Consider the following 57,671-nt stretch of genomic DNA (forward strand, 5'->3'; position numbering starts at 1 on the left):
AGAACGGTATTTATGCTAACAATCGACTTTATCGAAAAAACGATCAAATGGTCGTTTTTTCTTTTGCCTCTTTCCCACTTTTCATCGATTAGCAACAATTGTTATCTAATCAAATGAAAAAAATCAAATCATGCGGTTCTTCTTGAAAAAAAATGATAGAATAAACCATCATACATAGAAGGAGTTTAAACAAACATGACCTATGCACTAGAACTAACCGATTTACGCAAAGTCTATGCTACCGGCGTTGAAGCGTTGCGGGGCATAAATTTGACGGTGGAAGAAGGCGACTTTTATGCCTTGTTAGGCCCAAACGGCGCTGGAAAGTCCACCACCATCGGCATTATCACCTCTCTTGTCAATAAATCTTCGGGAAGCGTCAAAGTCTTCGGCTACGATTTAGACAAAGAATTGGTCCAAGTCAAACAACAGATTGGTCTAGTTCCCCAAGAATTCAATTTCAATCCCTTTGAAACGGTCCAGCAGATCGTGGTCAATCAAGCCGGGTATTATGGTGTCCCCCGCAACGAGGCCATCAAACGCAGCGAAAAATACTTGAAGCAGTCGAATTTGTGGGAAAAACGCAATGTTCGTGCGCGGATGCTGTCGGGCGGGATGAAACGCCGTTTGATGATCGCCCGTGCCCTGATGCATGAACCACGGCTATTGATTTTGGATGAACCGACGGCAGGTGTCGATATCGAATTGCGTCGGGAAATGTGGAGCTTTTTGCGGGAGCTGAACCAAAATGGCACAACGATCATTTTGACGACCCATTATTTAGAAGAGGCGGAAATGCTTTGCCGCAACATCGGGATCATCCAATCTGGTGAACTGATCGAAAATACCAGCATGAAGTCCTTGTTGGCAAAACTGCAATTTGAAACCTTTCTTTTTGATATCGCACCGATCAAACAAGCACCAACGATCAATGGGTATCCGATCCAAATGGAAGATGAACAGACCATCGCCGTTGAAGTCGCTCGAGATCAAGGCGTCAACGATCTTTTTGCTCAATTCAGCCAGCAAGGGATCAATGTCCTCTCCATGCGCAACAAATCCAATCGCTTGGAAGAACTATTTTTGAAAATCACCGAAGAAGCACACGAAGCGGAGGAAAACCATGTTTAGTCTTTATTTTACAGCCTTAAAAAGTTTAGCGGTCAAAGAGACCAACCGCTATTTACGGATTTGGGTGCAGACCCTCGTCCCACCCGTCATCACTACTTCCTTATACTTTATTATCTTTGGGAAAATGATCGGCAGCCGCATCGGCGAAATGGGCGGCTTTTCTTATATGGAATTTATCGTTCCTGGGCTGATCATGATGTCGACGATCACCAGTTCATACTCCAATGTGTCTTCTTCCTTCTTTTCACAGAAGTTTCAAAAAAACATTGAGGAACTCTTAGTGGCGCCGGTCCCTACCCACGTCATCATTTGGGGCTTTGTCTTTGGCGGACTTGGCCGTAGTATCTTGGTGGGCACATTGGTGACCATCATTTCCCTTTTCTTCGTCCCATTACATGTTTATTCTTGGGTCATCGTTGTCTTAACCCTTGTCATGACCGCCATCTTATTTTCATTAGCAGGGTTGCTAAATGGGATCTTCGCCCAATCCTTTGACGATGTTTCCATCGTGCCAACCTTTGTTTTACAACCATTGACCTATCTTGGAGGCGTCTTTTACTCCATCAGCATGCTGCCGCCAATTTGGCAAACGATCTCCAAAGTCAACCCGATCGTGTATATGATCTCTGGTTTCCGTTACGGCTTTTTGGGCACCATCGATGTCCCGATTTTCCTATCCATCGGTATTTTGGTCTTGTTCATTGTCGTCTTATACAGCGTATGCTGGTACTTGATCCAAAAAGGCCGCGGGCTGCGTAGTTAATTGAACTTAAAATCTTTCTTGCATTTTCAAGACGATTTCCAGCGGAAATCGTCTTTTTTTTCATTATATTTAAAAATCTACGACTAGAGACTGATTTATTGACAACTATTTGTGATAACCTTAACTTAATAACTTTTTAAGAGGAGGAATGAAATGATTGTTTTAGAAGCACGAAACTTAACAAGGGTCTACGGAAAAGGCGAATCATCCTTCAATGCGTTAAAAGGGATTGATTTAAAAATCAGAGAAGGTGAGTCAGTAGCAATCGTCGGAAAAAGTGGTTCCGGAAAATCCACATTGATGCACTTGTTGGCGTTACTTGATCAACCCACTAGCGGAGAATTGTTCTTGATGGGTCAAAACGTCAAAGGAAAAAAAGCGTCGGAATTAAATCACTTACGAAATGAAACATTTGGCTTTGTTTTCCAACAATTCTTTATGAATGCTAAAGATACAGTCCATGAGAATGTCATGTTGCCATTAAAAATAAATGGCATGCGCCGCAGTCAACGAAAAAAATTGGTTGATGAAGCCTTACAAGCTGTCGAATTATCAGAAAAATCCAAAAATAAAGCAACCGATCTTTCTGGCGGTCAAAAACAACGGGTCTGTATTGCCCGCGCCATCGTTAACAAACCCAAGATCATTTTTGCCGACGAACCGACTGGAAACCTTGATTCAGCGACTGGTCAAAAAGTTGAGGACCTTTTGTTCGGCCTCAATAAAAAAGAAAATATCACCTTAGTCATCGTCACTCACGATCCTGAGCTGGCTGATCGCTGTGATCGTCAGATCCATATCAAAGATGGTTTAGTGATTGAGGAGGTAGAAAAATGAAACTAATCGATTTAATAAAATCTTCTGCAGGAAATCTCTTACGCAACAAAGGTCGAACACTTCTAACGATCATCGCAATCTTTATTGGGTCTTTTACGATCTACTTAACACTAGGTATTAATACCGGCGTCAATAATTATATGGATCTGCAGTTAGAGACTGTTGGCAATGATCAGCTTTTAGCTATCTATAAATCAGATGGGACTGTCAGCATGGTTCCGGGCAGCAATTTACAAGAATACGATCCAGAAAAAAATACCGCTGAGGCAAGTATGATCACTCCAAAGGATATCGAAAAAATAGGAACAATTGACAATATCCATCGAGTAGAACCAATCGCGGCTTTAACGATTGATTATATTCAAGGTCTGACTGATTCAAAATATCAACTAAACGCCATGGGCTCAGCTGGTGTTGATTTAGATTTAGAGGCGGGGCGTCAAATCAATAATGAGACAGACGAATATGAGATCGTCCTTGATCAAGAATATATCGAACCACTAGGTTTTAAAAATGCTCAAGATGCATTGGAAAAAGAAGTCGTTCTCGGAGTTTCTGCTCAAGCGACTGGCGAACAAGAAACTGTGACCGCCAAAGTTGTTGGAGTGCGTAACTTTAGTTTTATCCAAGCAGGCATGACCATTTTGAACCAAGCATTAAGCCAGCACGTGCAAACAATCGCCGAAAAGGGATTACCAGAAAACTTAAAAAATCAATCATTTGCAGCACAAGCCTATCTAGAGGATGGCCTGTCCAACACAAAAATCGATACGATCAAAAAAGAATTGCGTGAACTCGGGTTTCAAGGTATGACGATCGAAGATGAAATCAATATGTTCCGACTGGTCATCAACGCTATCACTGGGGTTCTTACACTCTTTGGCGCTATCTCATTGCTTGCCGCTAGCTTTGGTATCATCAATACACTTTATATGTCAGTTCAAGATCGTACCCGTGAGATTGGATTGATGAAAGCATTAGGCATGAGCCGCAGCAAGGTTTTTCTCACCTTCAGTTTCGAAGCGCTTTTGATTGGTTTCTTTGGCGCCCTCACCGGAATTCTCGCCGCTTATGGTTTAGGAAATGTCATCAACGATTACGCTGCGAACACCTTCCTAGAAGAATTGACTGGCTTTGAATTGATCGGCTTTTCTTGGTCGAACACGCTGACTGTTATGGGTGTCATCCTATTAATCGCCTTTTTAGCCGGCACATTGCCTGCTAACCGCGCAGGTAAACTAGATCCAATTCAAGCTTTGCGTTATGAATAAAAATAAATAGTTACTGGACAAACAAAAAAAGATGAACTTCCTTGAAGAAGCTCATCTTTTTTCTTTTATTAGGCATTCAAAACGACTTTTTCCAGCAATGCACCGGCTTGGTGTCTGCCTTCTAAATCAGTACTTCCAGAAAATTGCTGCACGCGATCCATGTTGGTGATCAAAACGATCACCATGGTTTCTTTGCCTTGCTGCTTGATAAACGGCAGATCCATTTGTGCCAGTTTGGTTTGCGGAGTGACTTGCTCCCCAGCTTTGACAAAGACTTCAAAGCCTTGACCGCCAAGGGAAACAGTATCGATCCCCATATGCACAAGAACTTCCACGCCGTTTTGGGTTTTGATCCCGACGGCATGTTTTGAAGGGAACACAGTGGTGACTTCGCCACTGACTGGTGCAAAGATTTGGCCATCTTGTGACTCAATGGCATAGCCTTCTCCCATCATTTTCGTTGAAAAAACTTCATCTGGTACATCTTCTAATGGGACGTATTCACCATGGGTCACGGCATGCAGATCCACTTCGTTGGTGTAACGATCGCCTTCTGCTGCTTGATTTGGTACCAAGAACCAGCTCATGGCAAAAGATAAGCCGATCGCCAAGATGATCCCTAGAACGGCGTAGATAAAGTATTCCCCGATATAGGCTGGCAAACTAAAGATACTTGAAAGAATATACCCATAAATACGAACACCGAAGAAACTGATGAAGGCAGAAGCCACAGAACTACCAACTGTTGCGGCGATAAAGGCTTTTTTATACTTCGACAAAATCCCGAATAACGCAGGTTCCGTGATCCCTAACAAGCCCGAAACAGCCGAAGATAAAATGATCGATTTTTCTTCTTTGGTTTTGACTTTGAAATAAATAGCTGCTGTGGCGCCGGTGATTGCCATATTTGCCATGAACATCATTGGCATCAGCATATCATATCCTTGATTGGCGAAGTTTTGCAAAGCGATCGGGGTCATGGCATGATGCAGTCCTGTGAAGATTGCAATTGGTCGAATCGCCCCTACCACGATTCCTGCTAAGACAGGCGAGATAGTGAATAATCCAGCCACGCCAGCAGCCAATAAGTTTCCTAGATGGATACTGATGGGACCAATGACCGTCAATGTCAAGATACCAGCGACAAACAACGAAATCGTCGGTGTAAACACAGTACGCAGCACTTGTGGTAAGAGTTTATCGACCCAACGGTAAATATAACTGAGCGCCAGCACGGCAAAGATAATGGGAATCACTGTCCCTGCATAGTTAAAGACGGGTACTGGCAATACGCCGAACAAACGAAAGGCGGAAATGCTCCCTTCGGCTACCGCATTGGTCATCGTTGGAAATTGCAGCGTTGCCGCGATTGCAATTGCTAAATATTGATTGGTTTTAAAAATCCGAGCGGCAGAGGCAGCAACAAAAAATGGCAAGAATGTGAATACGCCGCTCGCGATCATGTCGATCACTAAATAGGTATCTGTTTGATTAGAGATGACATTCAATGCCACCAATCCAGCCATCAATCCTTTGATCATTCCTGCGCCAGCGATAGCTGGAACGATCGGACCAAAAACACCAGAAACGGTATCCATAAATAAGGAAACGGCGCCTTTTTTCTCTGATGCTTCCCCTTGGTTCGCTTCATCAAGACCTAATTCTTTGGCTAAAGGTGCATAATAATCAGCAACATCCGTTCCTATCACTACTTGCAGCTGATTGCTTTGATATTTTGTTCCTACGACTTTGGGTGTTTTTTCTAACGCCGCATAGTCGACTTTTTTCTCATCCTTTAAATCAAAACGCAAGCGAGTCATACAGTGCCACGCATTGTTGATATTGTCTGATCCGCCAACATCTTTAATGATCTGTTTTACGATGTCTTCTTTAGTCATCTTTTTTTCCCCCTGTTGTTTGCTAACGGTCCTGATCCTTTTGACGGGCGCCCTTTCAGGTGTTTCCGTTTTCACACACATAGTAGCATGCTCACACAGACTTGTAAAACCAGTCCTTTTTTGTTAAAAACAGAATAAAAACGCTATATATCAACGTTTTATTATAAAACAGGCAAAAATTGGACTGGTTTTATGGTGTATATCCAGTTTTTATTAGACCAAATTGACAGCGGTTGCCAAGCATGTTTCAATGGCTATAGCAACTAGAGACAAAAATTGGAGTGAATGAAATGACACCAACGATCATCACCGACGTCAAAGCCTTTGCGATCAAACCTGATCGTCATAACCTTGTTGTCGTTAAAGTAGAAACGAACAAAGGCGTATCTGGGTTAGGTTGTGCAACCTTCCAGTTTCGCCCACTAGCCGTAAAAACCGTCGTTGACGAGTATTTACGCCCCCTCTTAATTGGCCGCGATGCCAATCAAATCGAAGATCTTTGGCAAGTGATGAATGTCAATTCTTACTGGCGGAATGGTCCGATCACCAACAATGCCATCTCAGGAGTCGACATGGCTTTATGGGACATCAAGGGACAATTAGCCGATATGCCATTGTATCAACTGTTAGGTGGAAAAGCGCGTACGGCGATTCCCGCCTATACCCATGCCGTGGCAGATAATCTCGAAGACCTTTATCAAGAAATCGATCGCTTCTTGGCTGAGGGCTATCGCTATATCCGTTGCCAATTAGGCTTTTATGGTGGAAATCCTAGCCAACTGCAAACACCCGATCAGCCCATCGCTGGTTCCTATTTTGATCAAACAGACTACATGGACACAACACTGAAAATGTTTGCTGCGATCCAAGAACGATACGGCAATCAATTTCAAATGCTGCATGACGTGCATGAACGGCTACATCCAAACCAAGCGATTCAATTTGCAAAAGCTGCGGAACCTTTCAATCTCTTTTTCCTAGAAGATATTTTGCCGCCGGATCAAAACAAGTGGTTGCAGCAACTCCGCAGCCAGTCGGCGACCCCGATCGCGACCGGCGAATTGTTCAATAATCCGATGGAATGGCAAGAACTGGTCAAAAATCAACAGATTGACTTTATGCGTGCTCATGTCTCACAAATCGGTGGGATCACGCCAGCATTGAAATTGGCTCACTTCTGCGATGCGATGGGCATTCGGATCGCTTGGCACACGCCGTCTGATATCAGCCCTGTCGGCTTAGCCGTCAACACCCATCTAAATATCCATCTCCACAATGCCGCGATCCAAGAAACGATTGCGATCCCAGCAAATACCCAGTCGGTCTTTGGTGGTAGTCCGCAACCTGAAAACGGCTATTTTTATCCCATCGAGAAAAGTGGGATCGGAATCACGTTCGATGAAGCAGCAGCTTCGGAATTTCCCGTGGTTTACCGTCCTCATGAATGGACCCAGAGCCGTACACCAGACGGCACTTTGATCACTCCTTAAACACAACAAAAGACATCCCCTGTCCAATCGACAGGGGATGTCTTTGTTCTCTCTGGGTAAAGACGACGCAACTGGCACATTTGCTTTCCCAAAATCAATCGATGCGTGAGCGATGGATCTCACGGTCAAAGGGACGGATGTAGGTCACGGCATAATCAATGGCAACGATATTGCTGAACTCATACACGCGGCCGTCTTCTAAAATCGCCCGATTGCTGATCTGCATTGCCGGTGTTCCCCGCTTGCACAATAAAATACCCGATTGCGCGGTCGATGTGGTGATGGGGGTATAGCTTGTGATGTAGTGGGAAATGCGGTATCCGCAGCTTTCGACATAGCGTTGGATCGAGTGCTCCACGATTTCTTGTGTCAATTCAGGAAATAGGCTGACGGGCAATTTAGAGGTTTCCAGCTGTTCGATTTTATAATTGACGATCCGCACTCGTTCAAAGGTCCAGACTTCCTCGTCTGGGCCTATTTGGAAAATCTGCTGTTCATCCAACGTTGCTGCCGCCTTATTCAAGGAAATCATTTTGGAATGGATGCGGTCATAAGGGGTGCGGGTCAAGGAATTAAAGATCATTGGGTTTTTGACCCATTTTTCATGGATAAAAATCCCTGAACCTTGAACCACTTTGACGATCCCGATCTCTTCAAGGTTTTTGATTGCTTGCTGGATCGTAAACCGAGAAACGCCATAGGTTTGCGCAAGGGTTCTTTGGTTGGGTAATTTGCCGGTAGAAAATTCTTCCTGATAGATTTTACTCAACAGATCTTGCACGATAAATTCACGTTTTTTCATAATGGCTCCTTCATTTGAGCGGGAGCGATCTCGCTCATGGACCAACTGCAAGCCTTCATATCGATACGACCACTGGCTTTGAAGACCACCCCTTCATCGACGAGTGCTGCTTTTCGCACATTGGCGTAGGGACCAACTAAGATGCCATCTGCCCGCACGACTCGATGAGCAGGGACATCCTGAGGACTCAAGCGCATCGCTCGACCGACTGCTCGCGCGCCGTTGATTTGTCCCAATTTCCACGCAATCTGACTATAGGAGACGACTTTACCAAAAGGGATCTGCCGCGCCAGCGCATAGACTTCTTCATAGAATGGATTCATACTGTTCGCTCCTTCTTTGATCTTTCTATCATAGTACTGGATTCCCTACCAATAGTAAATGAACAGACGCAACTTTAACAATAGCCATACAAAAACTCGATTCCTTCTCTAGCAAGCCAAGAACGAATCGAGTAGTCATTAGTTTGGAAAATCAAAGTAGGTTTTCGCATTGTGATAAGAGATGTCTGCGACGATCTGCCCTAAATACATTTCATCTGCTGGCAGTTGACCGTCTTCCACCCATTCACTGATCACCTGACACAAAATCCGCCGGAAATACTCGTGGCGTGGATAAGACAAAAAGCTGCGGGAATCCGTCAGCATGCCGACGAAGTTTCCGAGAATTCCGCCTTCTGCTAGGGTCGTCAACTGATGCCGCATGCCAGAATACGTATCATTGAACCACCAAGCAGAGCCTAATTGCAGCTTGCCTTTGCTTTCTTCTTGGAACGCCCCCATCAGCGCAGTCAACACTGGATAATCTTTGGGGTTCAGTGAATACAAAATCGTCTTCGGCAGTAAGCTTTCCACCTGAAGCTGCGCTAATGTCCGACTTAAGCCGCTCGCTAGACGGTCGTCCCCCATCGCATCACCGCCACTATCAGGCCCTTGTTGTTGGAAAAGCTTTTGACTGTTGTTGCGAGTCGCCATCAGATGCAATTGCGCGGTCCAGCCTTGCTTTGCGTATTGGCGCATCAAGTCAATCAGCAAGCCGGTTTGAAACTGTCTGATTTCTTCATTAGTCAGTGTCCCAGTGGTCAAACGCTTCTGAAAAATCGCTTCAAGTGCAGCGCCATCATAAGCTTCCTCTCCAAGACGTGACAGACTGTGATCTGCTAAACGACAGCCCTGTTGCTGGAAGTAAGAAATACGTACGGTCAATGCTTCAACTAGCGTTTGATAGCTAGTGATCTCTTTGCTCGCAGCTATAGCCAATTGCTTAAGGTATGCTGGAAATTCTGGATTCTGCAGATTGATTGCTTTGTCAGGACGAAAGGTAGGATACACGGCAAAGGATTCTTCTGCCAACTTTTGATGATACGTCAACGAATCAATGGGATCATCCGTCGTACAGATTACCTCAACGGCCATCTTTTTGATCAGCCCTCGTGGTGAAAATTCCTTCGTCTGCAACTGTTGATTGGCTTTTTCCCAAATGCTTGCTGCATTGGCTAGTGTCAACCGCTCATCAATACCAAAGATTCGCTTCAATTCCAAATTGGTCCAGACATATAAGGGATTGCCAATGCAAGCCTCCAAGGTCTGCGCCCAAGCACAGAATTTTTCGTAGTCATCAGCATCGCCAGTGATCAAAGATTCTGCAACACCATTGGCTCGCATCAAGCGCCATTTGTAATGGTCCCCCGCCAGCCACGCTTGGGTCAGATTGGTGAAGTTTTGGTCTTCGAAAATCTCTTTCGGATCTAAATGACAATGGTAATCAATGATCGGCTGCTTTTTTGCATACTCATGGTATAACTGTTTGGCAAAGCTGTTTTTCAAAATAAAATCATCAGTTAAAAACATTTCTTCGCTCCTTTTCTTAACGCCCCACGCTCTTGTCGATGGCTTCCCACAACCCTAATAAGTAGGAAGCGCCGATCGCCCGATCATATAAGCCATAGCCTGGACGTCCCGTTTCTCCCCAGATCATTCGCCCATGATCTGGTCGAATATAGCCGTCAAAGCCATTTTTGTACATCGCTTCTAGGATCTGATACATGTCTAACGAGCCTTCAGAGGAGAGATGCGGTGCTTCATAAAAGTCTTTGTCATTGCCCAAGTATTGAATGTTACGAACATGGGCAAAAGGGATCCGATCCCGGCGACAAAACTCAGCCAAAATCTCATAGACATTATTGGCTGGGTCTTCGGCGATACTGCCAGTACAAAGTGTGATGCCATTTGACGGACTGTCGATCACGTTGCAGACCCAATCCAGATCATCACGGTTTTTAACGATACGCGGCAGACCAAAAATCGAATAGGGAGGATCATCTGGATGAACAGCCATCTTGATGCCGACCTCTTCGCAGGTGGGAATGATGGCTTTTAGGAAATAAGCAAAGTTTTCTCTTAATTTGTCATCATCGACATCCTTATACGCAGCAAACAATTCTTTGACATGTGCCAAACGTTCTGGTTCCCAGCCTGGCAAGGTATAGCCAGAGCTTGACTCCTCAACTTCTTTGACGATCTCTTCTGGGTCTTTGTCGATCCCTGCTTTTTCAAATGCCATCGTAGAAGAACCATCGGCTAAGCGATAATCGAGATCCGTTTTGATCCAATCAAAAATCGGCATAAAATTATAGCAGATCACTTCGATCCCGTATGCTGCCAAATTTCGAATCGTTTCTTTGTAGTTTTCAATATACAAGTCTCTCGAAGGCAAGCCAATCTTGATGTCATCATGAATATTGACACTTTCGATCACCTTGAGGGAAAGGCCAGCTGCTTCAACTTCTTCCACGAGCGCCTTGATCCGTTCTTTGGGCCAAACTGCCCCAGCAGGCAAATCAAAAAGTGTGCCGACGATGCCTTTCATCCCAGGAATTTGACGGATATCTGCTAACTTGATTTTATCGTATTCTTTTCCATACCAACGAAATGTCATTTCCATTTTTTATTCGATCCCTTCTACTGTTTCATGTAATGTTTTACGGACTGCGCCGGTTCCTGCTAGCATCTTAGCGAACAAGTGACCCACGTTTTCAGCGATTCCTGCTTGATAGAGATCCAAACCAAAAATCTGCGGATTTGCTAAGATTGGTCGAATGATCTCTTGAACATCGGCGGCTGACCCCAACTGACACTCATGTAAAATCTCTTGCAATTCTGCTAAGAGGGGATCAGGACTTGGGACAAATGGATGGCCTTCATCATCGATCGCTAAGAGATAACGCAACCAGCCAGCAATCGCTAAGGGAATGAAAGTCAGCTCAGAAGCCGAGCCTTCTTTCTCCACATACTTTTTGATGGTTTCGCCAAAACGGATGGCGATTTTCTGTGAGGTGTCTGCGGCGATGCGCTGTGGGGTGTCAGGAATCAGCGGATTCGGTAAACGAAGACCGACCACCTCATCGATAAATTTCTTTGGCTGAATGATCTCAGGATCTTCCACTACCGGCAAGCCTTCACGATAGCCGATTCCTTTGATCAAAGCGACAATATCTGGATCGGTCATTTCCGCAGCAATGGATGTATAGCCGAGTAAACAGCCGAACAAACTCATTGCCGTATGCAGTGGATTCAAACAAGTTGTGACTTTCATACTATCGGTTTTGTCTACAATCTCTCGACTCGTCAAGATCACCCCCGCTTTGTCTAAATTCGGGCGACCGTTCGGGAAATCATCTTCAATCACTAAATAATGAGTCGCCTCTGTATTAGCAAACGGAGCGATCATCGTTCCTTTATCGGTCCGAATGACTGGCAGCTGCTGAATGCCAGCTGCTGCTAATTCTTCTGCAACTGCTGTTGAAGGATTTGGCGTGATCCGATCGATCATTGACCACGGAAACGTCACTTGCGCGTTGTTTTCTAAGTATCGGACAAACGCTTCTGAAATATGCCCCAGCTTTTGCCACTCTTTTGCAATGGTGACAATCGCCACTTGGAAACGGAGCCCATTTTGCGAAAAATTGTCGGTGGAGACCATAGCGATCGGAAGTGCCCCTGATTGAAAACGATCCCATAAAAAGCTAGCCAAAATGCTCATTGTATGGTTTACCTGATGGGGACCCGCAGCGAGATCCGCTTGTACGACAGGTAAAAAATTCCCCTGACTGTCTTTTAAACCATAGCCTTTTTCCGTGATCGTTACCGTAACTAGCTGTAGTGACGGCTCACGAAATACTTTGCGTATTTGCTCATAACTCGCAGCGCGGGAAGGATGGCAATAATAACTAGCCGCCGTTGACTGGAGCAATTTTTTCTCCAACCGTCCCCCTTCGTGCATGATCACTTCTAAAATATCATTCTCGTAAGGCGCGTACACTTGATCGATCACCTGTTCATCAAAGGTTTCACACACTACGATTCCTTTTGACAACGCTTGTTGATTGATCAACGTTTGGGCTACTTCTGCGTGAAATGCCCGATACAAATTTCCTCCACCAAAGTGTAGCCATTGAAACTGAGTATCTGATTGATCCGTCACTTCTTTTGGAACGATCGGCATCGTAACTCCTGCCTGCTTCAAGGCAGCAAAATCAAACATCCTACTTCCTCCTTTTTTTAAAACTGATATATTAGTATTCTAGTTCATTCCGTACTGAATTGCAAGCCTTTACAAAAGGTTATTCAACTTATATACTAGTTTTATTACTCAAAACTATCCCTAGGCACTTTCCTTCAGAGTTTTTCTTTCGAAGGGAATTGAATGCCTGATACAGAAAGAAGCGTTTATGTTGAACCCTACAAATTTTCAATCACAAGCTTATGAATCAATCAAAGAGTTGATCTTAACCGCCAAACTGATTCCCGGTCAAAAAATATCTGAAAAGGAATTGGAGCAACGGCTAACCATTGGCAGGACGCCGATCCGTGAAGCAATTATTCGTCTGCGCCGTGAAGCACTGATCCATGTCGTTCCCCAAAGCGGCACCTATATTTCTAAAATCAGTATCAAACAAATTGAAGAAGCTCGTTTTGTCAGAGAGACGCTTGAAAAAGAAGTATTCGTAGCGGCCTGCCAAGCCATTACAGAAGAGCAGCTGAAAGAACTAGAAAAACTCGTTATTTTGCAGCGGACCTATGCCCAATTGAAGGATGAAATCGAGTTTTTCCAACTCGACGAGGCCTTCCATCAGTTGATCTATAAGATTGCAGACAAAGAAAATGTCTGGAATTGGCTACAAACGATCAATCTGCCTTTAAATCGCTTCCGCTTCTTACGTTTAGAGGTGGAGGAATTGTCTTGGGAAATTATTTTGCGGGATCACGAAGAAATCTTAGCCACTTTAAAAGAAAAAGACCAAGCCAAAATTGCTCCCTTGGTCGGACAACACATTGATGTCATTGATAACGATTTGATTTTTGTGGAAAAGGCCTTTCCCGATTACTTTACGGAGTAAAGCTATTTGAAAATCATGGACCTTAAAAACCACCCTCGTCGAGTAGATTGCCTACTTGACGAGGGTGGTTTCATACGCTGAACAAGCGAGAATACGCTCATTCGATTGGGTGATAACTAAAGCCTTGGCCCAGTACTTCTGAGACATTATTGACGATCACAAACGCTTTTGGATCAATGGTCTCAATGATTTGTCTGATCTGCATAAATTCTTGGTCGCTGGCCACGATCAACAGTACTTGTTTGTCTGCTTGCTGGTAGCCGCCTTGGGCAGCCAATAGTGTGGCACCACGAGCTGTTTTATCAAAGACTGCTTCTCGAATCTCGTTCACGTGGTTCTCACTTAAGATCATGATGGATTTCTTCCGGTTAAAGCCCGTTTCAATGTAGGTCATCACACCAGAGGTGATCACGATCGATAATATCGCAAACAAGAACTCTTCAAAGCCGAAAACGAACAAGTTCATGGAGACCACGATCGCATCGGTCGCCAGCAAGCCAATCGCTGGATTCAAATTAAAGTATTTCTTGAAAATCAGCGGTGGAATCGTTGTACCACCGCTAGAAGATTGATTTTTGTACAAAATCGCTACTCCTAAAGCAAAAATCGCACTGCCAAATATCACGGAAAGCAGCCGATCTTCAGCCACCATATATTCTGGGACTAAAGCAATTGCTACTGGAAAAGCAAAACTACCATAGAGGACTTTCAAAAAAGGCCCCTTCCCTAAAAAGGCATAGGCAAGAATAAGCATAAGAATATTCAAGACCATGATCACAGCCGCTCGATCCCAACCGAGGGCTGACTCTAATAAAATACCGATTCCGCTGACACCGCCAGCTGCCACATGATGCGGGCCTAAAAATAAATTGATGCTTGCCGCTAACAAGAAAAGTGCTGCGGTGATTTTTCCATAGGTTTTCAGAATTGTCATTTGTTTCCTCTTTTCTCTGTCATTTTCACGGTTTATTCAAGCCGCTTTGCAGCCATTCTTACTCCTCACTATACGCCCATTTGATGTCACCGACAAAATTTATGTTTAGCCAGAGGGAATAACCGGAAATCTCTTGGCTGATTGCTTGATTCAATCGTTCTCGCAAGGGATCTTGCCGCCCAACTGTATCGAGAGGTGTTGCAGGTAAAATCACCACATCTAATTCCACAATGACTTGATTGCCGACTTTGGCGGTACGTAACACAAAGTCCACCACTTCTTCTGCGCGCAGTTCTTTTTCAACGATCGTCATGATGGACTCTCGTAGTTCTTCTTTCGGAGTTGAAGAAGTCAATTCCAGAATGGCCGCTTTCAACTCTTTAATCGAAAGCTGAATAAAGAACAAGGTGATCCCGATGGAGATGATTGGGTCGACATACATCGCGAAATTTCCATAGGGACTGGCTTGAATCAGCCATGACACAAGAAATGAACCGACGACACCCAGACTAAAGAAAAAGCCGAAACGCCATTGTTCTAGTTCTACCCAGTAAAAGGGATGAGTCAGTGGTTTCTTTTTTAAGTACAAGTAAAAAGAGAAACAGTAGATCGTACCAATCAGCGAGAAATACAAACCGATTGGATCAATCATGCCATCACTGACGTGTAATAAACTAAAAGCAGATTCAATGATTCCATAAATTGAGATCAGCAAGATGATACTATATTGAATAAATACCACTAATGGCATCAATGCCTCTTTACCGAATGGGAAACGTTCAAAATCTTGGGCTTGGATATATTTTGCCACGTACAAAGCAATCAGTGACATCACTGCACCAATCAATGTATAGACCCCATCTAACAAGAGGACGTTATAACTGACCAGCAACCCAAAAAGCAAGGCACCGCCGCCATAGATACTCCCAGCGACAATCGATGCCAGCAAAAGCTTGCGTATTTTTTTCTTTTCACTCATGATACTCCTCTTTCTTTTTTTCAAAGAAACTATCAATTTGATTGCATTCTTCTATCTATAAGCCTATCTTCCCATATAAATAACATAAAAAACAGTCAATTTTTTCATACAAAGCGGAAAAAAATAGTATTGCTGTCAATCATTCACTCTATTCTCTAGTGATGCATATTCGATCTTTCTATTCCACTCTTTTTACATTCTGGTGTAAATCCCCTTGACTACGCGGATTGATTCCCTTATCATCAAGGGTAACCATATTCAATCAGAATTTTCAGAATATTCCGTTATATTTTTCATAACGGCGATTCATTGGAAGACAGGGAGGATGAAGAGAGTGAATGAAGCAAAACAAGTCCCGTGGACAGGAGAACCAAACCAACGAGCGATCAACTATTTGAATGAAGAAGGCAAAGTGATCGTCTGCCCAACCAAAGTCGGCTATATCATTGCCGTCTCTGATAAAAAAGGGCTGGAACGCAAGTTTTCAGCAAAGAATCGCAAGCGTAACAAACCAGGTGTCGTTCTTTGCAGCTCATTGGAGCAGCTACATGAATTAGCCGAGTTAAATGCGGAAACCGCCGCTGTTTATGAAACGTGTTGGAACAATGACGTGTTATTCGGTGCGATTTTGCCTTGGAAAGAATCAGGAAAAGCCTATATCCCAAAAGATGGTTCAGAAGAATTGATGACGGACGTTCGGGGAACCAGCTGTTTCGTGATCAAATTCGGTGTCCCTGGTGAGCAGATCTCAAAAGAACTTTGGGATCAAAAAAAGAAATTGCTTTTCGCAAGCTCAGCGAACCCTTCAGGCAAAGGAAACCGCGGACTTGTTGAAGGGATCGGCGAACAAATCGCGCAAGAAGCCGATCTAATCATTGAAGGCAACGACTATGTTGCATCGATCCAACCAGACAAAACGCTGGAAACCCGCTACGAACAAGGAGTCATGGTTTCTTTCGTTGATAAAGACGGTAACTTGATTCCAGAGCAAGGAGACCAACGCTCCATCACTCCCGCACCTGTCTTGATCCGTAAAGGACTCGATGTTGAAAAAATCCAAATGTACCTTTCTGATCACTTCAACTCATGGGACTATCGCCACGGGGAGTATTATTAATCTTTCATCGTCAACAAAGAACCGAAGAACCAGCTAACGGCCCTCCTATTCAAGGAAAAACGCTCAGCTCGTTCTTCGGTTTTTCAATAGAAAAAAATACTTTTCTTCTATCGTGTTTCTTTCAAAAGCTGAATGATCTGTGCCTGTTGTTTGATGATCGTATCTTGTTGCTTGATTTTAATCCAGTTTTGGTCGATTTGGATAGCTGCTCCGAGATTTTTGTAACTAAGGTTGGGGATCTCCATGAAATGTATTCGGTGTGCAGATAAGTCATTAAAGATCTGAACAGACAGTTCCTCACTCAATTCATGAACCTCTTTTTCTACAATATACTGGTTGATCAGGTCTTCTACAGTCAAACGCTTTTTTCGTTTCTTGCCTTGTGTGCCATTCGAATTTTCAGATTTCTTGTTCGTACCAAACATTTTTGTTCTCCTTTCGTTAGGTCATCCTTCCTCCATTTTGTGATTCCGTGTCTCTTCTTCAGTGACCAAAATAAAATTGTGCGAAACCTACATACGAATATTTTGTCATAAAATAGCATTATAATCTACATTTTATTGTTTTTAAAGATAAAAAAGGAGATAAATTACGATCAGGTTTTCTCTGTCATAGAATTCCAACTCTATTTCTGCTATAATCCCCTCATAAACACATAGGAGGGACTCTATGAAAAAGCATTCCTCAATTGCTTTCTAGGGGACGACGCCAATGACAGTGACTTTGGACTACACTTACTGCTGGGTTGTGGGCTGCCGCAACACAGTGCTTAGCACAAAACGAAAAAACTAAGCGTGGTACGGATTGCGAAATCGCATGAAGCTGGAAGCAGAAGTAATCGTTACGGACGGTGAATGTGTCCCTAGCCAAAGAAGCCTGATGAAGAACGAACGGAACCCTTTTCTCTCAAAAGAAATCATTCTTTTGGAGGAAAGCAAAATGAGAAAAGGTGAAAATACGACCTTTGTTTGTAAAAACTGCAGTACGCCTGTGGCACCCTTGACCAATGGTTCTTACCGCAACCATTGTCCCCAGTGTCTCTACTCGTTACACGTGGATATTCGCCCGGGTGATCGTCAAAATACTTGCCATGGCCTGATGCGACCCATCGATTATCGCCAACATTCCAAAAAAGGCTATCAGCTGCTGCATCAATGCACTCGCTGCAAAAACCAGCAGTGGAATATCGTGGCACAGGATACGCAACAGCCTGACCATTTTATTGAGTGGTTGGCTCAAACCGCTGCGTATCACTAAACAGCCAAAGAAGACCATGCTTCAGGCTGGTCTTTTTTGGTAATCAGAACAACGGCCCCCTTATACCACTAACTGCTCATAGACATTGTCGTCATAAGAAGTGCTTACTTTAACCTAAAAAAACAGCCCGCTGTCTCGTCGATTGGTTGACGAAATCAGCGGGCTGTCCTGCTAGTGTCTTCTTGATGATTTTACGTTGGTTTGCGCTTATTCAAAAACGAATTGATTGTGATACAGTTCCGCATAAAAGCCGTCAGCCGCCACCAATTGATGGTGATTGCCTTCTTCAATGACTTCGCCGTCCTTTAAGACAACGATGCGATCGGCATTCAAAATCGTCTTCAAGCGATGGGCGATCACAAAACTGGTTCGTCCTTTGATTGCTTCATCCATTGCTCGTTGAATTTTCGCTTCGGTCACGGTATCAACATTACTGGTGGCTTCATCCAAAATCAACAATTCTGGATTGGTCAAAATCGTTCGGGCAATACTCATCAATTGTTTTTGACCAGTACTGAAAAGATTGTTCTCTTCGGTGATCTCCGTGTCATAGCCTTTTTCCAACGTCATAACAAACTCATGGATATTGGCTTGTTTCGCTGCTGCAATGACTTCTGCTTCGGTCGCTTCTGGTTTCCCAAAAGCAATGTTTTCACGAATCGTCCCTGAGAACAGCACGGATTCTTGCAAAACGATTCCCACTTGAGAACGCAGCAGATCCAAGTCTAGCTCCCGGATGTCGATGCCGTCAAAGGTCACAGAACCACCATTCACATCATAGAAGCGATTCAACAAGTTCATGATGGTCGTTTTTCCTGAACCAGTCGGTCCGACCAATGCGACCATTTCGCCTTTGTTGACCGTGATCGACACATCTTTTAGGACCAATTTTTGACTGTCATACCCAAAGTCCACATGATTCAAAGCAACCGCCTCTTTGATGCCCTTCACTTTGATCCCGTCTTTTGGTTTGACCTCATCAGGTTCATCAAACATTTCATTGATTCTGCGCGCACCGGTGATCGCCAACTGAATCATGCTGTAACCAGAAGAGATCTGCATCAATGGTTGGTAATACTGCTGCGAATACTGGACAAAGGTCACAACTAATCCTAAAGCAACGGAACGTTCTAAGTCACCGTTCAATGCTAACCAGCCACCAAAGAAAATCACGATTGCCGTGTTCAACAAGGACATCCCTTGCATCAAGGGGAAAAGCAGCCCAGAGTAGACTTGCCCTTTGTAGGTAGCTTCCCGGACTTGTTGGTTGTGGACCAGAAAACCATCGATGGTTTCTTCTTGCAGTCCATTGGTGATGATGATTCGTTGACCACTGATTTTTTCATCGATATAGCCGTTTAATTTTCCGACTTCATCTTGCTGCAGATCGACATATTTGCGGGCTTTTTGGATCACGATCACCGCGATCAACACCGCAATCGGGGTAGAAGCAATCGTTGCCCATGCCAATTCAACGTTTTGACGGAACATCATGATCAAGATCCCCACCATTAAGACTACATTGGTCAGCACTTGCAACAATGCTTGGTTTAGACTGTTTTGGATGTTATCCAAGTCACTGGTGAAACGGCTCAAAATATCACCGTCTTGATGAGAATCAAAGAATTTGATCGTCAATTTTTCCAGTTTATTAAATAAACCGATCCGCATTCTGTTGGTTGATTTCCCCACCACTTGCGTGAACAAGATACTATAGACAAAATTGGCTGCACTGGCTAAGACATAAAAAATCAACAATTTCCAAATGATCGATAGAAAAGCTGATTTATCATCGACCCCTTGCATCAAACCACCAACATAATTCGCCAATTCCTGGAACGCTTCTCCGATAAAGACTGGCGCTTGTACTTGCAGATACGTTGCCAGAATCACCGTCACAAAAATGAATAGAAACGACCACTTGTATTGTTTTAAGTAATGGTAGAAAAATTTACTCGCTTTGAACAAATCTGTCATGGTTACTCCTCTCCTTTCTGTGTTGCGAAGATTTCTTGATAGATGGCATTGTTATTGGCTAAAAATTCATGGCTTCCTTCACCAACCAGACGTCCATTATCTAAAACGAAGATGCGGTCGGCTTTCACAACAGAGGCAATCTTTTGCGCGATGATGATCGTTGTCGTGTCTTTTAATTGTTTTTCAAACGCTTCGCGAACCAATTTTTCCGAACGAGCATCTAATGCACTCGTACTATCATCCAAAATCAAAATTTTCGGTTCACCGATCACCCCTCGAGAAATCGATAAGCGTTGCTTTTGTCCTCCAGAAAAATTGCTGCTGCGCTCGGAGACCGGCGCTTCAAACCCAGCGGTCAATTTTTGAATAAATTCACTGGCTTGGGCGATTTCCGTTGCGCGAGACATCTCAGATTCTGAGGCGTCTTTTTTCCCTTGCCGCAAGTTTTGGGCAATCGTTCCTGAAAAGAGGATCGCTTTTTGCAAGACAAAAGCGACCGTTTTACGCAAGCTTTGTTCATTGACTTCTTTCAAGTCAACGCCGCCAACTCGCACGACACCTTCCGTTGGGTCAAACAAACGGGGAATCAGCTGCGCCAGTGTTGATTTGCCGGCACCAGTCGCCCCTACGATCCCAATCATTTCGCCAGGTTTGATGGTAAAACTGATAGCCGTTAGGGCATTTTTTTCATCCCCAGGGTAACGGAAACTGACGTTTTCAAAAGCGACACTTCCAGACAACTCTTGTTCTGGGACATCTTGGTATTGCAGATCCGGTTCGGTATCTAGAATCTCTTTGATCCGTTTTAGCGAAACTGCAGCCCGCGATGTCATCATCATCATCATGCCGCCGATAATGATCGCCATCATAATTTGCATCAAATAATTCATGAATGAGGCAATTCCCCCAATCAAGGTTGGATCATCTTTCGCTAGATCACTGACAAAGAAGATCGCGCCGACCACTGCTAAGTTGGCCGCCAGCATAAAGGAGGGGATCATTACAGAGAACAGGGTTCCTACGATAATATTATGCTTCGTTAACGTTTCACTGACTTTGGAAAAGCCTTGTAGCTGGTTTTCTTCTTGGACAAAAGATTTCACCACACGAATCCCCATCAAATTTTCTTTGGCAATCCCATTGATTTTGTCGATCAAGTTCTGGATGATCATAAAGTGTTTGCCCATCCGTGTAAAGGAGAGTGCCGTAATCACTAGGACAGCGATAATCAGTAAGACGATGATCCACCACAGTTGCGGCATGGTTGTCATCGCCAAAATGAAGGCACCGATAAATAAGAACGGGATGCGAAACAAAGATTGTAGTGAGATCATCACTAAGTTTTGAATTTGCGTGATGTCATTGGTCAAACGCACCACTAAGTTTCCTGCCGAGAAGGTTTCGATATTACCAAATGAGAATGTCTGGATTTTCCGAAACATTTCTTCTCGAATATCGGCACTAACGCCTTGCGCCACTTTCGCAGAAAAAATCGTGTTGATGATCCCTGCAACAAGGCCTAGCAATGCTAGCCCAATCAGCTGCACACCAATTTTTTTCATTTCATCATTGTTTTCGGTAATAATTGATTCTAGCACTTGCTGCAAGAGCTTCGGCTGCCATAATGCAGCAACGACCATTAAAATGACCGATAATAAGGCAATGCCAGTTGCCGCTTTGTACTTTTTGACATGGCGTAAGACCAGATCCATATACGTACCACTCCTTTGTGTTTAGCAGAAAAGACTGCCAAAAAATTTCGGTTGCACAACAATTTACCATGGATCACGACGGGAAACAAGCGAACAAATAAAACAAAAAGAGCTTTCATGAAAGCTCTTTGAAAATATTGCATAAATGTTGTCGAAAATAACGAATAGTAAAGGGATTATGATGATCCTCGATACTGGTTTGATTATTTTTTGTCGCTAAATCTTTGACTTACGATTCGCTGTTTTCCAGCTCACTTTTTTGTTTTTTTGTCAGCTTTTGTTTGACTAAATCGTAGGAAACCAAAATCATTTGTTCGATGTTTTCTTCCATCAAGGCATCAGATGCCAACTTGATGGTATTCCAATGGGTCTTATTGGCATAATACCCTGGAATGATCACGTCAGGAAATTGCTCTCGCAGCGTTTCGTTGACCTCGGGCAGATTTTTCAAAGTCAAAAACGCTGTTTCTTCTGGTTGTGGACTCATGATCCCAAACTGCTTTCCTACTAAATCAAAGTAGATTGCATCCCAATCTTTGCGATAATAGACTTTGGCTCCCGGCAAGCCTTCCCCAAATGCTTGAAATCGCTGCATTTTTTGTGCAATTTTTTCTTCAATCGATGTACTCATTGTGTGTCCCCCACTTTCTGCTATCAAAATCGCCATTTTCTGCCTCAATTTTGACAGATTGAATCGCTTTCTGCTCTATTTCCTACTATTATACATGGTTGTCGTGGAAAAAGGGATTTTTTATCAGTGGCATGTCGACTGATAATGACGTTACATGCAGCTGTAAGCGGCGTTACATTCATTCACCTTTCTCAGAGGACACAAAAAAAAGCCCTCATCAGCGAGTAAGTTGTACTCGCCAATAAGGGCAATTGATTACTAGATGTCATGGACAAGATTCATTTGAGAATCTTAGTACCAACCATTTGCTTCCCAGAATGCTTTGGCAGCAGACCAAGAACCATAACGTGATGCTACATATTCATCGGCAACCTTTTCTTGGTTAGCAGCTGAATAGTCACCATTTAAGTAAGAGTTGGTTAATTGGTAACGGCCATAGTATTGTCCGTTTGTCGCTGTGTAAGAACCACCAGATTCTTTGTTTGCGATCCATTCTTTTGCTGAAGCTTCTGAGCCGCTAGCTGAAGAGCTGTAGCTTGAGCTGCTTTGTGTGCTTGCAGCAGCAGATTGTGTGTTGCTTGATTGTGAAGCTGCTGGTTCACTTGGTTGTTGTACACTTGCTGCAGCAGTCGTGTTTGCAGATTCTGTATAAGTTGCAGTGCCATCTGTAGGGATGATCAATGCTTCCCCAACAAAAATCAAGTTTTTATCAGCAATCTCGTTTGCTTCAACGATCGCATTGATCGTATCATCAGAGCTATAACCATAAAAGTTAGTAGCGATTGTTGATAATGTATCACCAGATTGAACAGTGTATTGTTCGTCTGCAAAGGCGTCTTTCCCACCTAAGAAAAGGCCGAAACCGGCAAGGACAGCTGTACTAAGTAAAACAGTTTTTAAAGACTTCATATAATTAAATCTCCTTCTTTGAAACTCATTTTGCGTCATTTGAGATGACTCAAGCGCATAAACAAGTCTAACATCGAAGAATATTTCATAGGTAAAGAATTCATTACAGATGATTACGAAAACGACAGTTGCCTTACGTTTCGTAAGAATTTGAGAATCCTATCATATCAAGCTTTACTCTGCTGTAATTTTTAACATTACAGTTATTTTGTTTTCAGGTAAACCAGTTAACCTTAGAAAACCTTTCCTATATTACAAAAAACCCTCTTTTTACACAGGATTGTAACAAAAGAGGGAACGAGACAAGGTCTCATTCCTCATTTACTTTCTATTTTTTCTTCACTGGGATCAATTTATTCATGACGATCGCCGCAATAGCGCTTAAAGCAATCGGTGAATCTAATAAATATTGTAAGAATTGAGGCGCGGATTCTTTGATTTCTGCTGGCATAAACAACAAGCCGATGGCAATAATCAACGGTACCCCGATAATATACAACTCACGCTCGGAAAACTCTTCATTCTTAATGACCCGAAAGCCGCTCAACAAAATAATGACGCAGACGACCGCGAACACGCCGCCGATGACAGCAGAAGGTACTGCGTGAATCAAGGCTGAAAGTTTTCCCATAAAGGACAATAGGATAAACCAAATGGATGCCATCACAAAGACTTTTTTACTAGCAACCCCTGTGATCGAAATGATCCCTGCATTGGTAGAATAACCAGTTACAGGTGTCGTTCCAACTAAGGCGGCAACCAAGCAGCCTAACCCTTCACCGATCACGCCTTTATTGATCTGTTCATCCGTAACAGGTTCTTCTGTCACAGAACTGACCGCATACCAAGTTCCTGTTGTTTCTGCTAGGAGAACCATATAGATCACTAGCATCGTTAAGATCGCTGAAACATCAAAATGCAGGCCATAGTTTAGAAATACCAGTTTTGGCAGACTAAAGAAAGAAGCATCCGCCACCGACTGAAAATCAACGCCTCCCATAAAGGAAGCAATCACGGTACCGATAACCAAAGCAATAATGACCGAACTGATTCGGAAGTATTTTCCCATTCCTGGAAAATAATCGCCTAACATGGAAAACAAGATCAAAATCGCCGCAGTAATCGCAGCTAGCAACATGTTTTGATTGGCACTTAGTGTTTCAGTGGCAGGATAGATATTGCTAGTAAATGCCGTTGGCAGCAGCGTCAAACCAACGATCATGATGATCGTTCCACTGACGATCGTAGGAATAAAATGACGAACAATATACTTATAGATGCCAGTAAAGCCTAATAAAATGACTGCTGCGGCACCAACAATGCTGGCACCTAACACCGTGTCCATGCCGTTGGCACCAAAATAAATACCGATGATCGCTCCAACGGGTACAAAGGATGGTCCTTGACATACGGGTAATTTCAAGAAAAAGAGGACTTGGATCAAAGAAGCGATCCCTGCTCCTAAAAAGGTCGATTGGATCAAACCTGATGCGTCTGAAGAGGACATCGCCACCGCGGTTGCGATAATAAATGGCGGCACATACACGTCCATTGCCAACACATGCTGTAATCCTAAAAGTACTGCTTGACCAAAGGGAATGTCTTCGTTCATTCCGATCGTTAAATGTTTGTTTTTCGTTGATTCCACTGTCTCATTCTCCTCATTTTTCGTGTACTTTTTTTCCTTGGACCCAGACTTGTCGAATATTTTGCATCGTTGCTAAGTACAGGATTTTTTGTAATCTTGCTTCGGGTGAAGTAAACACACCGAAGTCAGGCAAAGGATTTTCTTTTTGTTGCGTATCGATCACTTGCACATCAAACGCATACCCTTCTTTGATGACACCTACTGGTAATCTCAGTGCCTCACCGCCGCCTTTTGTCGCCAATGAGAACGCATCGATCACGGATATACGAGAATCAGCTACTCCTCGTGTGTTTTGAGGAAGCGTGACATCCACGCCATCTTCTAACATTCTCGAAGACATCACAGCTTGTTTGATGTTGTCATACAAACTCGGTGAAAAACCGCCTGAGATATCCGTTCCTAAACCAATCGTGACCCCTTGTTCTTTCAAGCGCTTGATTGGGATCACGCCATTGGCAAAGTAGGCATTTGAGATGGGACAGTGCGCAACTGCGGCGCCGGTTTCAACAAAACGAGCGCCGTCAGCTGGGCTGATGAAATTGCCATGAGCCATCACTGCTTTTTCACGCAACAAGCCAAAATCTTGCAGCACTTCGGTATCCGTTTTGCCAAATCGTTCTTGAACAAAGTCATGTTCCCATTGCCCTTCACTGCAGTGGGTCTGAACATGGACATCATATTTTTCAGCCAATGCGCCTAACCCTGCCAAGCCTTCATCGGTACAGCTGGGGACAAATCGCGGAGTGACCACAGGATAAACGCCTTGTGGTGCGGTCTTTGCGATTGCTTGTACTTCTTGAATAAAACGTTCTGTATCCGCTAATGCCTCTTCTGTTGACGCATCTCGATAAAAAGCAGGATTGGCTTGGGGATCGTCCATAACGACTTTTCCGACTAATCCCCGTTGACCAAGAGCGGCACAAGTCTTCGCCAATTGAAGGCTCGCTTCTAGATGGATCGTTGCAAAATAAAGAACCGTTGTCGTTCCTCTTGCCAATAGCTGTGCCACCAAATCTTGATAGACAGCTTTGGCAAATGCTGGATCGGCATATTTTGCCTCCAGTGGAAACGTGCATTCATCTAACCAGACATTTAACGGTTCATCTAACGCGATCCCTGCTTGCGGCCATTGTGGTGCGTGGACATGCAGATCGACAAATCCTGGTAAAAAGCACTGGCCTTCGGATAAAGCCTGAAGATTCTCTGATGCTTTTGCCAGCTCTACCTCATACCCTTGATCTGTTTTGGCAGTAACTTTCGTGATGACCCCTGCGTCATCGACTTGAATCAAAGCTTCTTCTATATATTCTAGTTTTCCATCAGTTGGCGTATGGAAAACATCTCCTTTAAAATAGCGAATGGTTGCCATTTGTTTGATTTCCCCCGTTCTCTAAGACATTGTCAGGAAAAAGCCGTTCATTTAATGTTCCTTTTTCACTAACACGATGTTCTTATTTTAACGCTATTCGAAAAAAGTGCAATAAAATTCACTATCATAAAGAAAGATAAAACGATAAACGTTCGGTTTTTATGCGATTTCAAAAAAAAAGACACCGTCTAGAAATAAGACAGTGTCTGCTTTTTGAGAATATTCGCTTGGTTTATCTTAACTAAGGCGTTACCTAAACTAGACTAACGGTCAGTGTTTTTCCGAGGGCGGAAGCAAGTTTGGATAATGTTTCGAAACTTGTATTATCCCCTCTCTCAATACGTGCAATGGTTGACTGAGGAACAGCGGCGAGCTCTGCAAGTTCTCTTTGTGTGAGTCCTGCACTTTCTCGCGCTTTCATCAATGCTACAGCACTAGCAAGTTTCGCTTTTTCAGCTTCATATTCAGCTTTGAATTCAGTGTCTTTCATTTTTTCTTTTAAAAAATCATTGAATTTAACTGTTGGCATCTTTGATCTCCTCCTCAAATTCTTTTCGGATCTCTATCGCTTTTGCTATTTCTTGAATTGGCGTCTTCTGCGTTTTCTTGGTGAAACCATGGGTAATAATGAATTTAGAACCTAGCCAATGAAAATATAAAGCTCTTTGAATGTTTCCTCCCATTCCTGATCTCAGCTCAAATAGGTTATCTCCCAGTTTTTTCACCCATTTCATTTTTTGAGCGATCAGTATTCCATGTTCTTCCACATTCGCAATGACTGCTAACATTTTTTTCTGGTCTTTCTCAGGTAACTGTTCAAAAAACTCAATAAATTCATTGTGTCCATTTGGTCGCTCATAAAACTCAAACTTAGGTTTGTCCATACACAAATGATAGCATATATGCTATCATTTGTCGATTCAAGTTACCGTTCATTATTCTTTCTTAGACTTTATTCCCTATAATTGGTTTCATCTTTTTTTCTAGTTGATACAAAACTACTTAACATTCTCTTTGTCGATTACACCGAATCAACTCCAAATCATTTCTCCATCATTTTTCTTTACGATTCCTACGAAATACCACCAGTCCGCCTACTAGCAAACAGAGTACTCCTGCAATCGATCCCCATTTTGCTGGCTCTAAAAAGCTTTGGATCCTTGAGGTCTGATTCGTTGCCGTCGTTCCTGATAGCTGAAACAAGAAAGCCAGCGGCTGATGTTCAAAACGAAGAATGACGAACAGGAGTGTCATCAAAAGAAATTGATGTACCAGACTCCCTTTGTTTTGTGTGGCATACTTGGCTAAACTCTGCTGCTCAATTGCTTCCGGTTTTGCCGCCAAATACTGTTTCGTAAGCCATTGATTCAATCCCGCATTAAAGAAGCTAATGACGAATAAACTTATTGGAATCAGTGTGTCGCTGCTGAACAGAAGAACACCTGCCATCAGCCCAAGTAAATATGTTGGTACCAGCTGCTTTTCTAAACGATGAGCAAGTTTTCCTCCGAGAAACATGGCACCAAAAAGGCCCAGTGCATATGGTAAGTAAACGTGAGTGCTTAGCGCTTGTGCTCCAAATCGACCGGTAACATACACCGAGCCGAAAAGAAAAAGAAAGTTACCGATCACTCCCCGAATAAAGGTGAGAATGTTCAAGTGAAGCGGCTGTCTCCACGACTTACTGCGTTTCGTTAAAGTGATCAGCAGCAAAGCAAAGAGAAACAAGAAACCAGTGATCGCCCACTCAAAGAGGGCATTCGACTTGATCAGCCTGGCTGCTCGCAAGCCAAACAGTAAGAGAAAGAAAAAGAAATACAACAAAAATTGCTTGTTGAATAACTGGTTGCGCTGCATCAGCGGTCTTTTCGGTAGGTTTTTGAAGGTTTGACTACTCTTAGCCGCCAGCACAAAGAGTGCAAGATAACTGCCAAATAGACCAATACCTTGAAGGTCATCAGGCAACCGTAAGGCAAACAATAAAACGAAAAGAAAGAACAGCGCCTCCTTCCAATCATTTTTCAGCGGCTGTTCAGTGAGCTTGGCTTTTTGGCGTACCATCAGGTCAGCTGGCGGCAACCAAGAAGCACTGATCCCCAGCAAACCAGCAGCTGGCAAGAGTGCAGCGCTCCACCAAGTGCTCAAGATACCTACCAATGCGCCGGCGCCGCCGATCAAGACACTGGCTGCTAACAGCGATGGTGCGAAAAGCGCCGTAAGCGTCTGTAAGAAAAAGACCCCTGTCATGCGAAAGGTATAAAACAGCGCAAAGGCTAATGCTGCACTTAGCGACTGCTCTTTGCTCAAAGATAAAAAATAAAGATACGGAATGATCGTGATCGTATTGCTGATGATCAAAAGTGCGGTATGGGATTTTTTGTATTTCATCTAAATTCCTCTACTATTGATTGTAGTCTTATTATTTTTTCTATTCTTGATAATAGGTAGTCATTATAAGCAAGTACTCTATTTAATCCAGAGGCCATTCTTATCCTCCACCACCTTTAATTTACTATCCGGCAGTAACTGACATTCGATCGTTTCCCCTTGAAGCTTCACTTTGATTGCTTCTTGCTGATAAGTGATCGTAAACGTCAATGATTCGATTTTCTGCGGCAAATGATTCGCCAGATGAAGTCCGCGATCATAGGTCAGACCAGCAAAACCATAAATCAAACTCAACCAGCTGCCACCCATATTGGCAGCATGAACACCGTCTACAACATTCTTTTGCAAATCATTGAGATCCATCAGTGCGGTATCCATAAAGTAACGATACGCTTTTTCAGTGTCGCCGATTCGGCTAGCCATCACACTAAAGATGGAACGAGACAACGAGGAGTCATGGGTCGTCACCTGCTCGTAATAGTCATAGTCTCTTGTTAATTGATCTGCTGAAAATTCATGGGTAAACAGCATCTCTGCTAAAACAGTATCTGCTTGCTTGCATACTTGATACTTATAAATGATCATTGGATGATAGTGAAGCAGAAGCGGATAATTCTCAGCAGGTGTTTCCTCAAATGGCCACAGCGCTTGATCTAAGAAGGAATCATCTTGTTTCGTTAGCTGCCGCTCTTCATCGTAACCGAAGTACATCAAGTCAGCTGCTTTTTCCCAATCGGCAATCAATTCTTGATAGACATGGTATCGTTTGGCTAATTCGACCGCATAGCGTAAGTTATTTTGTACCATTTTGTTTGTATAAAAATTGTTGTTTACCAAAGCGCTGTATTCGTCTGGTCCTGTCACTCCATGAATACAAAACCGCTCTTGTCCTTCTTTTACAACAAACGTGCCATAATGAAACCAGAATTTCGCTGTTTCAAAAACGACTTCTTTACCAATTTCTTCAATAAAGGGTTGATCACCCGTGATACGTTCATATAATTGAAAACCATAAACGATATCGGCATTGATATGCAGTTGTGCTGTACCTGCTGGATAATAGGCACTCGTTTCATTACCGTCAATCGTACGCCAAGCAAACAATGCCCCAGCTTGATTCAATTCTTTTGCTCGTTTTTTGGCTTGCGGCAAAATACTTGCACGATAGGAAAGCAAGCTTTTGGCTATCTCGGGGTTCGTATAAATGAAGAAAGGCAGTAGATACATTTCTGTATCCCAAAAATAATGTCCTTCATATCCTTCACCCGTCAGCCCTTTTGCGGCGAAATTCGTTTTCCCATCACGCCCTGCACCTTGGTTCAAATGAAACAAATTGAAACGGATCCCTTTTTGCAAATAGTCATCCCCCACGATTTGAATATCGCTGACTTGCCAGAAAGATCGATAGTAATCCGCTTGTTCTTTTAATAAGACAGAAAACTCGTCGACTTTCTGCTCAAATGGTGTCTCACCAAACCTTTGCAGCAATTTGACCTGAAAAATCGAAGTTGACGGTTCTCCAACTGTCAAATACTGCTTTTCTTGATGCAGCCGAATAGCAATTTGCTTTTGACTATTTGGTGCTGTCCATACTTGGTATGCGCCCATTTGTTCTTTTTCCAATTGATGATTCTTACTGGCAACTCGAGGATCATCTGTTTTATTGACAGAGAATTGCTGATTTAATGTGTGGGATAGTTCGATCGGTTCTGAAAAATCGGCTGTTATCACTTCATAGCGGCAAACATAGAGTTCACTACGCGTCATTGACGCAAACGAAGTTAACCCCAACTCAAAAGACTTTCCGGTCGGAGTAGTGATCCGATAACTTTCCGTCAGAATCCCGTCAGCTAATGCAAGACTCATTTGCGTTCGTTCGACTTGCCATTCCTCAACCGAAGAATCCTCCTCGCCGATTTTCAAAATAACTCCACGCAAGTTTGGCAATTTGCAAATCGTTTGATGTTCTTTTGCATACCCATAAGCCCATTCGCCATACTGAATCGGCTCGCTGTCAAAAAAGCCGTTGACAAACGCCCCAGGATTTCCTGGATACAGTTGATTGACCTTCAAAGGATGCCCTGCACGGACGCCGATTTGCCCATTTCCTAAAGCGAACAATGTTTCTAGATACTCCATTTTCTGATGGGACAGCTCATCAGCTGTCAATAGAAAGTCGTTTTTCTTCATCCTTTATCCTCCAAGTCTTTTGGTTTATTCCTCGTTATCTTCACTTAGTTTCTATCCTACACTTCTAGCCAATGATTGCAAGGCTCAGCTCTTAGTCCTTTTGCCACAAGCATCTCTTTAGAGCCGAGCAGCGAATGTATGATACCATGAAGCAAACACGAAAGAAGGCGATTTCTTGGATTTATGGCTTACAAATGTACAACTTGAGACGAGTTATTTAAAAGAAGGCGACTGGTCTTATGGAACCAAAACAGAAAATACAGCAATCGGGATCAATGATGGAAAAATAGCGGAGATCGTGCCGATGACTGAATGGCAGGCATCAAGTGAGGCGACGATCATTGATGGGGAAAATCAGTTATTGTTGCCAGGATTGATCGAAAAACATTGTCATTTGGACAAAAGTAAATTAGGTACTCCTTGGCGTCCAGTAACGCCAGCAGCTAGCTTGGTGGAACGATTTGAAACTGAGATTCCCCAATTAGATGCCTTACCGTTATCGATCAAAGAACGCGGACAAGCGCTGATCGATTTAGAACTACCTCACGGTGCGGTGATGTTCCGCTCACATATCGATATTGAACCAATGACTCAGCTGCGTTATTTTGATGCGATCACTGAATTCGTTGCCGAACAGCCTTTTGGTTCAGAGCTGGTCTTATTTCCCCAACATGGCTTGCTGCGCTCAAATGCAGCTTCTTTGATTGAAGAAGCCTTAGCAACGGGCAAAGCTTCTTATATTGGCGGTGTTGATCCTTATACACTCGATCAAGATTATAAAACTTCCTTACGAACAACTTTTGAACTTGCTCAAAAAGGGCATGTCGGTATTGACCTCCATCTTCATGATCGGCAAGAAGCTGGCAGAGCGACCGTTAAAGAAATGATTCGTTTGACGAAGGAATTCAATATGCAAGGAAAAGTGGCGATCAGTCACGCCTTTGGTCTAAATGACTTTGAGGGAGCAGAACGCAAAGAAGTCTTTCAAGCCTTAGCAGACTTAGAGATCCATATCATTTCAAGTATTCCCATCAGCCCAGGAACGATCCCGCCGCTGAAGGAATTGCAAAGCTATGGCGTGGCTGTTCATATCGGTTGCGACAATGTCTATGATTCTTGGTCTTCTCTTGGCGACGGTTCTTTACAAGAAAAGCTGGCGCGCTATTTAGAGATTTTTGCCGTCAAAAGTCAGGAAGACTTGACGCAAGCCCTAGGTCTGGTTACTGATGGCAAAGTGCCATTAGATAAAAACGGTGCGCAGCAATGGCCTAAGGTTGGTGATTCGGCTGATTTCTTGCTGACACCAGCTGCTTGTACGGCAGAATTCGTTGCCCGCAAAGGCTTCGTCAGCAAAAGTTTTTATCAAGGAACGGTTGTCTTTTCAGCTGAATAAACTATCTGATAACAACGAAAAGAAAAGCCATTGTCTGAACTGAGCAGACAATGGCTTATTTCTTTCGATCATTAAACGTTTCTCAAAAATTCCATTTTACCCAATCAGCAAACAATTCTGGCCAACGGACAACCGATGCTTCGATCCCGTGTTGATTGCCGTTGGCGGTTTCCGGTGTTCCTAAACTTAGTCCATGACCACCGCGAGGGAAAATGTGCAGCTCATAAGGTATATTAAATTTGCGCAGCTGTTCGGCAAAAAGGAGGCTGTTTTCCGCCAAGACTAATCCATCTTCTAACGTATGCCAAAGAAACGTCGGCGGTGTCTGTTCATTGACTAAAGTCTCTAAAGACAAAGCCGCTTTTTCTGTTTCATAGCGATCTGCTAATAATGAACGGAAGGAATCTTGGTGCCCAAGTTCACCACTAGATAAGACCGGATAACTCAACAGTAACCCGTTAGGTCGCCATTCTTCATTGGCTCCTTGTAAAGCCTCTGCTAGAAAAGGTTGCTGCCAAGACACACCCAGATTAGCAGCTAAGTGACCGCCAGCTGAAAAACCGGCAACAATGATTTTTTCAGGATCGACGTGCCAGACCTCATGATTGGTGCGCACAAGACGAACGGCAGCCGCCAATTCCTTTAAGGCTAACGGATAGACAGTCGGTTTGATACTATAATGCAACACAAAGGCTTGGAAACCAAAGCTCATCATTTTGATGGCGATCGGTTCCGCTTCGCGATCAGACAACATTTCATAGCCGCCGCCAGGACAGATGATGACCGCTGGTCGAACACGATCTGGTTCCATTTCAGGAGAATTTTCCATGACATACGTGGTTAAACTGGCTTGGCTTTCTGGTAAAAGTGCGGTTCTTTTTTCATGTATCACGGATTGCGCCTCATTTCATTGTAATTTTATAGACGATTGGTTGGTCGGTTTCAATTGGTTCAAAAGTTAGTTGCAAGCCTTCATCGGTCACTTGCCAATCAATAGGCTGTTCTTCGTGTCCTAGAATCGTCACGGTTTGGATGATGCCGTGAAATTCTGGCAAATTTTGATCTTTAGACTGGGCCAGTGCTTGGATCCTTGCGTGTCCATTCTCAGGACTTGCCATGCCAATAGCATACAACGAATCCCCCTGAACCGTAAAGCGGAAATCCTGGCTCGTGTATGTCGTCGCCTGTGCCTCTTGAAATTGGCCTGAGACAACGGTCGTGGGTCCTTCCCCGGCTTTGCGCCATGGTTTCGCTTCATAAATGGCTTCACCGTTTACATCCAGCCACGCACCGATTTCTTTTAAGATCGTTTGATCTTTTTCTGGGATCGAACCATTCCCTTTCGGCCCGATATTCAAAAGAAGATTGCCATTTTTACTGACGACTTCGATCAAATCCTGTAAAATCTCACGCGTTGTTTTGTAATCCAACGTTGTGGTATAACACCATGAATTGCGAGCGATCGCTGTATCTGTTTGCCAGTAAAAAGGTTGTGGTTCGGCAAATTTTCCCCGTTCGATCTCCACAATACCACTACCAAACATCATGGCATCGTGTTTGTAGCAGATACCAACTTGTTTGCCCCATTCAGCCCCACGATTGTAATAGTAAGCAGCGAAAACTTGCAGGTGCTCCTTGAAGGCTTCGTGTTGGATCCACCAATCAAAATACAGCAGCTCTGGTTGATAGTTGTCGACGAGTTCACAGGTTCGCAGTAGCCAATCATCTAAAAACTCTTTTGAGGGATATGGCTCGCTATACAAATCTTGATTATCAGGTTCTGGCATAGCAGGCCAATAAAAGTCGCCTTTTGCTAACGGTTCCTTGATGTCGCTGTCAAATTCCTTACCATGTCCCATGAAAAACCAATGTTCGGCACGATGAGATGAGGTGCAAAAATGCAGGCCTTGTTCCTCAGCTGCTTCTTTTAATTCCGCAAGAATATCTTTTTTCGGTCCCATAACTGCCGCATTCCATTCAGAAAGCTCGCTTTTGTACATCTGAAACCCATCGTGATGTTCTGCAACGGGAAAAAGATAATTGGCACCGGCTTGTTTGATCAGTCGAATCCACTCATTTGCATCGAATTTTTCTGCAGTAAATATGGGAATAAAGTCTTTGTAGCCGAAGTTTTTTTGCGGACCGTAGGTGTTGATATGGTGATCGTATTCCGGATGGTCTTTGATGTACATATTTCTGGAGTACCACTCGTTATTAAATGCAGGAACACTATACAATCCCCAATGAATGAAGACCCCAAATTTTGCTTTGGGGAACCATTCCGGTAGAACAAAAGCGCCCAAAGATTGCCAATTTGGGAAAAAGGGGCCTTGATGCGCGACTTGGTGGATCGTTTCTACTGTGATCATGGTCTTTCCTCCAAAATACCGACTGTTTCCAGCCATGTTTTTGCAATCAACACATGTCCTGCAGTCGACGGATGCACACGATCACTGCTTAAGACATAGGATGACTGATAAAGCAAAAAATCATCAAACTTTTCCTGCGTATCTCCTAAAAGGATACCATACTCTTGCGCTACTTTAGCAAGCACGTGTTGGTAGTTGGTAAGCATTTCTCTTAGTGGATCTTCTTTGTTGGCTTCAACCATAAACGGGGTCAAGAGAATCATTCCTTTGACACTCGGTAATGTCTGAGCGATCAAATCACGCAACTCTGATTCAAATCTTTCAATCCCCACCAGTTCCGTTTGAGCAAATGTGCCATCAAAATGCCGCCACACATCATTTACACCGATCATGATCGTTACCCAATCTGGTTGAAATGCCAATACATCATCCTTCCAACGCTTCTTCAAATCGACGACTGTATCTCCACTGATGCCTCGGTTAACGATCATTAATTCCATTTGTGGGAGTAATGCTGTGGTATAGGCGTTGATCAGATGAACATAGCCGTCCCCCCATGACGACCATCCCGCAGGTATCGCTTGATAATTTCGATTACTATCTGTGATCGAATCCCCCATAAAAAGCAGACGATCTTTTTTATCCACTATCATTGTTTTCCTCCTTAAAGAAAGAAGACTGATCCGCTGGTGCTGGATCAATCTTCTTAAGTGATTGCTTAACCAAACGCTGTTTACTCACTTTTGTCAAGGAACCGTTGACCAACCATTTTTATGATTCTTTGTTTTTGATTAGTCCCCAAATTCTTTCGCTACTTCTATCCGTTTTTCGTTTTGATCTTTTGCATTGTTCATGTCAAATTCCAAAACGGTTTGATAGCCAAGACCATCTGCTGTTTCTTGCATTTCTTTTAGCAATTGATCAAATTCTGCTTCATCTTTGGCAAAAACCATTCGCCAAGAGTACTCGATGATCGTCGCTTTGGCTTGGTTACGCAACGTAGAGATCTCTGAACTATCTTCTGGCGCTACATAGCTGGCACCAGGGGCAACTAACAATTGGTCGTTCTCCTCTAAATAGCCAATGGTGGATTCTGCACCACCCATATTTTTTGACCAATCTTCTTTTACAGGATCGGTTGTTTCATTTTGGTAGCTTTCCCACATCGTATAAGCATAAGGGAAGCCTGTATCAGGATTGATATCGATCGGTAATACCGTATTGACGTTGAGTGCAGATACGCCATCTTTGTAACTTCCGCCACCGTATTCTTCTGGCACATCCCCATCACCATCTAGCAATGCTTGTTTTCCGAACTCAGTTAAGACAGGCTCGCCGTCTTTCATTTCCCAAGTCAACCCTTCTGGACCACTACTGCCGCTTGTTTGAGAAGAATTTGCTAACACACCTTCTGATGAGTAGAGCCAGTCAATGAAGGCTGCGATTCGCTCTGGGTCTTCGGCATTAGAACCGATCCCGATAAATTGTTTGCCACCGTATACTTCCGCACCATAAGAGAAGATTTTTTGATCTTGGATCGGTGCCAACATAAAGCCTTTTCCTTCAGTCAAGTTCGTGGTCGTATTAAATGCCGCTTGACCTAACCAAGGCCACCATGAGAATAACACTTGTCCTTCTTGGAATTTTGCAAAAAGTGTATCGTAATTTTGCGTCGTTGATTCTGGGTCAACTAAGCCCATTTGATTGGCTTCGAAGTAAAACTTAAGTGCACGAATATATTCAGAGTCACTATCGAGAATGCTTTGATAATCAGATCCATCGGCTTTTGCCAAGACAAATCCTGACTCATCGTACCCATAGTAGGTGACAAGCTGTTTGCCTGCATTCATCATGTTGCCGTCCCAATCGCTGAATAGAGAAAACCCATACACTTTTTTGCCAGAATCTGTTGTTGGATTGTCTTCTTGCATTTTTTGAATCACAGGAAGCAGGTCTTCCAATGTCCCGATTTCTGGGTATCCTTGCTCCCCATAAAGATCCCAACGCACGTAAGCACCAAATGTAGGGTCTAATCCTTCTGAAGGATCGGTGGCTTTTAAGGTAGAAACAGAAGTTGGAAAGCCATACAGCCCATCGGCATCTTTGTTTAGATTTTGAACAGCCGCATCGAAGCGCTGAACGTTTTCCATAGTTTCATAATACTCGCTCGCATCGGTCAACAAACCTGCTTCAACCAATTCATTATACTGTTCTCCAGTATCAACAATGATCAAATCACCCAAATCGCCTGCTGCCGTTCTCGTTTGATAAAGGGTATCACCGTTTCCAGCAACGTTTGGTGCGATGATGTTCAATTCCATATTGAATTTATCCCGCACGATTTTGGCAAACCAACCTTCTTGCATCCCCATATAGTTGGCTAGCCCATTATAGACATCGATCGTGATCGTTTCATCGTAGCCACTTTCGCTAGAAGCGGCATCTGTGTCAGATTCAGCTGCTCCTCCACAGCCGGCTAAACTACCTAGCAATGTCATGCCTAACAAACCTGTTGTTACATATTTGGACATTTTTTTCATTTTCTTCCCTCTTTCTTTTTATTAGCCTTTCACCGCACCCAACATAATTCCTTTAACAAAATACTTCTGGAATAGCGGATAAATGAACATGATTGGTAAAACAACAATGACTGAAACGGTCATGCGGATCGACGTCGGCGTCTGCGTTGTTGCTGCTGAAGCGATGCTAGAAAGTGATCCCGAGGTATTTTTGACCATTTGTGCCAACGAATTGGCTTGATTGATATACGTGTAAAGAAGGTATTGCAAGGAGTAGAGACTTTGATCCGTAATGTAAATCAATGTATCCTGGAAGGAATTCCATTGACCCACTGCCGAGAAAATCGCTACTGTTGCTAAAATCGGCGTACAGTTGGGTAAAATTACCCGAAAGAATACTTGAATGATGCCAGCTCCATCCATTTCAGCTGCTTCTTGCAATGATTTGGGGATCGACTCAATATAGGTTTTCACCAAGATGATATTAAAGGGCTGAACGACAGCAGGCAAAATATAGACCCAAAAGTTATTCGTTAAACCTAATGTCTTCATCGTGATGAATAATGGAATCAACCCTGCATTGAAATACATTGTAATCACGACAAAGCGATACCAAAATTTTCGTTTCCACATTTTTTCTTGGGTAAACATGAAGCCTAAGAAGGCTGAAGCTAAGACAGTCGCGGCGGTACCAATCACCGTTCTAGCCACCGAAACCGTTGCGGCTAGAGGCAATCCTTTTAGCTGTAACACTTGACTATAGTTTTCAAAATGGATCTCTTGTGGAAAAAAGCGAATTTGGCCTAACGCACTCAACTCATTATTACTGATTGAATTAATGATCAAGTAATAAAAGGGATACGCGCAAATTAACGTAATCAGAAAGAAAAAGGTATAGTTGAGGATACTAAACGTCAGGTTTTCACGTTTGCGTACTTTTTTCGCCTTTTTCTTTTCACTAATCGATAGTTCCATTGATATCCTCCTCTTCTAAATAATGGATGTCCCCCGAATTTTTTTCGAAGCAATATTGACGATGGCTAACAAGGCAACAGAAATGACACTTTTTAGCATACTGATCGCGGTCGCTAGCGATAGACTATTTCCGCCCATCCCTAAATTGTAGACATACAAATCGAGGACTTGGATCGTATTTCGATTGAATGCATTTTGGAAGACAAAGTACTGATCCATTCCGTTATTCAGCAAGTTGGCGATAGACAGCATCAACATCACAAGGAACGTCGGCATCAAAGCAGGTAGTGTGATATGACGCATCAGGTGGAAACGATTCGCCCCATCGATTCGTGCCGATTCATACAATTCGGGGTCAATTCCTGAAATGCCTGCAAGATACATGATTGCACCCCAGCCCAAGCCTTTCCAAATATTCCAAAGACACATCATCAGCCACGTATGATTGCCGCTATCCAAAAATTTGACTGGATCGGTAACGAAGCCCCATTCTTGCAGCAACGTGTTTACCAGCCCTGTTGAAGAAAACAAGCTAAAGGCAATCGTATACACCAAAACCCAACTGATAAAATTCGGCAGCGTGGTCAGCGTTTGGACCAAATTTTTAAACCATTTGCACTTGATTTCGTTCAGTAAAATGGCGAAGCCTACTGGTAGGATCGAAGTGGCGATCCCTAAAAAACTCATGGCAAAGGTGTTTTTCATTACTTGTACGATCTGATCCACTTGTGTTGGACTAGAGACAAGAAGTCGAAACCATTTGAAGCCTACGAACTCGCTGCGCGCTAAACCTAATGCTGGTTTGTAATCATAAAGTGAATAAATCCATCCGTGCAAAGGAAAATAAGAGAACAAAAACACGAGAATCAGAAAGGGAACGATGCATAAAAACAAAATCTTCCCTTCTCGTGTCACCCGCTTATTTTTTCTTGGGACACTGCTTAGTTTACTTTCCATTTTCCTCCCCCTTTTTTGTAACCGCTTTTACATTTTTAATACTAGCACCTGAATGCTTATTTGCCACCTGTGAAAAATAGAGGTCAATCCGTACATTTTAGACTTCATTTTTCTTTTATTTATAAAGAACGTTGATCTATCAATGTTTTCACTAGAAACCGCTCAAATGGTAAGGCTTTCAAATTTTGTTTTTTGCGAGTACTATAGGAATATATCAATTTTGGAGGGATAAAAATGAAGTACAATCCTGATGGTCAACTGTACAAAATAACCACCGTTTTTTCACAATTCACATTGTTAAATTTACTATATATCATTAGCTGTTTGCCAATTATTACGATTGGTGCTGCGACAGCTGCCCTTTATGAAGTGACGATTCGTTATGCGGATGAGGAGCGTGGTGAATTGATTGTAGGCTATGTGCGAGCGCTACGAGCAAACTTTATGAAAGCCACCGGTAGTTTTCTCCTTCTTGGGCTCCCCATGGTAGCACTACTGTATAGTAGCTTGTTTTGGTTTTCCTCAAAAACCATTCTTGCCAGTATTTTTGCTTTCGTTCTAATTGTTACAGCTATTTATCTGTTTATTGTATTAGTCTATTGCCTTGCCTTAATTGGACGTTATGAAAACAGCTTTAGGCAAACACTAAAAAATGCGTTTCTGTTACCGATCGCGGACCCTATCCGTTCGTTAGCCCTCGCACTTATTCCTACCGCTGCGTTTTGTTTTGTTGTTTTATTTCCGTTGTTTAAATTTCTTTTGTTGATTTTCGGCTTTTCTTTTGTTATTTATTGTAGTTCGTTCCTGTTGCTTTCTATCTTTCGTAATCAACAAGCATGAAAAGAATCAGTCATCTCTCACTTTTTCGTCGTCTGAGTCAGTTTTCCATTCGGCGACAATTGTTTATTCTTTATCTACCTGTTGTTTTTTTATCCACAGTGACTATAGGTCTCTTATTGGTCTACGATTCAACTAAACAGCTGACAGGCAATTACCAGCACTTGGCAGAGTTGAATGCTCAGCGTGTCAAATCTGTTCTTTTTGATACAACAAACACGCTGACAAACACGGCGAGTTCCTTATCAAATGATACCCATCTACGTCAGCTTTTAACTGCCAATTACCTTGACGACCAAGAAGCGATTGTGGACATCAATAGCTATGATCAGCTAGATGAGATCAGAAATCTTCAAACCTCGATTGCGAAATTAACCATCTATACAACGAATCAAACCATTCCGAACTATAAATATTTTCAACAGGCAGATGACACGATTCAAGCGACCGCCTGGTACCAACGAGCGCTCAAGCAACCCGATGCTTTTTTGATGACGATGCCAGAGGATTACAAAGCAAATCGTTTGAGTCTTTATAAAACGTTGCCTTTGCCTTTATCAAAAGAAACAGCCGTTTTGGAGATCCAAGTCGATTACAATTATCTCAGCAACCGACTTCGTAATTCATCCTATGAATTGGAATTACAGTTAAATGATGATGTCATCTTTTATAGCGACAAAATCAATCAAGTTGGGGAACCAGGACAGCTGACAGCTCTTTCTGAGCCGCAAACGAGTGCTGCCTTTTTAAAAAATGATGGTACCAAGGTGATGCTCACCAAAAGCACCTTACCCATGAGTAACAAAGAAGATATCATCACGATTTACAGTGCGGATACCAATGCCTATCGCAATCTACGCACTAATCTGATCCGGTGGAGCACGATCGTTTTGGTGATTTTGATCACTACTTTCATCATCGTCTTTCTCTTTGCTCGATTCTTTACTAAACGAATCTTTCAACTGCAGCAGGCGGTCTACTTTGCCTCGATCGAGGATTATGATTTCTTTCAAAATATCAGCGGCGAAGACGAGATTTCACAGATCTCTCTTGATTTCCATAAGATCATTCAACGAATCAAGAAAAAAGAAGAAGAGATCTACCGTTCACGTTTGGCACAGCAAGAGCTGTTGACTCAGCAGCAGCAAATGGAATTTAATATCTTAGCGGGGCAGATCAACCCCCACTTCTTGTTCAATACATTAGAAACGATTCGTATGATGGCGCTGACTTCTGGCAATTCTGACGTCGTTTATGCCATCAAGTTACTGGCAAAATCGATGCGCTATACGTTAGAAGCCCACGGAACCAAGCGAACGAGCTTAGAAGAGTCCTTAGACGCGGTTCACGTGTATGTCAAGATCCAGCGGATGCGCTTTGGCGATCGAGTCAACTTTTCCTATTCAGTCTCCAATGAGATCGACCAAAAAGAAGTCCAAATATTGCCCCTCTTGATTCAACCATTGGTGGAAAATGCCATCTCCCATGGCTTGGAAGGCATCACCTATCCAGGGTTTGTCCGTTTGACGATCACCAAAGACGGCCATGATCTGGTGATCGTGGTACAAGACAACGGCAGCGGGATACCGCCAGAAAAACTCGAACACTTGCAGCAAAAAATCAAGACGCCCTCCACCCATGCCAAAAAGAACATTGGGCTAGCCAACGTCAATCATCGGGTCAAAATGTTTTATGGACCTGAATACGGCTTGACGATCGAGAGTGTGTTGGGCAGCGGCACACAAGTCACCTTGCGGATCCACGATCTAAGCCAAGATTCATCTTCTCCTCACTAAAACAGCAAAGCCCCCCTTCGATTCCTGTTTCAGAAATCGAAGGGGGGCTTTTGATTGATTAGAAATCCCGCACACGAAGGGTTTGTTGGGATGAAGAGGCGCTGGCATAGCAGCCTACCATGATCCCAGTAAAGACACCACCAACTTCAGTAGTCAGATATTTTGTTTCTCCCCTACCTAAAGGCTGTGCTTGTCCTTGCTCATCAACAACAGAAAAACGATAAGTTTCTTTATCTGCGCTCAGCTGAAAGGTGACTGTATCTGCTGCATAAGGCAGTTTCTTTTCCACTTTCCATAGGGAACCGATTTGTCGACGGAAAACTAGCTGCTGACTGGACGCCGTTTTTTCCAAGTAGCCCTCATAGTGATGGGTGGCATTTAAGAAAACCGTCAATCCCGCTTGTCCATCCGTTAGTTGCCGACAATCAAAGGTTGCTTGAAATTGTTGATCAAAGGCGGTTTGCCGTTGGAACACAGCCGCAAGTTTGCCTTGATCAGACAGCCCCGTCTGATTAGGATGCAGCAAGAAGCCATGCGGCTCTTCTTCAATCAACGTCGGGTCCCATTCGAATAAAGTCACGTAATCAGGCTTGCTGCTCTTCTTTTGTGTTTCCTTTGGTGCCGCCATTGTGTCTACCTGAATGGTTTCTGGCAAATGACCTTCCTCGCCAAACACCGGCCATGGGTTTGACCAGTCTACTGGCAGTAGGCATGTTTCCCGCCCTAACAAATGCCTCAAAGGATAGCTGATGGGGCGTACTGCTAGACAGACTGCCCACCAGTTGCCTTTAGTATCTTGCACGAGATCCGCATGCCCTGCGGCTTGCAGTGGCAGATTCGTACTGCGATTGGTCATCACTGGATTGTTGGGGCATGCTTCATAGGGTCCCGTCAAGGAACGGCTGCGGGCCATGGTCAGCATATGCCCATAGGACGTCCCGCCTTCGGAGATCAACAGGTAGTAATAACCGTCTTTTTTATACAAGTGGGGGCCTTCTGGATCAGCCGCTCCGCTGCCCGTCCAAATATTTTGCCGCGGGCCTAGTTCTCCAGAAGCCAAATCGATCGTCCGCAGATAGATCTCCTTATGGGTGCCTAAGTAATAGGTCTGTCCATCGTCATCTGCGAAAATTGTTGGGTCGATCCCAGGGGTGTCCAGCCAAATCGGGTCAGACCATTCACCAGCGATGTCATCCGTCCAAATCAGAAAATTGCCTTCTCCTCCTTCGTTTGCGCCAACGTTAGTACAAACGAGGTAAAAGCGGTCCTTGATGAAACGCAAGGTTGGGGCATACAGACCAAAAGCATTGGGGTTTTTCGTCGATAGCTGCAACTGCTCAGGTCGCGAAAGTCCATGGCCAATCAGCTGCCAGTCTGCCAAGTTTTTACTGTGATAGATTGGTAATCCAGGAAAATATTCAAAGGTACTCGTCACCAGATAAAAGTCTTCGCCGACACGGCAAATACTGGGATCTGGATGAAATCCAGGTAAAATTGGATTCGTGATGGTTCGCATGGGCATCTAAAACTCCTTTATCGTGGTTTGGTCAGCCGTCAGCTCATGGCTCGTTTTTCCAGCAGTCGTGTGTATCTGCAAGAATGCTTGCTGGATGCCAGTCAGCTTGACGATCAGTTCTTGATCGACTCTTTCGACAGCCACCTCGCCAATCCACTCACCGTGGTGATCATAGATAGCGGCAGCGGTCTTGTCTTGCGGATCAAAAAGATGGATCGTTGGATGTTGGGCATAGTCATAGACTGCTTTGGTTTGTTCATGGCCTTCGATAATGACTTGATTTGGTCGGACTAACAGTGGCAAGTGGAAATAGTCATAGGTTTCTTGGTACCAGCGTCCGCCCTCGTATGCTTTGCCAGATAAATAGTCGATCCAATGCCCCTTCGTTTTCGGTACGTAAAAGGAGACTGTTCCTTGATCATTAAAAATGGGCGCCACTAAAAGGTGTTCCCCCAGCATGTATTGGCGATCCAAATGATGGGTCATCTCGTCTTCAGGAAACTCTAAGACCATTGCCCGCATCATCGGAATCCCCGTTTGAGCGGTTAGCACCGATTGGGCTTGCAAGTAAGGCATCAAGGACAGTTTTAACTTGGTAAAGGCTTTAGCTACCGCCACGGCTTCGTCGTCATAGACCCATGGCACTTTGTATTCCCAGCTGCCATGGTAACGGCTATGGGAAGACAGCAGACCAAATTGTGTCCAGCGCTTGTAGAGGTCTGGAGTTGAGCCAGCTTCAAACCCTGAGATATCGTGGCTCCAATACCCAAAGCCGCCTAACCCAAAGGACAGACCTGCCCGCAGCGACTCTGCCATCGATGGATAATCTGAGGTACTGTCGCCGCCCCAGTGTACAGGCAAGCGTTGTGAACCAACCGAAGCTGCCCGCGCAAAAACGATGGCTTCTTCTACTCCCTTGACTTCTTTCAGCAAGTCAAAGACGACCTTATTGTATAGATAGGCGTAATAATTGTGCATTTTTTCTGGATCAGAGCCATCATAGTACACCGCATCGGTGGGAATCCGTTCACCAAAATCCGTTTTGAAGCAATCCACCCCCATGTCTAATAAGGCACGCAGCTTGCTGTTGTACCAAGCGATCGCTTCAGGGTTGGTGAAGTCGACGACCGCCAAACCAGCTTGCCATTTGTCCCATTGCCAGACATCTCCATTGGCGCGTTTCAAAAAGTAGCCATTGGCCATCCCTTCATCAAACAAGGGTGATTTTTGCCCAATGTAAGGATTGATCCAGACACAGATTTTCAATCCTTTGGCTTTCAAGCGCTGCAGCATTTTTTCAGGTTCTGGGAAAGTTCGTTCATCCCATGTGAAGTTGCACCACTCGTATTCTTTCATCCATAAGCAGTCAAAATGAAAGACCTCAAGAGGGATATCACGTTCTGCCATACCGTCTACAAAAGACGTCACGGTTTGTTCATCATAATCCGTCAAGAACGAGGTACTTAGCCACAAACCAAAGGACCACGCAGGCGGCAACGACGGTTTCCCCGTCAAATCAGTGTAGCGCTGAATCACTTGTTTTAACTCATCGCCGGCAATCACAAAGTACTGCAGCGATTGTCCTGGATTGCTGAATTGAACACGCGAAACTTTTTCACTCCCCACTTCGAATTGCACCCGATCTGGTGAATTGACAAAGACGCCATACCCTTTATTACTTATATAAAAAGGAATATTTTTATAAGCTTGCTCTGTACCAGTGCCCCCGTCGGCATTCCAGATATCAACACTCTGGCCGTTCTTCACGAAATTTGTAAAGCGTTCCCCTAAACCATAGATCGTTTCTCCCACATCCAGGGTCAACTGTTCGCTGATATGGGTATTTGCTTGCGGATCGATCACTAAGGCTTTGCTGCGAGGCTTGCTTTGGGTAATCAGCTGTTCTTTGTAATAAAACGAAGCTGTCACATTTTCCTCTTTGGTGATTACGACTTGCAAGTCTCCCGAGCGAAAAACATATGATTGCTCGTCTTCTGAAATATCAGGAGTGATCGCTTCTGTCATCAATTCAAAATCGGGGGCTTTGGCTTGGACCCCTTTATAGTTATAGAGGGTGATCCCAATGATATTGCTTCTAGGGGTAGTGACTTCCATCGTTAACAATCCGCCATCCAGCGTTGCCCCTTTATGTCCGACATAGCTATAAGGCAGATATAAAACCAATTTGTTTTCTTCTTTACGGGCATCGTAGACATGCACCGCAAATTTCACATCAAATCCTTCACGAAATAACCAACCGCCATCTGAAAATTTCATTTTTTTCCTCCTTGTTGGATCAATGTCAACGCCCCTAACAGACCAGAATCATTATAGTAACGACAAGTCTCGATCGGCACTTGGAAATCTGGCCAATGGGGGTTCTCATTGATTGCTTGTTTGATTATAGCTAATAGATCAGGGTGTTGGCTGATGCCGCCGCCGATCAGTATTTTTTCGGGATTCATCGTGACAGCTAGGTTGTAAATCGCAAGTGCGACATAACGTGCCCACTGTTTCAGGATCTCCTGCGTTTCAGGATCACTCGACCACTGTTGCATGATGGTTTCACCTAAAATCTCCTCTGATTCAGGAATCGCTTTTGTCCGCCGATAGGCAGCAATCAGTCCTCTCGTTGAAGCTAGATCATGGAGGGTCGCAAAAGAAGATGCTTGAAAATCAGTGATCATCATTCCAAATTCTCCTGCCCGAAACCCATGTCCGTGAATCAACTGGCGCTGATGAACGAGCGCGCCACCAATACCGGTGCCTAATGTGATCATGACAAAATCTTGTACGTCAGCAGCATTGCCGGTAGAAAGTTCTGCTAAAGCAGCACATTTCGCATCATTTTCGATCCAGATCGGATAGGACTTGTTTAAACGCTGCTGCAGCTCTTGTACAACAGCACAGCCGTGTAAAGGAGCCAACGCCCCCGCCATGATCGCTCGGCCATTGACTGAATCAATGAAACCAGGAAAACTCAGCCCGATCCCTTCGATGACATGCACTTGCTCGACTTCTTTTATTTTGGCAGCTAAGGCAGCAAAAAATTCATCCCGCGTATTACTCGGGGTTTTGATTTTGCCTCGGTCTAGCCATTGATTCTTCTCGGTAAAAACCCCGAATTTGATATAGGTCCCCCCTACATCAAAGCACAGGCGTACATCTGCCATTTCTCCTCCTCCGTTCAAAAAGCGCTTACAGTTTCATTTAAATTATATAAAAGAAAAAAAAGAAAGCCTACCAAGTAATTTAGTCATCGTTACCCTAAAAAATAGATGTCCGTAGAAAATCACGGACATCTTTGTGGTTATTCATTTTTCCGAAACTCATTCGGTGAAACCTGATGGTATTGTTTGAACTTTTTGTAGAAATAATCAACATTGCTGTAGCCCACCAATTCAGCAACTTCGTAGACCATTAGATTGGAATGACGCAAGATTTCCACCGCTTTTTCCATTCGTACTTCATCCAAGAACGCCAAATAATTTTTCCCAGTTTCTTTGCGAAACTTCTTGCCTAGATAGGCACTATTGTAATTGAAACGTTCCCCGATTTTTTTCAAGGTCAAATCTTCTTGATAATGCTTTTTCGTGTATTGGATCAATTCTGCAATGATATCGATTTGGTTCAAACTGCTGGCGACTGTTGCTTGCAAGTCTGTTAGTTTTGCGGTGATCACCTCTTGCAGCATTGGAAACGTCTGGGCGAGAAAAATCTGCTGATGTACTTCGTCTGTCGACCATTCGATTGCTAAGGCTACTTTTTCACTGATTTGATGCTGCAGCCATTCGATGTCACCATTGATTTGCCATTTGATCTCTTCTTCCAATGCCAATGAATGATAAAAGGTTTGATAATAGCGGGATAACGGCTGTTCTAACGGATCGTTTGCCAAAATCGCCTTAACTAATTCTTCACGCAAATCGCTTCGTTCTTCTGCTTCTTGCGTCGTATCCAAAACATGGTGAGAAATGACTTGATTAGGAAATAAGAAAATCAATTTACTTAATGTCTGGATATCGATCATCAATGGCTTCAAGTTATCTTGCGCAGCAAACCAGCGGGAGATCAAGATCTCTTGGTGAGCCATTTTTTTGCGGCACCACGCATCGATCGCCTCGTCGGGAAAGCGTTCCTCGTTCAACAGAACCAAATACCGATGATGTCGATGGATCAAGGTGACGACTTGCGCCACTTGCTCCTGCAATTTCTCAACCAGCTTTTGGGCATCTGCCTCCTCGGAAAGACGCAATAGCTTGATGGCTTGTACGTCTTTGATCCCCGTTTGATCCCCGCCAAACAATTTCTCCATCAACTGACTCTTCTGATTTTTCTGCTGATCGGTCTTGGCTTTTTGATCGATTTTCGTCAAAATACCGATCAGCTCTTCTTCGTCAACTGGTTTCAGCAAATAGGTCACAGCGCCCAGTTGCAACGCTTGCTTGGCATAGTCAAAATCTGAGTAGCCGGATAAAATAATGGCAAAAAACAAAAGCCCTTCCTCCGATGCTGCTTGCACCATCTCAAGACCATTTTTTCCCGGCATACGGATATCAGCGATCACAACATCTGGCTTCAATTCGCGGATCATTGCCAAGCCAGCTTCGCCGTTTTCCGCCGACCCGACGATTTGATACCCCAGACGTTCCCAATCGATGATCAGAGGTAGCCCATTTCGGATCGATGCTTCATCGTCAACGATCAACACTTTACGCATTTTCCAACCTCCATTTTCAGCTACTCCTTCGTTACATCATGTTTCACTTGTCAAACTTGCCCCGTTGGTGCGAATCACCTCTTGATACCAATAAAAACTATCTTTCGGGATGCGCGCCAACTGACGTTCGCTTTGATTGTCGCGATCGACATAAACAAACCCATAGCGTTTTTTGTATCCATTCAACCAACTTAGTAGATCTGTAAAGGACCAAGCACAATAGCCGATCAGCTCAACCCCATCCGTAATGGCCTTTTGCAATTCCACCAGATGTTCCTGCAAATAGGTAATGCGGTATGGATCATGGATCTGCTTGTCTTCTGTCAATTGATCGATAGCGCCTAACCCATTTTCAGTAATAAAAATCGGCAAGTCATAATTGGCTTGGATGCGCCGCAAGGCTACACGGAAACCAACGGGATCGATCTCCCAGCCCCATTCTGTTTTTTTCAAGTGAGGATTTTCTGCTGTCGCAAACATGGTTTCTTCGGGTGAGAACTCACCAGCTGCCGCTTGCATCAAGTACGGATCGACTTTAGAAAATTCTTTCTTTTCAGCTGACTGCTTTTGCAAATTGTTTTGCTGGGCCGTCCCCCCGTGATAGTAATTGATTCCTAAGAAATCAGGTTTTGCCTGTTTTAATAGTGCTTGATCTTCTGGAGTGACTTCAGGAGCCAAGCCAACTTTGGCTAATTGCTTGTAGACAAATTTCGGGTATTCGCCTTTGCAATAGACATCTAAAAACCAAGCATTGTTGAAGGCTTCGCCATTTTCTGCTGCCAGCACATCTTCTGGGTCACAGCTAAATGGATACATCGGTCCATAGCCAAAACTTGGACCGATCTTGCCCTGAGGAACCAGCTCATGGAACAAATTGATCGCCTTAGCATTGGCAAGGTTGATGATATGATTGGCTGCATACATCCGTTTTAAGTCCTTCAAGCCCGGCGGATGTGCCGCCCAACGGTACCCAAGAGAAGTGAAGACATTTTGTTCATTCATGGTGACCCAATAGGTGACTTTCTTTCCTAGGCGTTCAAAAAGGATCCGGCAATACCGTTCAAATGCTTCTGCTGTTTCTCGGCCTTCCCATCCTTGGTATTTGTCTTGCAAAGCCTGGGGAAGGTCCCAATGATACAGTGTCAAAATCGGCTCTACTCCTTGCCGAAGCAATTCGTCCACCAGCTTTTCGTAAAACGCCACACCCGCTTCATTGACCGCGCCTTCGCCATCAGGCAAGATTCGCGACCACGCCACACTAAAGCGATAGGCTTTCAAGCCCATTTGCTTCATCAAAGCAACATCTTCTTTGTACCGATGGTAATGATCGATCGCCACTTTGCCGTTGGTTCCCTCAAAAGTATTGCCAGGAATTTGGGCATAGGTGTCCCAAATCGACGGACCTTTGCCGTCTTCTGCCCATGCTCCTTCAATTTGATAGGCCGCCGAAGCTGCCCCCCATAAGAAGTTTTCTGGGAAAGGATCTAAGTTTGTGTGAAACATCAAGTTGCCTCCTTCATTTCCTAAACCGAAATAAATCGGTTACATTTTATCGTATCATAAGTTGGTTGATTCGTAACAATTGCTAAAAGATATTTTTTAGGTGAAAAAACTGCCGCTCCTCAGAACGACAGTCGTTTCTTATTAAAACAGGTAATCATTCAAACGAGATTTCACATATTCAATGTGGCTGGATTCTAATTCGATTTGATCATGAGCCAATGCGTAATCTGTCAGTGTTTCTAAGCTTTCCTCATCAGCAACGATCTTCGCTCCGATGCCTTCTTGGAAAGAGGCGTACCGTTTTTCCTTCAACTCGTCTAAGAAGCGGTCTTCTTTTAGTTTCGCTGCTGCTTTCAACGCTCGGGCATACGTATCCATACCAGCGATGTGGGCTAACAACAGATCTTCCATTTCAAATGACGAACGACGGACTTTAGAATCGAAATTGATTCCTCCCGGCGCGATGCCGCCGTTTTCTAAGACTTCATATAAAGCAAGTGTCGAGTCAAAGACGTTGGTTGGGAATTCATCCGTATCCCACCCTAACAGCATATCTCCTTGGTTGGCATCCAGTGAGCCTAATGCGTTATAGCTACGGGCAACGGCGATTTCATGTTCAAAGGTATGGCCAGCTAATGTTGCATGATTGGCTTCTAGGTTTAATTTGAAATCTCCTTCTAAGCCGTAGTGCTGAATGAAGGCCATCGTTGTCGCTGCATCAAAATCATATTGATGTTTTGATGGTTCTTTTGGTTTCGGCTCTAATAAGAACTGCGGTTTATGACCGATTTTTTCGCCATAAGCGATCGCCATTTTGAATAGACGGGCGATGTTGTCTTGTTCAAATTTCATGTCTGTATTCAACAAGGTTTCATAGCCTTCACGGCCACCCCAGAAGACATAGTTTTCGCCGCCTAATTTTTTCGAGATGTCTAAGCCTTTTTTGACTTGGGCTGCCGCATACGCATAAACTTCCGCATTATTGGTGGAAGCAGCGCCGTTATTGAAACGAGGATGTGAGAACATATTTGCTGTATTCCATAATAGTTTGATTCCCGTTTGTTCCATTTTTTCTTTGATCAAATCGGTGATTTCGTCTAAGTTTTGGAAAAATTCTTCTAACGTTTCTCCTGCAGGTGCCACGTCAACATCATGGAAACAGAAGAACTCTGCCCCTAATTTTTCGCAAATCTCGAAGAAGGCTTCTACTCGATTTTTCGCCGTTTCCATTTCGGTGTCACCAATCCACGTCCGTTTGTTGACAGGTGCGCCAAAAGGATCAGAACCGTCTTGCGTCATCGTATGCCAATAGGCGATTGCAAAACGTAGATGATCTTTCATTTTCTTGCCTAATACAACTTCTTCGGCATCGTAGTGGCGAAATGCAAACATATTGTCTGTTTTAGGACCTTCGTAGCGGATTTTTTCGATCTCTGGAAAATAAGTCATTGTTGTTGCCTCCATTTTATGTTTTTTAGTGTAATAAACTAACTTACTTGTTTCCAATCATTTAGAACCAAAAACGATTCCTCGCTTTGATCATGTAGATTGCCTGCTGCCATTACGCTATTCGATTTGCGCCAATGCATGGCAGATAGGTGCGGTTTGTTGGTAGACGGTGCGGTAGATCGCATAGATTTCTTGGTATTTGGCGACATTTTCAGGAATCGGTGCAATGGCCTTGCCGTATTTGACAAAGGCGTTAACACAGGCACCTGCATCTGGATAAATGCCACTGCCGATTGCTGCCAGCATTGCTGCGCCCATACCTGGACCTTGCTCAGTAGACAAAGTCAGCATTTCTGCATTAAAAATATCGGCTTGCATTTGCAGCCATTCGGCATTTTTCGCACCGCCCCCCACAGAAACGATCTGGGTGAATTTCCGCTGTGCCCGTTCTTCCATGATCATTTGGGAATCTTTTAAAGAGAAGGTGATCCCTTCTAAGACGGCACGACTGAAATGCTTTTCGCGATGCCGTGTGTCGATGCCGATAAAACTACCCCTGATTTGGCTGTCGGTATGCGGGGTGCGTTCGCCCACGATATAAGGCGTAAACAGCAGGCCTTCTGCCCCTGGGTTTACCTCACTGATCGCTGAAAGCAATTCCTGAAACGATTGGTTAGGGGCAAACGTATCACGATACCAGCTTAAGGAATTTCCAGCGGCTAACGTGACCCCCATTGAATACAACTTGTCTTTGATCGCATGACGGAAAAGGTGTAGATCTCCTTGATAATCAACCTCTTGCGCTTCTTCAAAGGATAAGAACACACCGCTCGTGCCAATCGACACCATGCCGACACCTTCGGCGATGATCCCTGAACCTAATGCAGCACAGGCATTGTCTGCGCCACCTGCATAGATCGTCACCTCTTGTTCAAACCCAAAGGCTTCTTGCAGCTCTTTTCGCATTTGCCCCACAGGCGCTGCTGATTCAAAAAGCGGCGGCAGTAAATCTGATGCGATTGCGAATTTTTCTAGAATGGCTTCAGACCAGCACTTCTTTTCGATATCCAGCAGTAACGTACCTGCTGCATCGGAATAATCCATCGAATAGTTCCCAGTCAGCCAAAAAGCCAAGTAATCTTTTGGCAGCATCATGTGACGAACTTGTTGCCAATGTTCAGGCTCGTGTTCTTGGACCCATAAAATTTTTGGTAAGGTGAACCCTTCCAAAGCAATATTCTTGGTGATTGCTTTTATTTCCTCTCCAAAGGATGCCATGATCGCTTGGCATTGTTTGGTGGTCCGAACGTCATTCCATAATATTGCCGGACGAATGACTCGGTTTTCTTCATCCAATAAAACAAGACTATGCATTTGCCCAGAAAAGCTGACGCCGATCAATTCCTTTTGCAGCGTTGGAAGCTGCTGGATCAAGGTTTTGATCACCTTATCTGCCGCCTCTTGCCAATGCACCGGCTCTTGCTCACTGAACCCCGGTCTTGGGGATGACAATGGATAGTCAGCACTTGCTGTTCCTTGGAGTTCCCCGGTTTGATCAAAAACTAAGCCTTTTAACGCACTTGTTCCTAGATCCAACCCTAAAAAATAAGCCATCTCTTCTCTCCTTCCTCTGTTTGAAGCAGTTAACCATTGACTCTCAAACGGTTAATTAGCATTCAAAACTAACTAATCGAATAGTAAACGATTCTCGCATTCATGTCAAGCGCTTTCACCAAATCTTTCATGGTTTTTACTTCTCAAACTGCTGCTCCTACATTCTGCGTCTTTTCTTTATTCTTCAGCTTGCACAATATTAATTTGCACGGTAAACTAACACTAATCACATCTACTAAGAGGAGAACACATGATTATCAATAAAATGGGCATACGCGAACAAAATGAAGCGGCTGTATTGAAGACGATCATTGACAATGAAAATGTGTCACGAGCGGAAGTGTCAAATTTGACCCATCTCAATAAAGCGTCTGTTTCTCAAATAACCAAAAAACTGATCGACACGGACTTCGTGCGCGAAGTCGGCATTGGTGATTCCACTTCGATCGGTGGTCGCAAACCGATTCAATTGCAATTCAATCACCGTAGCAGCTTAGCTGTTACCTTTGACATCGGCTATAACTATGTTCGAGGGATGCTCTCTTATATCAATGGCGAGATGATCGCCTCTGCCGACCATTCCCATGAATTGATCACCAAAGAAAATGTACTAGCGACGATCGATTCCATGATGAAAGAGTTTTGGCCGCAAATGCCGCAAACCACTCATGGATTAGTAGGAATCTGTTTGGCGATCCACGGCATCGTTCACAATCAGACGGTCACCTTTGCCCCCTACTACGACTTGGAACACTTTGATTTGATCGCCCCTTTGAGCCAAAAATACAATACGGCGGTCTATATAGAAAACGAAGCCAACCTAACGGCTTTAGGCGAGTACTGTTTTTCTTCTGATTCCACGAATTTACTGAGCGTCAGCGTCCATAGTGGGATCGGTGTCGGAATCATCGTTGATGGGCAGCTACAAACCGGTACTCACGGCATGGCGGGGGAAGTTGGCCATTCTACGCTCTTTCCTCACGGCAACTTGTGCCCTTGCGGCAATCGAGGCTGCTTAGAGCAATATGCGTCGAACAAAGTCTTGTTTGACACCTACAGTCACTATACAAAAACAGCGTTCGTTAATTCGGATACCTTTGCACAAGCCTATCATGCCGGAGAAAAATCAGCAGTCGAATTGGCGCAACAAAATGTTGAGTTTCTTAGTATTGGGCTAAACAATGTCATCACTTTTTCTGATCCCGAAGAAGTCTATATCAACAGCTCGGTCTATCGCAAAATTCCTGATTTATTACTGGCGCTGCAACAAAAATTGACCAGCCAGTTCACCAAAAACACGAAGATCAAAAACAGTCGATTAGGCGATCAAGCCCCGCTGTTTGGCGGCAATGTTTTAGTGGCGAAACATTTCTTGAATATCAACGATTTGCGCTTTGCGGCACTTGATCTCTCCCGTGTAATCCGTTAAATGAATGCTGGACTGAAGACTCAGTCCAGCGTTTTCTTTTGGTAAAAAGGTCTCGCTATCCTTTGATTCCGCCAGCCGTCACACCGCCCACGATGTATTTCGATAGAAACAGGTAAATCAGCAGTAAAGGAATAATACTTAATGAGATCCCTAGATACATACTGCCAAATTCAGTACGGTAAACATCGGTTTTCAGCAATTGGACCAGCATCGGCAACGTATACTTTTCCGTATCGTTGATCAAGATCAAGGGCATCAAGAAATTATTCCACGAGGTCACGAACGAGAAAATCGCCATGGTGGCTAAGCCCGGTTTCATCAAGGGCAACATGATGCGATGGAAAATTTTGATTTCGCCGGCTCCGTCCAAACGAGCAGAATCTGCCAAATCAGGATGATAGATCGTTTCTAAGTATTGCTTTAAGAAAAAAACGGTAGCAGGTGATGCGATCGCTGGTAAAATCAATGGCAGAAAATTATTTAAGAGCCCTAAGCGATTCATAAATTGATAAAAACCGATCATGCTAATTTGCTGAGGAATCATGATCAGCCCAAGAATGACAGCAAACAGGACTTTCTTGCCACGAAACTCATAGGCGATCACGCCATAAGCTGTCAATGCCGAAAAATATACATTGAGAACGGTAGCGCCAGCCGCAATCAAGAAACTATTTTTAAATCCATTGAAAACATTGAAGCCTCTGCCCATTAAGACGGACCAGTTGTATTGGAGATTACCGCCAGGCCACAAGGACAGCCCTTGCTGGATCTGTTCTGCTGAACGGGTCGCATTGACTAAGACGACCCAAAACGGCAGAATACTTAAGATGGTCAGCAACACCAAAAAGACATAGATCAACAATCGTTTTGCTCGATAGCTATTTTCCATTTATTTTCGCCCCACTTTGCTGTTTTCTTTGAAAAATTGAAACAATAACGTGCTTAATACGATCGAAAGTACCAATAATAGCACCGACGCGGTTGCGGCAACGTTGAAATTCCGACTCCCGGTAAAGGCTTGGTTGTAGATAAACATCGTGATCGTTAAGACACTATTGTTGGGATTGCCGTTTGTCAGCAAAAAAGGGATGTCGAACATTTGCAAGCCACCAATCAAAGACGTCACCAATGTATAAAGCAAGATTGGTTTTAACAAAGGCAGCGTGATCTTGCGGAAAATTTGACCATCATTGGCTCCATCGACCATTGCTGATTCAAAAAGAGCATCATCAATGCTCAAAATGCCCGAAACCAAAACGATCGTTGTCTGACCATACCACATCCAAAATTGGATAAAGGAAACGATCAGCCGAGTGCCCGTTTCACTACGGAAAAAGTCATAGGGCTGGTCCAAAACACCGAAATGCTGCAAGACTAGGTTGATCGGACCTAACGGAAAACTGAACAAAACGAAAAATAAGATTGCTACTGAAGCGGCAGTAATGATGTTGGGTAAGTAAAAAACGACTTTGAAGAAGCCTTTCCCCCGCAAACGCAACTTGATATTGGTAAACCATGCCGCTAGCAACAGAGCCAAGCCAATTTGAGGAACAAAGTTTACGCCCCACAAAATAAAGGTATTGCTGATGGATTTTAAAAATAACGGGTTGCGAAAAATCGCAAAATAGTTATCCAGTCCGACAAGATTGGCAGCTGGATTCCACCCTTTTAGATCCGTAAAGCTTAGGTAAATCGTATAGAGAATTGGATAAAGCTGAAAAACCAAGAATGCTAGAAAAAATGGTGCGATAAATAATAGCCCATAGCGATGATACTGTTCAAATCTTCTCTTATTCTGCATCGTAATCCCCCTGATATTTATTTCTTCTACTGCCAACTTCTGCCTGTAAAGACAAGCCATTTAAGCAGCGCATAGTACCTAGAAAAGGTTGAAACCGACCCCGTCTTCGGTGCCGGTTTCAACAACACCTAATCTACTTGAACATCTGGATAAGCATTGACGACCGCATCTTTAAAGTTTTGGATCGCCGTTTCCTGATCCACTTCACCTTTTGAATATGGTGTCAAACAACTATCCGTAAAGAGGGTTTCAATCGTCTGGTCATACTCGGTCAGAATTTTCGCGTTGATGTCTTGAACCATATCGGCAAATTCTGCATAGTGGTTTTGACCGCCTAAAAATTCCTCTTCATATTCGCCTTTAATTTCTTCAACGACTCGCTCATTTGATACAAAATCACCGGTATCTTCGGCCCATTGTTTTAAAAATGCTTGATCTGTGGTCAAGTAAGCCACCAATTGCGCAGCTTCTTCTTGCATCTCAGAATTTGCCGTAGCACCGATCCATGTGCCGCCCCAGAACCACGACGAAGGTCCTTGGATCATGCGCCAGTCGCCTTCTGTTGAGCTGGAGTTATCGGCAGCTGTCGCATTTGGTTTTAACCAATAGTGCAGTCCCCATGTCGGCAAACTATAACCGAATACATTGTCGCCATTCATTCCAGCAAACCAAGCTTCTGATTGTCCTTCTGTATCTTGTGTCAGGCCTTCTTCTACAAATTTTCGTGATACATCCAACAAGTCATACAAACTGTCGTCGATCACTAATTTGCCGTCTTCAACCCAGCCATGTTCGCGTTGACCATAAAAAGGCTTCGCCAAATCTTGGACACTAGAGATCATATAGGTAGTTCCACCACTTTTTTCTTTGACTGCTTTGGCTTGCTCATAGAACTTGTCATAGTCTGACAATGCCGCTTGCGCAGCCGCTGGATCATCGATTCCTAGCAGCTCTTCTGCCATCGATGCCCGGTAATAAAACCCGCCAGGAGCAGCTTGCCAAGCCAAGGCATGAAGAACCCCGTCTTTTGAAGTCCCTACGTCTTTGACATATTGATACGTATCTGCTGAGGCTTCATCAAGCCCCAGTGAACCAAGGTCTGCCATCATGCCTGATTCCACATATTTTTTGACAAAGGCAGATTCTAAAGCAATCACATCTGGTGCATCTTTGGAACCGAGAATCGGATCGAGCTTGGTCTCGAATTGGTCAGAAGGAATCTCCACGATCCGAATGTCATAGGCCAAGTCGTCATGCGCCGGCAAATAGTAATCATTGATCATCGTTGATAATTCTGAAGTAAAGGTCCAAACCACAAGTTCATCCTTGCCACTACTTCCCGTTGCGCTATTATCTGAGCTGCTGTTTCCAGAACCATTCCCGCAGCCACTAAGCATAAAAGCTGCTAAGCCCGCCAATGACACTGTTTGTAAGACCCGTTTCCAATTTTTCATCTTTCTTCCTCCTCGATTTTTTGATAGTCAAATGAATCAAAATCAGCCGCCAAACGATTGCCGGTCGTATCGATCGCAAACATCCCTACAAAAGCCCCTGTAAAGAACCCACCGTAATGTTCTGCTACATAGTCGTCAGACAATTGCAAGCTGTCAAATAGCTGATCGATGACCTGCCACTCTTTTTGATCAAACGAGTACGCGTATTGATAGTGGGCATAATGAACGATCGTTTTGAAGTAGACTGTTTGTACATCGGCTGGTATCACAACTTCTGGTGCTTTTTGACTCTTCAGTTGGCCCTTTTCGCTTGTCAATACAGTGATGATTCTGCCTTTCGTCTCATCATGAGTGATGTAGATCGCCGACCAGTTTTGTGTATTGTAGTAATTCGTCATGCCTGCTAACTGTAGAAACGAGGTCGGTGAAAATTCGACGGCAGTCGTTGCTTCGAAACGAAAATCGCTCCATCTTCTTGCCACCAGTGCTTGATGGAACAAGGAATTGAACGACTCTCGCCCATACAAGCGCAAGTACCCTGGTCGTGCGGTCAAACTACCGATTTCCTCAGAAAAAGGAATCCGCAAGGTTTGAAACACTGGTGCCAACGACGCCTCTTCAAAATCATCAAAGCCTGA

General features: G+C 43.8%; 49 protein-coding genes (2 of these 49 running past the window's edge). 13 read left to right on the forward strand and 36 right to left on the reverse strand.

The window, feature by feature from the left end:
• The 5 genes from IGI73_RS12690 to IGI73_RS12710 all read left to right on the forward strand — a co-directional run.
• Positions 1-19, forward strand: partial view of a helix-turn-helix domain-containing protein gene (locus tag IGI73_RS12690; protein ID WP_005234115.1) — the final stretch only. 230 nt of this gene lie to the left of the window's left edge; the window shows 19 of its 249 coding nt (coding positions 231-249); the start codon falls outside the window, past its left edge; the stop codon is at positions 17-19.
• Positions 20-195: 176 nt separating this feature from the next.
• Complete coding sequence (locus IGI73_RS12695; protein WP_428206642.1) at positions 196-1,131, forward strand: ABC transporter ATP-binding protein; 936 nt, start codon at positions 196-198, stop codon at positions 1,129-1,131.
• Complete coding sequence (locus tag IGI73_RS12700; protein ID WP_005228499.1) at positions 1,124-1,894, forward strand: ABC transporter permease; 771 nt, start codon at positions 1,124-1,126, stop codon at positions 1,892-1,894. The genes IGI73_RS12695 and IGI73_RS12700 overlap by 8 nt, the downstream gene beginning before the upstream one ends.
• Before the next feature lie 153 nt (positions 1,895-2,047).
• Complete coding sequence (locus IGI73_RS12705; RefSeq protein ID WP_428206643.1) at positions 2,048-2,731, forward strand: ABC transporter ATP-binding protein; 684 nt, start codon at positions 2,048-2,050, stop codon at positions 2,729-2,731.
• Entirely contained in the window at positions 2,728-4,002 is a 1,275-nt protein-coding gene (locus IGI73_RS12710) for an ABC transporter permease (RefSeq protein ID WP_428206645.1), read from the forward strand. The genes IGI73_RS12705 and IGI73_RS12710 overlap by 4 nt, the downstream gene beginning before the upstream one ends.
• Before the next feature lie 68 nt (positions 4,003-4,070).
• Here the strand turns inward: IGI73_RS12710 and IGI73_RS12715 are convergent, their stop codons facing one another.
• Complete coding sequence (locus IGI73_RS12715) at positions 4,071-5,900, reverse strand: glucose PTS transporter subunit IIA (protein ID WP_428206646.1); 1,830 nt, start codon at positions 5,898-5,900, stop codon at positions 4,071-4,073.
• A 290-nt stretch (positions 5,901-6,190) separates the two neighbouring features.
• Here IGI73_RS12715 and IGI73_RS12720 point away from each other — a divergent pair, with 290 nt between their 5' ends.
• On the forward strand, positions 6,191-7,390 hold the full coding sequence (locus IGI73_RS12720; protein WP_428206647.1) for an enolase C-terminal domain-like protein: 1,200 nt from the start codon (positions 6,191-6,193) through the stop codon (positions 7,388-7,390).
• A gap of 94 nt (positions 7,391-7,484) precedes the next feature.
• On the opposite strand, the gene IGI73_RS12725 is transcribed toward IGI73_RS12720, so the two are convergent.
• The 5 genes from IGI73_RS12725 to IGI73_RS12745 form a co-directional block, all read right to left on the reverse strand.
• Positions 7,485-8,192 carry a GntR family transcriptional regulator gene (locus tag IGI73_RS12725; RefSeq protein WP_428206648.1) on the reverse strand — a complete coding sequence of 236 codons (708 nt, stop codon included), beginning with the start codon at positions 8,190-8,192 and terminating at the stop codon, positions 7,485-7,487.
• Complete coding sequence (locus IGI73_RS12730; RefSeq protein ID WP_428206650.1) at positions 8,189-8,515, reverse strand: MGMT family protein; 327 nt, start codon at positions 8,513-8,515, stop codon at positions 8,189-8,191. The genes IGI73_RS12725 and IGI73_RS12730 overlap by 4 nt, the downstream gene beginning before the upstream one ends.
• A 138-nt stretch (positions 8,516-8,653) precedes the next feature.
• Positions 8,654-10,042 carry a glucuronate isomerase gene (gene uxaC / locus IGI73_RS12735; protein ID WP_428206651.1) on the reverse strand — a complete coding sequence of 463 codons (1,389 nt, stop codon included), beginning with the start codon at positions 10,040-10,042 and terminating at the stop codon, positions 8,654-8,656.
• 16 nt (positions 10,043-10,058) lie between these two features.
• Positions 10,059-11,135 (reverse strand): mannonate dehydratase, encoded by a 1,077-nt coding sequence (uxuA, locus tag IGI73_RS12740; RefSeq protein WP_115232719.1) that lies wholly within the window; start codon positions 11,133-11,135, stop codon positions 10,059-10,061.
• 3 nt (positions 11,136-11,138) lie between these two features.
• Positions 11,139-12,734 (reverse strand): mannitol dehydrogenase family protein, encoded by a 1,596-nt coding sequence (locus tag IGI73_RS12745; protein WP_428206653.1) that lies wholly within the window; start codon positions 12,732-12,734, stop codon positions 11,139-11,141.
• 187 nt (positions 12,735-12,921) lie between these two features.
• On the opposite strand from IGI73_RS12745, the gene IGI73_RS12750 reads away from it, so the two are divergent.
• Entirely contained in the window at positions 12,922-13,590 is a 669-nt protein-coding gene (locus IGI73_RS12750) for a GntR family transcriptional regulator (RefSeq protein ID WP_005234106.1), read from the forward strand.
• Positions 13,591-13,687: 97 nt separating this feature from the next.
• Here the strand turns inward: IGI73_RS12750 and IGI73_RS12755 are convergent, their stop codons facing one another.
• Positions 13,688-14,524 (reverse strand): YitT family protein, encoded by an 837-nt coding sequence (locus tag IGI73_RS12755; protein WP_005234105.1) that lies wholly within the window; start codon positions 14,522-14,524, stop codon positions 13,688-13,690.
• 58 nt (positions 14,525-14,582) lie between these two features.
• A complete protein-coding gene (locus IGI73_RS12760) occupies positions 14,583-15,503 on the reverse strand; it encodes a cation transporter (RefSeq protein WP_428206655.1) in 921 nt (306 codons plus the stop codon).
• Positions 15,504-15,828: 325 nt separating this feature from the next.
• On the opposite strand from IGI73_RS12760, the gene IGI73_RS12765 reads away from it, so the two are divergent.
• Complete coding sequence (locus IGI73_RS12765) at positions 15,829-16,620, forward strand: L-threonylcarbamoyladenylate synthase (protein ID WP_005234103.1); 792 nt, start codon at positions 15,829-15,831, stop codon at positions 16,618-16,620.
• A gap of 107 nt (positions 16,621-16,727) precedes the next feature.
• On the opposite strand, the gene IGI73_RS12770 is transcribed toward IGI73_RS12765, so the two are convergent.
• Positions 16,728-17,045: a hypothetical protein gene (locus IGI73_RS12770; RefSeq protein ID WP_008380648.1), complete on the reverse strand. Its 318-nt coding sequence runs from the start codon at positions 17,043-17,045 to the stop codon at positions 16,728-16,730.
• Between the two features lie 514 nt (positions 17,046-17,559).
• Between IGI73_RS12770 and IGI73_RS12775 the strand changes: the two genes are divergently transcribed.
• Complete coding sequence (locus tag IGI73_RS12775) at positions 17,560-17,877, forward strand: RNHCP domain-containing protein (RefSeq protein ID WP_008380645.1); 318 nt, start codon at positions 17,560-17,562, stop codon at positions 17,875-17,877.
• A gap of 207 nt (positions 17,878-18,084) precedes the next feature.
• Here the strand turns inward: IGI73_RS12775 and IGI73_RS12780 are convergent, their stop codons facing one another.
• The 10 genes from IGI73_RS12780 to IGI73_RS12825 form a co-directional block, all read right to left on the reverse strand.
• Entirely contained in the window at positions 18,085-19,854 is a 1,770-nt protein-coding gene (locus IGI73_RS12780; protein WP_005234100.1) for an ABC transporter ATP-binding protein, read from the reverse strand.
• Positions 19,855-19,856: 2 nt separating this feature from the next.
• Positions 19,857-21,566, reverse strand: a complete 1,710-nt coding sequence (locus IGI73_RS12785; protein ID WP_060791424.1) for an ABC transporter ATP-binding protein — start codon at positions 21,564-21,566, stop codon at positions 19,857-19,859.
• Positions 21,567-21,795: 229 nt separating this feature from the next.
• On the reverse strand, positions 21,796-22,197 hold the full coding sequence (locus IGI73_RS12790) for an MmcQ/YjbR family DNA-binding protein (RefSeq protein ID WP_060791578.1): 402 nt from the start codon (positions 22,195-22,197) through the stop codon (positions 21,796-21,798).
• A gap of 291 nt (positions 22,198-22,488) precedes the next feature.
• A complete protein-coding gene (locus tag IGI73_RS12795; protein WP_008380639.1) occupies positions 22,489-23,106 on the reverse strand; it encodes a LysM peptidoglycan-binding domain-containing protein in 618 nt (205 codons plus the stop codon).
• A gap of 328 nt (positions 23,107-23,434) precedes the next feature.
• Positions 23,435-24,718 carry a uracil-xanthine permease family protein gene (locus tag IGI73_RS12800; protein WP_086338707.1) on the reverse strand — a complete coding sequence of 428 codons (1,284 nt, stop codon included), beginning with the start codon at positions 24,716-24,718 and terminating at the stop codon, positions 23,435-23,437.
• 49 nt (positions 24,719-24,767) lie between these two features.
• Positions 24,768-26,123 carry a guanine deaminase gene (guaD, locus tag IGI73_RS12805; RefSeq protein WP_428206656.1) on the reverse strand — a complete coding sequence of 452 codons (1,356 nt, stop codon included), beginning with the start codon at positions 26,121-26,123 and terminating at the stop codon, positions 24,768-24,770.
• A 253-nt stretch (positions 26,124-26,376) separates the two neighbouring features.
• A complete protein-coding gene (locus tag IGI73_RS12810) occupies positions 26,377-26,652 on the reverse strand; it encodes a helix-turn-helix domain-containing protein (protein WP_005228477.1) in 276 nt (91 codons plus the stop codon).
• Positions 26,639-27,007: a type II toxin-antitoxin system RelE/ParE family toxin gene (locus tag IGI73_RS12815; RefSeq protein ID WP_005228476.1), complete on the reverse strand. Its 369-nt coding sequence runs from the start codon at positions 27,005-27,007 to the stop codon at positions 26,639-26,641. The genes IGI73_RS12810 and IGI73_RS12815 overlap by 14 nt, the downstream gene beginning before the upstream one ends.
• Before the next feature lie 169 nt (positions 27,008-27,176).
• A complete protein-coding gene (locus tag IGI73_RS12820) occupies positions 27,177-28,511 on the reverse strand; it encodes a hypothetical protein (RefSeq protein ID WP_428206657.1) in 1,335 nt (444 codons plus the stop codon).
• 78 nt (positions 28,512-28,589) lie between these two features.
• Positions 28,590-30,701, reverse strand: a complete 2,112-nt coding sequence (locus tag IGI73_RS12825; protein ID WP_428206658.1) for a glycoside hydrolase family 65 protein — start codon at positions 30,699-30,701, stop codon at positions 28,590-28,592.
• 175 nt (positions 30,702-30,876) lie between these two features.
• On the opposite strand from IGI73_RS12825, the gene IGI73_RS12830 reads away from it, so the two are divergent.
• A complete protein-coding gene (locus tag IGI73_RS12830; RefSeq protein ID WP_438759240.1) occupies positions 30,877-32,094 on the forward strand; it encodes an amidohydrolase family protein in 1,218 nt (405 codons plus the stop codon).
• 82 nt (positions 32,095-32,176) lie between these two features.
• Here IGI73_RS12830 and IGI73_RS12835 read toward each other — a convergent pair whose 3' ends face one another.
• The 6 genes from IGI73_RS12835 to IGI73_RS12860 all read right to left on the reverse strand — a co-directional run bounded on the left by IGI73_RS12835 (position 32,177) and on the right by IGI73_RS12860 (position 38,914).
• Entirely contained in the window at positions 32,177-32,986 is an 810-nt protein-coding gene (locus tag IGI73_RS12835) for an alpha/beta hydrolase (RefSeq protein WP_428206661.1), read from the reverse strand.
• A 10-nt stretch (positions 32,987-32,996) separates the two neighbouring features.
• A complete protein-coding gene (locus IGI73_RS12840) occupies positions 32,997-34,463 on the reverse strand; it encodes an alpha-L-fucosidase (protein ID WP_086372346.1) in 1,467 nt (488 codons plus the stop codon).
• Positions 34,460-35,116, reverse strand: coding sequence for an SGNH/GDSL hydrolase family protein (locus IGI73_RS12845; protein WP_005234072.1), 657 nt, complete (start codon positions 35,114-35,116; stop codon positions 34,460-34,462). Before IGI73_RS12845 ends, IGI73_RS12840 begins: the two co-directional genes overlap by 4 nt.
• Positions 35,117-35,254: 138 nt before the next feature.
• Positions 35,255-37,003, reverse strand: coding sequence for an ABC transporter substrate-binding protein (locus IGI73_RS12850; RefSeq protein ID WP_428206662.1), 1,749 nt, complete (start codon positions 37,001-37,003; stop codon positions 35,255-35,257).
• 21 nt (positions 37,004-37,024) lie between these two features.
• Positions 37,025-37,957 carry a carbohydrate ABC transporter permease gene (locus tag IGI73_RS12855; protein ID WP_005228460.1) on the reverse strand — a complete coding sequence of 311 codons (933 nt, stop codon included), beginning with the start codon at positions 37,955-37,957 and terminating at the stop codon, positions 37,025-37,027.
• 15 nt (positions 37,958-37,972) lie between these two features.
• Entirely contained in the window at positions 37,973-38,914 is a 942-nt protein-coding gene (locus IGI73_RS12860; RefSeq protein ID WP_005228459.1) for an ABC transporter permease, read from the reverse strand.
• Positions 38,915-39,148: 234 nt separating this feature from the next.
• Between IGI73_RS12860 and IGI73_RS12865 the strand changes: the two genes are divergently transcribed.
• Positions 39,149-39,754: a YesL family protein gene (locus IGI73_RS12865; RefSeq protein WP_428206663.1), complete on the forward strand. Its 606-nt coding sequence runs from the start codon at positions 39,149-39,151 to the stop codon at positions 39,752-39,754.
• A complete protein-coding gene (locus IGI73_RS12870) occupies positions 39,751-41,547 on the forward strand; it encodes a sensor histidine kinase (RefSeq protein WP_428206664.1) in 1,797 nt (598 codons plus the stop codon). Before IGI73_RS12865 ends, IGI73_RS12870 begins: the two co-directional genes overlap by 4 nt.
• A 58-nt stretch (positions 41,548-41,605) precedes the next feature.
• Here the strand turns inward: IGI73_RS12870 and IGI73_RS12875 are convergent, their stop codons facing one another.
• From IGI73_RS12875 to xylB, 7 genes are all read right to left on the reverse strand, one after another.
• Positions 41,606-43,069 (reverse strand): family 43 glycosylhydrolase, encoded by a 1,464-nt coding sequence (locus IGI73_RS12875; RefSeq protein WP_438759241.1) that lies wholly within the window; start codon positions 43,067-43,069, stop codon positions 41,606-41,608.
• Complete coding sequence (yicI, locus tag IGI73_RS12880) at positions 43,070-45,340, reverse strand: alpha-xylosidase (protein WP_428206666.1); 2,271 nt, start codon at positions 45,338-45,340, stop codon at positions 43,070-43,072.
• Positions 45,337-46,236, reverse strand: a complete 900-nt coding sequence (locus IGI73_RS12885; RefSeq protein WP_428206667.1) for an ROK family protein — start codon at positions 46,234-46,236, stop codon at positions 45,337-45,339. The genes yicI and IGI73_RS12885 overlap by 4 nt, the downstream gene beginning before the upstream one ends.
• Before the next feature lie 137 nt (positions 46,237-46,373).
• Entirely contained in the window at positions 46,374-47,783 is a 1,410-nt protein-coding gene (locus tag IGI73_RS12890) for a response regulator transcription factor (protein WP_428206668.1), read from the reverse strand.
• A gap of 36 nt (positions 47,784-47,819) precedes the next feature.
• Positions 47,820-49,286 carry a glycoside hydrolase family 1 protein gene (locus IGI73_RS12895; RefSeq protein WP_428206669.1) on the reverse strand — a complete coding sequence of 489 codons (1,467 nt, stop codon included), beginning with the start codon at positions 49,284-49,286 and terminating at the stop codon, positions 47,820-47,822.
• A gap of 141 nt (positions 49,287-49,427) precedes the next feature.
• Entirely contained in the window at positions 49,428-50,735 is a 1,308-nt protein-coding gene (gene xylA / locus IGI73_RS12900) for a xylose isomerase (protein WP_005228447.1), read from the reverse strand.
• 117 nt (positions 50,736-50,852) lie between these two features.
• A complete protein-coding gene (gene xylB, locus IGI73_RS12905) occupies positions 50,853-52,349 on the reverse strand; it encodes a xylulokinase (protein ID WP_428206670.1) in 1,497 nt (498 codons plus the stop codon).
• A gap of 250 nt (positions 52,350-52,599) precedes the next feature.
• Between xylB and IGI73_RS12910 the strand changes: the two genes are divergently transcribed.
• On the forward strand, positions 52,600-53,778 hold the full coding sequence (locus IGI73_RS12910) for an ROK family transcriptional regulator (protein WP_015510297.1): 1,179 nt from the start codon (positions 52,600-52,602) through the stop codon (positions 53,776-53,778).
• Positions 53,779-53,833: 55 nt separating this feature from the next.
• Here the strand turns inward: IGI73_RS12910 and IGI73_RS12915 are convergent, their stop codons facing one another.
• The 4 genes from IGI73_RS12915 to IGI73_RS12930 form a co-directional block, all read right to left on the reverse strand.
• Positions 53,834-54,667 (reverse strand): carbohydrate ABC transporter permease, encoded by an 834-nt coding sequence (locus IGI73_RS12915; RefSeq protein ID WP_005228444.1) that lies wholly within the window; start codon positions 54,665-54,667, stop codon positions 53,834-53,836.
• On the reverse strand, positions 54,668-55,579 hold the full coding sequence (locus IGI73_RS12920) for a carbohydrate ABC transporter permease (RefSeq protein WP_034858631.1): 912 nt from the start codon (positions 55,577-55,579) through the stop codon (positions 54,668-54,670).
• 128 nt (positions 55,580-55,707) lie between these two features.
• Positions 55,708-57,033: an ABC transporter substrate-binding protein gene (locus IGI73_RS12925; RefSeq protein ID WP_008380593.1), complete on the reverse strand. Its 1,326-nt coding sequence runs from the start codon at positions 57,031-57,033 to the stop codon at positions 55,708-55,710.
• Positions 57,030-57,671 carry the final stretch of a glycoside hydrolase family 43 protein gene (locus IGI73_RS12930; protein ID WP_428206672.1) on the reverse strand. The gene runs 975 nt beyond the window's last position, so the window shows 642 of its 1,617 coding nt (coding positions 976-1,617); its start codon lies beyond the right edge, outside the window; its stop codon occupies positions 57,030-57,032. The genes IGI73_RS12925 and IGI73_RS12930 overlap by 4 nt, the downstream gene beginning before the upstream one ends.

It is taken from the genome of Enterococcus sp. DIV0755f (assembly GCF_051713725.1).
In the GTDB taxonomy this organism is placed as follows: Bacteria; Bacillota; Bacilli; order Lactobacillales; family Enterococcaceae; genus Enterococcus_D; species Enterococcus_D casseliflavus.

Bases quoted from the DNA above. Each gene is read 5' to 3' on its own strand.
- IGI73_RS12695 (WP_428206642.1), top strand. From the start codon at position 196: ATGACCTATGCACTAGAACTAACCGATTTACGCAAAGTCTATGCTACC.
- IGI73_RS12700 (WP_005228499.1), top strand. From the start codon at position 1,124: ATGTTTAGTCTTTATTTTACAGCCTTAAAAAGTTTAGCGGTCAAAGAG.
- IGI73_RS12705 (WP_428206643.1), top strand. From the start codon at position 2,048: ATGATTGTTTTAGAAGCACGAAACTTAACAAGGGTCTACGGAAAAGGC.
- IGI73_RS12710 (WP_428206645.1), top strand. From the start codon at position 2,728: ATGAAACTAATCGATTTAATAAAATCTTCTGCAGGAAATCTCTTACGC.
- IGI73_RS12715 (WP_428206646.1), bottom strand. From the start codon at position 5,900: ATGACTAAAGAAGACATCGTAAAACAGATCATTAAAGATGTTGGCGGA.
- IGI73_RS12720 (WP_428206647.1), top strand. From the start codon at position 6,191: ATGACACCAACGATCATCACCGACGTCAAAGCCTTTGCGATCAAACCT.
- IGI73_RS12725 (WP_428206648.1), bottom strand. From the start codon at position 8,192: ATGAAAAAACGTGAATTTATCGTGCAAGATCTGTTGAGTAAAATCTAT.
- IGI73_RS12730 (WP_428206650.1), bottom strand. From the start codon at position 8,515: ATGAATCCATTCTATGAAGAAGTCTATGCGCTGGCGCGGCAGATCCCT.
- uxaC (WP_428206651.1), bottom strand. From the start codon at position 10,042: ATGTTTTTAACTGATGATTTTATTTTGAAAAACAGCTTTGCCAAACAG.
- uxuA (WP_115232719.1), bottom strand. From the start codon at position 11,135: ATGGAAATGACATTTCGTTGGTATGGAAAAGAATACGATAAAATCAAG.
- IGI73_RS12745 (WP_428206653.1), bottom strand. From the start codon at position 12,734: ATGTTTGATTTTGCTGCCTTGAAGCAGGCAGGAGTTACGATGCCGATC.
- IGI73_RS12750 (WP_005234106.1), top strand. From the start codon at position 12,922: ATGTTGAACCCTACAAATTTTCAATCACAAGCTTATGAATCAATCAAA.
- IGI73_RS12755 (WP_005234105.1), bottom strand. From the start codon at position 14,524: ATGACAATTCTGAAAACCTATGGAAAAATCACCGCAGCACTTTTCTTG.
- IGI73_RS12760 (WP_428206655.1), bottom strand. From the start codon at position 15,503: ATGAGTGAAAAGAAAAAAATACGCAAGCTTTTGCTGGCATCGATTGTC.
- IGI73_RS12765 (WP_005234103.1), top strand. From the start codon at position 15,829: ATGAAGAGAGTGAATGAAGCAAAACAAGTCCCGTGGACAGGAGAACCA.
- IGI73_RS12770 (WP_008380648.1), bottom strand. From the start codon at position 17,045: ATGTTTGGTACGAACAAGAAATCTGAAAATTCGAATGGCACACAAGGC.
- IGI73_RS12775 (WP_008380645.1), top strand. From the start codon at position 17,560: ATGAGAAAAGGTGAAAATACGACCTTTGTTTGTAAAAACTGCAGTACG.
- IGI73_RS12780 (WP_005234100.1), bottom strand. From the start codon at position 19,854: ATGACAGATTTGTTCAAAGCGAGTAAATTTTTCTACCATTACTTAAAA.
- IGI73_RS12785 (WP_060791424.1), bottom strand. From the start codon at position 21,566: ATGGATCTGGTCTTACGCCATGTCAAAAAGTACAAAGCGGCAACTGGC.
- IGI73_RS12790 (WP_060791578.1), bottom strand. From the start codon at position 22,197: ATGAGTACATCGATTGAAGAAAAAATTGCACAAAAAATGCAGCGATTT.
- IGI73_RS12795 (WP_008380639.1), bottom strand. From the start codon at position 23,106: ATGAAGTCTTTAAAAACTGTTTTACTTAGTACAGCTGTCCTTGCCGGT.
- IGI73_RS12800 (WP_086338707.1), bottom strand. From the start codon at position 24,718: ATGAACGAAGACATTCCCTTTGGTCAAGCAGTACTTTTAGGATTACAG.
- guaD (WP_428206656.1), bottom strand. From the start codon at position 26,123: ATGGCAACCATTCGCTATTTTAAAGGAGATGTTTTCCATACGCCAACT.
- IGI73_RS12810 (WP_005228477.1), bottom strand. From the start codon at position 26,652: ATGCCAACAGTTAAATTCAATGATTTTTTAAAAGAAAAAATGAAAGAC.
- IGI73_RS12815 (WP_005228476.1), bottom strand. From the start codon at position 27,007: ATGGACAAACCTAAGTTTGAGTTTTATGAGCGACCAAATGGACACAAT.
- IGI73_RS12820 (WP_428206657.1), bottom strand. From the start codon at position 28,511: ATGAAATACAAAAAATCCCATACCGCACTTTTGATCATCAGCAATACG.
- IGI73_RS12825 (WP_428206658.1), bottom strand. From the start codon at position 30,701: ATGAAGAAAAACGACTTTCTATTGACAGCTGATGAGCTGTCCCATCAG.
- IGI73_RS12840 (WP_086372346.1), bottom strand. From the start codon at position 34,463: ATGATCACAGTAGAAACGATCCACCAAGTCGCGCATCAAGGCCCCTTT.
- IGI73_RS12845 (WP_005234072.1), bottom strand. From the start codon at position 35,116: ATGATAGTGGATAAAAAAGATCGTCTGCTTTTTATGGGGGATTCGATC.
- IGI73_RS12850 (WP_428206662.1), bottom strand. From the start codon at position 37,003: ATGAAAAAAATGTCCAAATATGTAACAACAGGTTTGTTAGGCATGACA.
- IGI73_RS12855 (WP_005228460.1), bottom strand. From the start codon at position 37,957: ATGGAACTATCGATTAGTGAAAAGAAAAAGGCGAAAAAAGTACGCAAA.
- IGI73_RS12860 (WP_005228459.1), bottom strand. From the start codon at position 38,914: ATGGAAAGTAAACTAAGCAGTGTCCCAAGAAAAAATAAGCGGGTGACA.
- IGI73_RS12865 (WP_428206663.1), top strand. From the start codon at position 39,149: ATGAAGTACAATCCTGATGGTCAACTGTACAAAATAACCACCGTTTTT.
- IGI73_RS12870 (WP_428206664.1), top strand. From the start codon at position 39,751: ATGAAAAGAATCAGTCATCTCTCACTTTTTCGTCGTCTGAGTCAGTTT.
- IGI73_RS12875 (WP_438759241.1), bottom strand. From the start codon at position 43,069: ATGCCCATGCGAACCATCACGAATCCAATTTTACCTGGATTTCATCCA.
- yicI (WP_428206666.1), bottom strand. From the start codon at position 45,340: ATGAAATTTTCAGATGGCGGTTGGTTATTTCGTGAAGGATTTGATGTG.
- IGI73_RS12885 (WP_428206667.1), bottom strand. From the start codon at position 46,236: ATGGCAGATGTACGCCTGTGCTTTGATGTAGGGGGGACCTATATCAAA.
- IGI73_RS12890 (WP_428206668.1), bottom strand. From the start codon at position 47,783: ATGCGTAAAGTGTTGATCGTTGACGATGAAGCATCGATCCGAAATGGG.
- IGI73_RS12895 (WP_428206669.1), bottom strand. From the start codon at position 49,286: ATGTTTCACACAAACTTAGATCCTTTCCCAGAAAACTTCTTATGGGGG.
- xylA (WP_005228447.1), bottom strand. From the start codon at position 50,735: ATGACTTATTTTCCAGAGATCGAAAAAATCCGCTACGAAGGTCCTAAA.
- xylB (WP_428206670.1), bottom strand. From the start codon at position 52,349: ATGGCTTATTTTTTAGGGTTGGATCTAGGAACAAGTGCGTTAAAAGGC.
- IGI73_RS12910 (WP_015510297.1), top strand. From the start codon at position 52,600: ATGATTATCAATAAAATGGGCATACGCGAACAAAATGAAGCGGCTGTA.
- IGI73_RS12915 (WP_005228444.1), bottom strand. From the start codon at position 54,667: ATGGAAAATAGCTATCGAGCAAAACGATTGTTGATCTATGTCTTTTTG.
- IGI73_RS12920 (WP_034858631.1), bottom strand. From the start codon at position 55,579: ATGCAGAATAAGAGAAGATTTGAACAGTATCATCGCTATGGGCTATTA.
- IGI73_RS12925 (WP_008380593.1), bottom strand. From the start codon at position 57,033: ATGAAAAATTGGAAACGGGTCTTACAAACAGTGTCATTGGCGGGCTTA.